This window comes from Burkholderia alba, from assembly GCF_034721475.1.
Classification (GTDB): Bacteria; Pseudomonadota; Gammaproteobacteria; order Burkholderiales; family Burkholderiaceae; genus Burkholderia; species Burkholderia alba.
Genome location: NZ_JAWJWL010000029.1, coordinates 1 through 57,671, shown reverse-complemented (window position 1 = coordinate 57,671; position 57,671 = coordinate 1). Strand labels below are relative to the sequence as shown.

47 protein-coding genes and 2 pseudogenes (1 of these 49 running past the window's edge) are annotated in these 57,671 nt (G+C 67.2%); 21 read left to right on the top strand and 28 right to left on the bottom strand.

The features are described 5' to 3' along the window. From RZR99_RS26795 to RZR99_RS26755, 9 genes are all read right to left on the bottom strand, one after another. On the bottom strand, positions 1 to 319 hold the 5' portion of the coding sequence (locus RZR99_RS26795; RefSeq protein ID WP_323122803.1) for an FmdB family zinc ribbon protein. Its footprint begins 35 nt before the window's first position; 319 of the gene's 354 nt are visible here — the first part of the coding sequence; the start codon lies at positions 317 to 319; its stop codon lies beyond the left edge, outside the window. Between the two features lie 83 nt (positions 320 to 402). After that, positions 403 to 1,038: a methyltransferase domain-containing protein gene (locus tag RZR99_RS26790; protein WP_323122802.1), complete on the bottom strand. Its 636-nt coding sequence runs from the start codon at positions 1,036 to 1,038 to the stop codon at positions 403 to 405. Positions 1,039 to 1,103: 65 nt separating this feature from the next. Then, positions 1,104 to 2,681: a ubiquinone biosynthesis regulatory protein kinase UbiB gene (gene ubiB / locus RZR99_RS26785; protein WP_323122801.1), complete on the bottom strand. Its 1,578-nt coding sequence runs from the start codon at positions 2,679 to 2,681 to the stop codon at positions 1,104 to 1,106. A gap of 12 nt (positions 2,682 to 2,693) precedes the next feature. After that, entirely contained in the window at positions 2,694 to 3,338 is a 645-nt protein-coding gene (locus tag RZR99_RS26780) for a ubiquinone biosynthesis accessory factor UbiJ (protein WP_323122800.1), read from the bottom strand. 107 nt (positions 3,339 to 3,445) lie between these two features. Further along, positions 3,446 to 4,462, bottom strand: coding sequence for a Tim44 domain-containing protein (locus RZR99_RS26775; protein WP_323122799.1), 1,017 nt, complete (start codon positions 4,460 to 4,462; stop codon positions 3,446 to 3,448). Positions 4,463 to 4,504: 42 nt separating this feature from the next. Next, the gene (gene ubiE, locus RZR99_RS26770) at positions 4,505 to 5,236 is read right to left on the bottom strand and encodes a bifunctional demethylmenaquinone methyltransferase/2-methoxy-6-polyprenyl-1,4-benzoquinol methylase UbiE (protein ID WP_323122798.1); all 732 of its coding nucleotides are present in this window, start codon (positions 5,234 to 5,236) and stop codon (positions 4,505 to 4,507) included. Positions 5,237 to 5,287: 51 nt separating this feature from the next. Beyond that, entirely contained in the window at positions 5,288 to 5,701 is a 414-nt protein-coding gene (locus tag RZR99_RS26765) for a DUF971 domain-containing protein (protein WP_323122797.1), read from the bottom strand. Positions 5,702 to 5,709: 8 nt separating this feature from the next. Further along, positions 5,710 to 6,141 (bottom strand): HIT family protein, encoded by a 432-nt coding sequence (locus tag RZR99_RS26760; RefSeq protein ID WP_323122796.1) that lies wholly within the window; start codon positions 6,139 to 6,141, stop codon positions 5,710 to 5,712. A 33-nt stretch (positions 6,142 to 6,174) separates the two neighbouring features. Further along, positions 6,175 to 10,194 (bottom strand): DUF3683 domain-containing protein, encoded by a 4,020-nt coding sequence (locus RZR99_RS26755; RefSeq protein ID WP_323122795.1) that lies wholly within the window; start codon positions 10,192 to 10,194, stop codon positions 6,175 to 6,177. A 309-nt stretch (positions 10,195 to 10,503) separates the two neighbouring features. On the opposite strand from RZR99_RS26755, the pseudogene RZR99_RS26750 reads away from it, so the two are divergent. The 3 genes and pseudogenes from RZR99_RS26750 to queF form a co-directional block, all read left to right on the top strand. Further along, positions 10,504 to 11,309, top strand: a pseudogene (locus tag RZR99_RS26750) (pyridoxal-phosphate dependent enzyme); the annotation flags it as partial. A 13-nt stretch (positions 11,310 to 11,322) separates the two neighbouring features. After that, positions 11,323 to 12,417: pseudogene (gene ilvA, locus RZR99_RS26745) on the top strand (threonine ammonia-lyase, biosynthetic); the annotation flags it as partial. Positions 12,418 to 12,432: 15 nt separating this feature from the next. Then, positions 12,433 to 13,257, top strand: coding sequence for an NADPH-dependent 7-cyano-7-deazaguanine reductase QueF (gene queF / locus RZR99_RS26740; protein ID WP_323122794.1), 825 nt, complete (start codon positions 12,433 to 12,435; stop codon positions 13,255 to 13,257). A gap of 41 nt (positions 13,258 to 13,298) precedes the next feature. Here the strand turns inward: queF and RZR99_RS26735 are convergent, their stop codons facing one another. The 4 genes from RZR99_RS26735 to RZR99_RS26720 all read right to left on the bottom strand — a co-directional run bounded on the left by RZR99_RS26735 (position 13,299) and on the right by RZR99_RS26720 (position 17,654). Then, the gene (locus RZR99_RS26735) at positions 13,299 to 14,360 is read right to left on the bottom strand and encodes a saccharopine dehydrogenase family protein (RefSeq protein WP_323122793.1); all 1,062 of its coding nucleotides are present in this window, start codon (positions 14,358 to 14,360) and stop codon (positions 13,299 to 13,301) included. 431 nt (positions 14,361 to 14,791) lie between these two features. Continuing rightward, on the bottom strand, positions 14,792 to 15,181 hold the full coding sequence (locus RZR99_RS26730; protein WP_323122792.1) for a RidA family protein: 390 nt from the start codon (positions 15,179 to 15,181) through the stop codon (positions 14,792 to 14,794). A gap of 99 nt (positions 15,182 to 15,280) precedes the next feature. Next, positions 15,281 to 16,762, bottom strand: coding sequence for an N-acyl-D-amino-acid deacylase family protein (locus RZR99_RS26725; protein WP_323122791.1), 1,482 nt, complete (start codon positions 16,760 to 16,762; stop codon positions 15,281 to 15,283). Position 16,763: 1 nt separating this feature from the next. Then, positions 16,764 to 17,654 carry a MurR/RpiR family transcriptional regulator gene (locus RZR99_RS26720; RefSeq protein WP_323122790.1) on the bottom strand — a complete coding sequence of 297 codons (891 nt, stop codon included), beginning with the start codon at positions 17,652 to 17,654 and terminating at the stop codon, positions 16,764 to 16,766. 119 nt (positions 17,655 to 17,773) lie between these two features. On the opposite strand from RZR99_RS26720, the gene RZR99_RS26715 reads away from it, so the two are divergent. Together RZR99_RS26715 and RZR99_RS26710 are read left to right on the top strand one after the other, a co-directional pair. Continuing rightward, complete coding sequence (locus RZR99_RS26715; protein WP_323122789.1) at positions 17,774 to 19,054, top strand: amino acid deaminase; 1,281 nt, start codon at positions 17,774 to 17,776, stop codon at positions 19,052 to 19,054. 113 nt (positions 19,055 to 19,167) lie between these two features. Further along, positions 19,168 to 19,749, top strand: a complete 582-nt coding sequence (locus tag RZR99_RS26710; RefSeq protein ID WP_323122788.1) for a DJ-1/PfpI family protein — start codon at positions 19,168 to 19,170, stop codon at positions 19,747 to 19,749. An 85-nt stretch (positions 19,750 to 19,834) separates the two neighbouring features. Here RZR99_RS26710 and RZR99_RS26705 read toward each other — a convergent pair whose 3' ends face one another. Together RZR99_RS26705 and RZR99_RS26700 are read right to left on the bottom strand one after the other, a co-directional pair. Then, positions 19,835 to 20,287 carry a MarR family winged helix-turn-helix transcriptional regulator gene (locus tag RZR99_RS26705; RefSeq protein WP_323122787.1) on the bottom strand — a complete coding sequence of 151 codons (453 nt, stop codon included), beginning with the start codon at positions 20,285 to 20,287 and terminating at the stop codon, positions 19,835 to 19,837. A 36-nt stretch (positions 20,288 to 20,323) separates the two neighbouring features. Continuing rightward, positions 20,324 to 21,919, bottom strand: coding sequence for an MFS transporter (locus RZR99_RS26700; protein WP_323122786.1), 1,596 nt, complete (start codon positions 21,917 to 21,919; stop codon positions 20,324 to 20,326). Positions 21,920 to 22,023: 104 nt separating this feature from the next. Here RZR99_RS26700 and RZR99_RS26695 point away from each other — a divergent pair, with 104 nt between their 5' ends. Next, the gene (locus tag RZR99_RS26695) at positions 22,024 to 22,884 is read left to right on the top strand and encodes an EcsC family protein (protein WP_323122785.1); all 861 of its coding nucleotides are present in this window, start codon (positions 22,024 to 22,026) and stop codon (positions 22,882 to 22,884) included. On the opposite strand, the gene RZR99_RS26690 is transcribed toward RZR99_RS26695, so the two are convergent. Both RZR99_RS26690 and RZR99_RS26685 read right to left on the bottom strand, forming a co-directional pair. After that, positions 22,854 to 23,771, bottom strand: coding sequence for an alpha/beta hydrolase (locus RZR99_RS26690; RefSeq protein WP_323122784.1), 918 nt, complete (start codon positions 23,769 to 23,771; stop codon positions 22,854 to 22,856). The genes RZR99_RS26695 and RZR99_RS26690 overlap by 31 nt on opposite strands. Before the next feature lie 92 nt (positions 23,772 to 23,863). Next, positions 23,864 to 24,298: a CHRD domain-containing protein gene (locus tag RZR99_RS26685; protein ID WP_323122783.1), complete on the bottom strand. Its 435-nt coding sequence runs from the start codon at positions 24,296 to 24,298 to the stop codon at positions 23,864 to 23,866. Positions 24,299 to 24,650: 352 nt separating this feature from the next. Here RZR99_RS26685 and RZR99_RS26680 point away from each other — a divergent pair, with 352 nt between their 5' ends. Then, positions 24,651 to 25,712, top strand: coding sequence for a hypothetical protein (locus RZR99_RS26680; protein ID WP_407655505.1), 1,062 nt, complete (start codon positions 24,651 to 24,653; stop codon positions 25,710 to 25,712). Between the two features lie 22 nt (positions 25,713 to 25,734). Here RZR99_RS26680 and RZR99_RS26675 read toward each other — a convergent pair whose 3' ends face one another. From RZR99_RS26675 to RZR99_RS26655, 5 genes are all read right to left on the bottom strand, one after another. Then, positions 25,735 to 26,319 carry a hypothetical protein gene (locus RZR99_RS26675; protein ID WP_323122781.1) on the bottom strand — a complete coding sequence of 195 codons (585 nt, stop codon included), beginning with the start codon at positions 26,317 to 26,319 and terminating at the stop codon, positions 25,735 to 25,737. A 136-nt stretch (positions 26,320 to 26,455) separates the two neighbouring features. Further along, entirely contained in the window at positions 26,456 to 27,622 is a 1,167-nt protein-coding gene (locus tag RZR99_RS26670) for a glycosyltransferase family 4 protein (protein WP_407655504.1), read from the bottom strand. A 426-nt stretch (positions 27,623 to 28,048) separates the two neighbouring features. Next, entirely contained in the window at positions 28,049 to 29,326 is a 1,278-nt protein-coding gene (locus tag RZR99_RS26665; RefSeq protein ID WP_323122779.1) for a polysaccharide biosynthesis/export family protein, read from the bottom strand. Between the two features lie 43 nt (positions 29,327 to 29,369). Continuing rightward, the gene (locus RZR99_RS26660; protein ID WP_323122778.1) at positions 29,370 to 30,752 is read right to left on the bottom strand and encodes an undecaprenyl-phosphate glucose phosphotransferase; all 1,383 of its coding nucleotides are present in this window, start codon (positions 30,750 to 30,752) and stop codon (positions 29,370 to 29,372) included. 20 nt (positions 30,753 to 30,772) lie between these two features. Beyond that, positions 30,773 to 31,585 (bottom strand): Crp/Fnr family transcriptional regulator, encoded by an 813-nt coding sequence (locus RZR99_RS26655; protein ID WP_323122777.1) that lies wholly within the window; start codon positions 31,583 to 31,585, stop codon positions 30,773 to 30,775. 933 nt (positions 31,586 to 32,518) lie between these two features. On the opposite strand from RZR99_RS26655, the gene RZR99_RS26650 reads away from it, so the two are divergent. The 7 genes from RZR99_RS26650 (at position 32,519) to RZR99_RS26620 (ending at position 41,386) form a co-directional block, all read left to right on the top strand. After that, positions 32,519 to 33,307, top strand: coding sequence for a Crp/Fnr family transcriptional regulator (locus RZR99_RS26650; protein WP_323122776.1), 789 nt, complete (start codon positions 32,519 to 32,521; stop codon positions 33,305 to 33,307). Between the two features lie 200 nt (positions 33,308 to 33,507). Beyond that, positions 33,508 to 33,759: an acyl carrier protein gene (locus RZR99_RS26645; RefSeq protein WP_323122775.1), complete on the top strand. Its 252-nt coding sequence runs from the start codon at positions 33,508 to 33,510 to the stop codon at positions 33,757 to 33,759. After that, positions 33,756 to 34,973, top strand: coding sequence for an acyl-CoA dehydrogenase family protein (locus tag RZR99_RS26640; protein WP_323122774.1), 1,218 nt, complete (start codon positions 33,756 to 33,758; stop codon positions 34,971 to 34,973). The genes RZR99_RS26645 and RZR99_RS26640 overlap by 4 nt, the downstream gene beginning before the upstream one ends. Beyond that, positions 34,970 to 35,947, top strand: coding sequence for an amino acid--[acyl-carrier-protein] ligase (locus RZR99_RS26635; protein WP_323122773.1), 978 nt, complete (start codon positions 34,970 to 34,972; stop codon positions 35,945 to 35,947). The genes RZR99_RS26640 and RZR99_RS26635 overlap by 4 nt, the downstream gene beginning before the upstream one ends. Next, a complete protein-coding gene (locus RZR99_RS26630; protein WP_323122772.1) occupies positions 35,944 to 37,032 on the top strand; it encodes a DUF1839 family protein in 1,089 nt (362 codons plus the stop codon). The genes RZR99_RS26635 and RZR99_RS26630 overlap by 4 nt, the downstream gene beginning before the upstream one ends. Continuing rightward, positions 37,029 to 39,548, top strand: coding sequence for a glycoside hydrolase family 2 protein (locus tag RZR99_RS26625; RefSeq protein WP_323122771.1), 2,520 nt, complete (start codon positions 37,029 to 37,031; stop codon positions 39,546 to 39,548). The genes RZR99_RS26630 and RZR99_RS26625 overlap by 4 nt, the downstream gene beginning before the upstream one ends. Next, positions 39,545 to 41,386, top strand: a complete 1,842-nt coding sequence (locus RZR99_RS26620; RefSeq protein ID WP_323122770.1) for an alpha/beta hydrolase — start codon at positions 39,545 to 39,547, stop codon at positions 41,384 to 41,386. Before RZR99_RS26625 ends, RZR99_RS26620 begins: the two co-directional genes overlap by 4 nt. Positions 41,387 to 41,443: 57 nt before the next feature. On the opposite strand, the gene RZR99_RS26615 is transcribed toward RZR99_RS26620, so the two are convergent. The 3 genes from RZR99_RS26615 to RZR99_RS26605 all read right to left on the bottom strand — a co-directional run bounded on the left by RZR99_RS26615 (position 41,444) and on the right by RZR99_RS26605 (position 45,559). Beyond that, the gene (locus RZR99_RS26615; RefSeq protein WP_323122769.1) at positions 41,444 to 42,829 is read right to left on the bottom strand and encodes a sigma-54 dependent transcriptional regulator; all 1,386 of its coding nucleotides are present in this window, start codon (positions 42,827 to 42,829) and stop codon (positions 41,444 to 41,446) included. Between the two features lie 816 nt (positions 42,830 to 43,645). Beyond that, entirely contained in the window at positions 43,646 to 44,311 is a 666-nt protein-coding gene (locus RZR99_RS26610; protein WP_323122768.1) for a phosphatase PAP2 family protein, read from the bottom strand. Positions 44,312 to 44,341: 30 nt separating this feature from the next. Beyond that, entirely contained in the window at positions 44,342 to 45,559 is a 1,218-nt protein-coding gene (locus tag RZR99_RS26605) for a glycosyltransferase family 4 protein (RefSeq protein ID WP_323122767.1), read from the bottom strand. Between the two features lie 320 nt (positions 45,560 to 45,879). Here RZR99_RS26605 and RZR99_RS26600 point away from each other — a divergent pair, with 320 nt between their 5' ends. The 4 genes from RZR99_RS26600 (at position 45,880) to RZR99_RS26585 (ending at position 50,656) form a co-directional block, all read left to right on the top strand. Next, positions 45,880 to 46,473, top strand: coding sequence for a GNAT family N-acetyltransferase (locus tag RZR99_RS26600; protein ID WP_323122766.1), 594 nt, complete (start codon positions 45,880 to 45,882; stop codon positions 46,471 to 46,473). After that, positions 46,470 to 48,119 (top strand): mannose-1-phosphate guanylyltransferase/mannose-6-phosphate isomerase, encoded by a 1,650-nt coding sequence (locus RZR99_RS26595; protein WP_323122765.1) that lies wholly within the window; start codon positions 46,470 to 46,472, stop codon positions 48,117 to 48,119. The genes RZR99_RS26600 and RZR99_RS26595 overlap by 4 nt, the downstream gene beginning before the upstream one ends. Before the next feature lie 4 nt (positions 48,120 to 48,123). Further along, complete coding sequence (locus RZR99_RS26590; protein WP_323122764.1) at positions 48,124 to 49,320, top strand: glycosyltransferase; 1,197 nt, start codon at positions 48,124 to 48,126, stop codon at positions 49,318 to 49,320. 76 nt (positions 49,321 to 49,396) lie between these two features. Continuing rightward, entirely contained in the window at positions 49,397 to 50,656 is a 1,260-nt protein-coding gene (locus RZR99_RS26585; protein WP_323122763.1) for a flippase, read from the top strand. Between the two features lie 85 nt (positions 50,657 to 50,741). On the opposite strand, the gene RZR99_RS26580 is transcribed toward RZR99_RS26585, so the two are convergent. Both RZR99_RS26580 and RZR99_RS26575 read right to left on the bottom strand, forming a co-directional pair. After that, a complete protein-coding gene (locus RZR99_RS26580) occupies positions 50,742 to 53,033 on the bottom strand; it encodes a putative bifunctional diguanylate cyclase/phosphodiesterase (RefSeq protein WP_323122762.1) in 2,292 nt (763 codons plus the stop codon). Positions 53,034 to 53,525: 492 nt separating this feature from the next. Further along, on the bottom strand, positions 53,526 to 54,299 hold the full coding sequence (locus tag RZR99_RS26575; protein ID WP_323122761.1) for a class II aldolase/adducin family protein: 774 nt from the start codon (positions 54,297 to 54,299) through the stop codon (positions 53,526 to 53,528). A 186-nt stretch (positions 54,300 to 54,485) separates the two neighbouring features. Here RZR99_RS26575 and RZR99_RS26570 point away from each other — a divergent pair, with 186 nt between their 5' ends. Then, positions 54,486 to 55,421, top strand: coding sequence for a LysR family transcriptional regulator (locus RZR99_RS26570; protein WP_323122760.1), 936 nt, complete (start codon positions 54,486 to 54,488; stop codon positions 55,419 to 55,421). Between the two features lie 144 nt (positions 55,422 to 55,565). Here RZR99_RS26570 and RZR99_RS26565 read toward each other — a convergent pair whose 3' ends face one another. After that, positions 55,566 to 55,772, bottom strand: coding sequence for a hypothetical protein (locus RZR99_RS26565; protein ID WP_323122759.1), 207 nt, complete (start codon positions 55,770 to 55,772; stop codon positions 55,566 to 55,568). 382 nt (positions 55,773 to 56,154) lie between these two features. On the opposite strand from RZR99_RS26565, the gene RZR99_RS26560 reads away from it, so the two are divergent. Together RZR99_RS26560 and RZR99_RS26555 are read left to right on the top strand one after the other, a co-directional pair. Further along, positions 56,155 to 56,361, top strand: a complete 207-nt coding sequence (locus tag RZR99_RS26560; RefSeq protein ID WP_407655503.1) for a hypothetical protein — start codon at positions 56,155 to 56,157, stop codon at positions 56,359 to 56,361. 365 nt (positions 56,362 to 56,726) lie between these two features. Further along, positions 56,727 to 57,671: glutamine synthetase family protein (locus RZR99_RS26555; RefSeq protein ID WP_323122757.1), on the top strand; the 945-nt coding region annotated here is incomplete at its 3' end.

The following is a 57,671-nucleotide window of genomic DNA, read 5'->3' as shown; positions in this document are numbered from 1 at the left end:
GCGCAGCCGCGGCGGCCGGGCTCGTCGCCGCACTGTCGCCGGCGGAAGCCGCCGGTGCCGCCGTCTCTGCCGGTGCCGAGGCCGGCGCAGCCGGCGCCGCCTCGCTCCCCGAGGCCGTCGAGGACGCCGCCGCCGCGCCGCCCCGGAAATCCGTCACATACCAGCCGGAGCCCTTCAACTGGAACCCGGCGGCCGTGACCTGCTTGCGAAACGCATCCTTCCCGCATTCCGGGCACTGCGACAGCGGCGCGTCGCTCATCTTCTGGAGCACATCCTTCGCGTAACCGCACGCATCGCAACGATAGGCGTAGATCGGCATGATATTTTTTCCCGCGGAAACGATAAACGGCTTGCAAAACCTTGAATTATAGCCGAAAGGCCCGGGATGCCCTCTACCCGGCGCTACGACCTGCGCCAGGTCAGCCAGCGCTCGCGCCCGGCGAACACCGGCAGCGATTCGGCGACCGGTTCGTCCTCGATCAGTTCGAAATACGGCCCGAGCAACGCGTCGAGCGCCGCGCGCCCGATCCCGAATGGCGGCCCTTTCGGCGTCTCGCCGAAGAAAAAGAATCCGGCGAGCAGCGCGCCCTTCGGCAGCAGCGCCGCCATCCGGGTCGCATAATCCGGCCACAAGGTTTTCGGAATCGCGCACAGGAACGCCCGTTCGTAAATCCATTCCGGCACGAACGGCGGCTCGTACGCGAAGAAATCGGCCTGCTCGACGATCGCGGCGTGCTCGCCGAGCTGCTCGCGCGCCGCGCTCACCGCCTGCGCGGAAAAATCGACCGCCCGTACCGGCCAGCCCGCCTGCGCGAGCCACAGCGCCTCGTACGCGCTGCCGCACCCCGGAATCAGCACGCGCCGACGCGCGTGGCGGGACGCGAACGCGACGAACGCGGGCGGCGCGCTCGCCATGTCCCAGGGCGTGACGCCGCGCTCGAATCGCTCGTCCCAGAACGACGCATCGGCCGGATTGCGCGACGCGAAATCCGCGCCGGACAACTCGGCGGCCGGCCGGGATCGGTTCTCTCCGCTCATGGTTCCGCTTGCTCCGTGGTTACGGCGCCGCCGGCGCCGTCGCTTGTCCGCCTGTGTCGCCGCCCTCAAGCGCCGTAGGCCAGCACGATCAACACCCGCGCCAGCACCGCGCCGACGCCCACCGCGAGTCCGAACACCAGCAGCGCCTGCAGCAGCCGGTTGGTACGCTTCTGCTCGCGCAGGATCTGCTTCATCAGTTCGTCGCTCGCCGCGCGCGGCGCGTCGTGACGTTCGGCCAGCACGTGATGGAGCAGGCGCGGCAGCTGAGGCAGCGTCTTGCTCCATTGCGGCGCCTCGACCTTGAAGCGCTCGTACCAGCCGCGCAGGCCGATCTGCTCGGTCATCCAGCGTTCCAGATAGGGTTTCGCCGTCTTCCACAGATCGAGATCGGGGTCGAGCGAGCGGCCCAGCCCCTCGACATTCAGCATGGTCTTCTGCAGCAGCACCAGTTGCGGCTGGATTTCGACGTTGAAGCGACGCGAGGTCGAGAACAGGCGCATCAGCACCTGGCCGAGCGAGATGTCTTTCAGCGCGCGATCGAAATACGGCTCGCAGACCGCGCGAATCGCGCTTTCCAGCTCCTCGACCCGCGTGTCGTGCGGCACCCAGCCGGATTCGAGGTGCAGCGTCGCGACCCGGTGATAGTCGCGCTTGAAGAAGGCGAGAAAGTTCTGGGCGAGATAGTTCTTGTCGAAGTCGGACAGCGCGCCGACGATGCCGAAATCGAGCGCGATATAGCGGCCGAAATGCTTCGGATCGAGGCTCACCTGGATATTGCCCGGGTGCATGTCCGCATGGAAGAACCCGTCGCGGAACACCTGCGTGAAGAAGATCTCCACTCCTTCGCGCGCCAGCTTCGGAATATCGACGCCGGCCGTGCGCAGCGTGTCGATCTGGCTGATCGGCACGCCCGTCATGCGTTCCATCACCAGGACATTCGACGTCGAATAATCCCAGAACATCTCCGGCACGAGCAGCAGGTCGAGCCCGGCGAAGTTGCGGCGCAGTTGGCTGCCGTTCGCCGCCTCGCGCATCAGGTCGAGTTCGTCGTGCAGATACTTGTCGAACTCGGCGACCACCTCGCGCGGCTTCAGCCGCCGGCCGTCCGCCCACAGACGCTCGGCCCAGATCGCGATATCGCGCAGCAGCGCCATGTCGGAATCGATCACCGGCAGCATGTTGGGCCGCAGCACCTTGATCGCAACCGGCCGGCCCGCATGGGCGCCCCGCCTGAATTTCGCGAAATGCACCTGCGCGATCGACGCGCTCGCGACCGGCTCGCGCTCGAATTCGTCGAACAGCTCGTCGACGGGCGCGCCCAGCGACTTCTCGATCAGACCGATCGCCACCGCCGATTCGAACGGCGGCACCTGATCCTGCAGCTTCGCCAGTTCGTTCGCGAAATCGACGGGCAGCAGGTCGCGCCGCGTCGACAGCACCTGGCCGAACTTCACGAAGATCGGACCGAGGCTTTCGAGCGCATGGCGCAACCGCACGGCGGGCGGATCGGAGAAACGCCGGCCGATCGTCGTGATGCGCAGCAGCAGCTTGACGCGACGATCGTCGACCCGGGACAGCATCACCTCATCCAGCCCGAAGCGGATGACGGTGTAGATGATTTTGATGAAACGGAAAATGCGCATGCCGGACAACCCTCACTGCGCACCGCGCGAGCTGCCGCCCGCGCGTGCGCCGATTTTTTGTTCTAGTCGCTCGACGCGCTTTTCGACCCGGGCCAGCGCGTCGCGCGCGCGCGCCAGTTCGGCGTCGAAGTCGGCGAGCGCTGTGCGCCGCACGACCTGCGGGTTTTCGTCGAGCCAATACTCCGCCAGCGAATCGAGCACATTGCGGCCGGCGCGGCGCGCATGCCCGCCCGTCGTGCGGACGAACGACGCGATCCGGTGCGCGGGCGCGTCGCCGATCAAGCGCGCGAGATCCTCTTCCGGCTCCCAGCGCAAATGCTCGGCCAGCTTGGCGATCTGCGTCGCGAATTCGGCGTCGCCCTCGATCTTCACGTGCTTCATCACAGCCGCCTGCCCGCCCTGCATGAACGCGGCCGCCGCGTCCCACGCCGATTGTCCGTCGCCGCCGAGCGCGATCGAGACGTCGAAACGGCGCGCATCGTGTTCTTCGACCGCCGCCAGATAGCCGTCCGGCTGCACGACGAGCAACAGCGTCACGGACGGGACTTCGAGACGGGCGAGCTTGCCCGCATAGGGAATCAGACGGTCGCGCGCCCAGGATTCGCGGGCGAGCAGGTGATTGACGGCAGCGGCAAAAGGCTTGGCGGCAAAAGTCATCGGACGGAAAAAAGAAAAACCCGCGCAGGCAGGACGCCTGCGCGGGTTTCTATTGTAACGTCGGTTCGGTCCAGCCCTCTTTCCGCGTGACACGAAACCGATTTTGGTCAGTGAGCGCTGACTTGCTGGATACCCGCGAGCAGCCAGCCCTGGCTGCCCGACTTCGACAGATTCCAGATTTCCTCGAACGGTTCCGCCGACGCGCCCGCCGCTTCGCGGATCAGGCCGGTGAAGCGCACGCTCGCCAGCGATTCTCCGCCGCGATCCTCCACGCCCAGCAGTTCGGCGTCCAGCTGCACGACGTCCGTCTGGTTCGCGCCGGTACGCGACGCGAGATCGATCTTCACCTCGGCGAACATTTCCGGCGTCGTGAATTCGCGGATGTCGGCCATATTGCCTTCGTCCCAGGCCGCCTGCAGGCGCACGAAGTACACCTTCGCGTTGCGCACGAACGCTTCCGTGTCGAAACCGGCCGGCACGGACGGTGCGACCGCGGCCGCCGTTGCAGCGGCCGCCGCGCCGCCGCCGAATACGCGCTGCGCCTCGCCCGCGTACGAACTGCCCGCGCCCTGGAAGCCCTGATTCTGGCTGAAGCTGCCGGTATCGAGGCCGCCTCGGTTCTGCGCCGGCTGACCGCCCGTCGCATACGCCGGTTCCTGCGTGCGGCGGCGGTTCATGAACTTGCGGATCAGCCAGATGCCGACCATGGCGAGCAACGCAATGATGATGAAGTTCGCCATCATGCCGGCGAACGCTTCGCCCAGGCCGAAGTGCGACAGCAGCGCCGCGATGCCGAGGCCGGCCGCGAGACCGGCGATCGGACCGAGCCAGCGCGAGCGGTTCGGTTGCGCGGCCGCGCCCGGCTGCGCACCGGGTTGCGCGCGCTGCGCCTGCGACGGCGCGGCCTGCTGCATCGGCTGCTGCGCGGGCGGCGTCGCCTGACGCTGCTGCATCGACTGCGACTGGCGGCCGACGCTGCGGCCGCCGCCCATCCGCTTCGCTTCGGCGTCGAGCGAGGCGAGCGTACCGGCCGTGATCAGGCCGACCATCAACAGGGTGCCGATCCGCTTCACCCACGGCCTCGGCTGCTTGCTGCGGTTAGACAATGAACGGGAATCGGACATCTCCATCTCCAGAATGTAAGACAAATGTATGGAAAGAACCCCTTAGTACTTGGTTCCAAGGTGTAAAGCTACCACGCCACCTGACAAATTGTAATATTTGACGGCGTCGAGGCCCGCTTGTTCCATCATCGTCTTCAGCGTGTCCTGGTCCGGGTGCATCCGGATAGATTCAGCAAGATACCGATAACTTTCAGCATCTTTCGCGAACTTGTCGCCAAGCCACGGTAATACTTTGAAAGAATAGAGATCGTAGGCTTTTTTCAGCGGCTCCCAGACTTTCGAGAATTCCAGCACCATCACGCGGCCGCCCGGCTTCGTCACGCGGCGCATCTCGGCCAAAGCGAGATCCTTGTGGGTCATGTTGCGCAGCCCGAACGCCACCGTCACGACGTCGAAGTAGTTGTCCGGAAAGGGAATTTTCTCCGCGTCGCACAGCAGCGACGGCGTCACGACGCCCTTGTCGAGCAGCCGGTCGCGCCCGACCCGCAGCATCGATTCGTTGATGTCGGTGTGCCAGACCTCGCCCGTCGGGCCGGCCGCCTTCGCGAACGAGCGGGTGAGGTCGCCCGTGCCCGCGGCCAGGTCGAGCACCTTGAAGCCGGGCCGCACGTTCGCCTGCGCGATCGTGAACGCCTTCCACGCCCGGTGCATGCCGGCCGACATCAGGTCGTTCATCAGATCGTAGTTGCTCGCGACCGAGTGGAACACGCCCGCCACTTTCTTCGCTTTTTCGGTTTCCTCGACGCTTTCGAAGCCGAAGTGGGTTTTGCTCATCGCGTTGATCCTCTGGAAATGGCAGAACGGCGCCGCAACCGGCGCCGTCGTTCAGTGGCAGTGGCCGTGCGGCGCCTGGGCCGCCGGCATCGGCGCGTCGCGTTCGACGCCCGCCGCCTTCAGTTTGTCGAAATAGTCGCGCCACAGCGCGTCCTGGCGCGTCGCCAGTTCGTACAGCAGGTCCCACGAGTAGATGCCGGTCGAATGACCGTCGGAGAAGGTCGGCTGCAGCGCATAGTGGCCGACGCCCTCCAGCGCGGTGATCGTCACCTCGCGCTTGCCGGTCTGCAACGTTTCCTGGCCCGGCCCGTGGCCGCGCACCTCGGCGGACGGCGAGTACACCCGCATCAGCTCGAACGGAATCCGGTAGCTCTCGCCGTTCGGGTATTGCAATTCAAGCACGCGCGACAGCGCATGCACGACGACGCCGGATGGAATCGGCGTCGTTGAGGTCAAACCGCTCATGACTGCCTCTAATCGGTGAGGTGTTCGATTTCTTCGCGCACCGCGTTGTGCAGCAGCGTCGCCTGCGCGGCGCGCAGCCGCAGCAGCGCGTCGGACACCGAGCGCTGGCGCGGCGCCCAGATGGGCTGCGGAAAGTGCGCGTCGTTCGAGAAGCGCGGAATCACGTGCCAATGGACGTGCGGCACCTGGTTGCCGAGGCTCGCCAGGTTCACCTTGACCGGCTGCATGACCCGCCGCACCGCCCGCTCGACCGCATAGACGACGCGCATCAGGTGCGCGCGCTCGCCGTCGTCCAGATCGGAGAATTCGGCGACGTGCGCATGCCAGATGACCCGGCAAAATCCCGGGTAATCGGTTTCGGACGTCGCAAGGACGACGCGCACCGCGTCGTCCTTCCACAGCAGCTCGCCGCCATCCTCGCGGCAGAATATGCAATCCATCGTCGATTCCTTACTGGTGGAATGTTCGTGACATTACACCAGCACACGCTCGATCCCGCCATTATTCGCGTGCGCGACGTAATCCGCCATCCAGTTTTCGCCCAGCATATTGCGGGCGATCTCGACGACGATGTAGTCCGCCTCCATGTCCGCGTCCTCGTTATAGCGCGACAAACCCTGCAGGCAGGACGGGCAGCTGGTCAGGATCTTCACGTCCGCCGCGGCCGGCGCGGATGCCGGCGCGCCGTCGCCCGACACGACCGGAATGTTGCGCAGCCGCGCCGCGCCCTTGCGGATTTCTTCTTCCTTACGAAAGCGGACCTGGGTGGACACGTCCGGACGCGTGACCGCTAGCGTGCCCGACTCCCCGCAGCAGCGCTCGTTCTTCTCGATCCGGTAGCCGTCCTTCTCGGCGCCCATCAGCTCGTTGACCAGCTTGACCGGGTCCATCGTCTTGATCGGCGTATGGCAGGGGTCGTGGTACATGTAGCGCACCCCCGCCACCCCTTCGAGCTTCATGCCCTTCTCGAGCAGGAATTCGTGGATGTCGATGATCCGGCAGCCCGGGAAGATCTTCTCGAATTCGTAGCCGGCGAGCTGGTCGTAGCAGGTACCGCACGACACCACCACCGTCTTGATGTCGAGATAGTTGAGCGTGTTCGCGACCCGGTGGAACAGTACCCGGTTGTCGGTCACGATCTTCTCGGCCTTGTCGTTCTGCCCCGAGCCGCGCTGCGGATAGCCGCAGCACAGGTAGCCCGGCGGCAGCACCGTCTGCACGCCCGCCTCCCACAGCATTGCCTGCGTCGCCAGGCCCACCTGCGAGAACAGCCGCTCGGAGCCGCAGCCCGGGAAATAGAACACCGCCTCCGAATCGACCGACGTCGTCTTCGGATTGCGGATGATCGGCACGATCTTGTTGTCCTCGATGTCGAGCAGCGCGCGCGCCGTCTTCTTCGGCAGGTTGCCCGGCATCTTCTTGTTCACGAAGTGGATCACCTGCTCGACCGCCGGCCGCTTGCCGGTGGTCGCGGGCGGATGCGCGGTCTGCTTCTTCGCAACCTTCTTCAGCAGATCGTTGGCCAGGCGCTGCACCTTGTAGCCCACGCCCATCATCACGCTGCGCGCGGCGTTGATGGTCCGGGGATTGGTGGCGTTCAGGAAGAACATGCCCGCCGCCTGCCCCGGGTTGAACTTCTTCTTGCCCATCTTGCGCAACAGGTTGCGCATGTTCATCGTCACATCGCCGAAATCGATCTTCACCGGGCACGGCGTCACGCACTTGTGGCACACGGTACAGTGGTCGGCGACGTCGTTGAACTCGTCCCAGTGCTTGATCGACACGCCGCGCCGGGTCTGCTCCTCGTACAGGAACGCCTCGACCAGCAGCGAGGTCGCGAGGATCTTGTTGCGCGGGCTGTACAACAGGTTCGCGCGCGGCACGTGGGTCGCGCACACCGGCTTGCACTTGCCGCAGCGCAGGCAATCCTTCACCGAATCGGCGATCGCGCCGATATCGGACTGCTTCATGATCAGCGACTCGTAGCCCATCAGCCCGAAGCTCGGCGTATACGCGTTGCGCAGGTCCGCGCCTTCGAGCAGCTTGCCCTTGTTGAAGCGGCCATGCGGATCGACCCGCTGCTTGTACGCGCGGAATTCGCCGATCTCGTCGTCGGTCAGGAACTCGAGCTTCGTGATGCCGATTCCGTGCTCGCCGGAAATCACGCCGTCGAGCGAGCGCGCGAGCTTCATGATGCGCGCGACCGCGACATGCGCGTCCTGCAGCATCTCGTAGTTGTCGGAGTTGACGGGCAGGTTGGTATGCACGTTGCCGTCGCCGGCGTGCATGTGCAGCGCGACGAACACGCGGCCGCGCAGCACCTGCTTGTGGATCGCCTGCGCCTCGTCGAGGATCTGCTTGAACGCGCCGCCGTTGAAGATCGCGCGCAGCTCCGCGCGGATCTCCTGCTTCCACGACACGCGCACCGTGCGGTCCTGCGTGATGTGGAACACGGTGGCGTCCGGCTGCGCGTCGACGCGGTCGGCGAACTTCTCCGCCAGCGCCTCGTAGCCGAGCTGCACCAGATAGTGCTGCGCCTCGCGCAGCGACAGGTCGAGCCGGTCGCGCAGGAATTCCCAGCGCGCGCGCACCCGCTTGAGCAGTTCCAGCGCCTGCTGCACGCGATCCTCGAGCAGTTCGGCGCTCGGAATCTCGTTCGCGTCGTCGCTCTTGCCGAGCGGCAGCTTGCCCGTCCGGAAGAACGCTTCCAGCGCGTCGACCAGCTGCAGCTTGTTCTTGATCGACAGTTCGATGTTGATGCGCTCGATGCCGTCCGTGTACTCGCCCATCCGGTTGAGCGGAATCACCACGTCTTCGTTGATCTTGAACGCGTTCGTGTGCTTGGCGATCGCGGCGGTGCGGCTGCGGTCCAGCCAGAAGCGCTTGCGCGCCTCGGCGCTGACCGCGACGAAGCCTTCGCCGCTCTTGCCGTTCGCCATCCGGATCACTTCCGACGTCGCGGCCGCGACCGCATCGGCATCGTCGCCGACGATGTCGCCGATCAGCACCATCTTCGGAAACGCGTTGCGCTTCGATTTGGTCGCATAGCCGACCGCGCGCAGATAGCGCTCGTCGAGGTGCTCGAGACCCGCGAGGATCGCGCCGCCCTGCTTCGACGTCTCGAACAGATAGTCCTTGATCTCGACGATGCTCGGAATCGCCTCGCGCGCCTGCCCGAAGAATTCGAGACAGACCGTGCGGGTATGCGCGGGCATCTTGTGCAGCACCCAGCGCGCGGACGTGATGAGCCCGTCGCAACCTTCCTTCTGCACGCCCGGCAGGCCCGCGAGGAATTTGTCGGTGACGTCCTTGCCGAGCCCTTCCTTGCGGAAGCGGCGGCCCTCGATGTCGAGCGCCTCGGTTCTCAGCAGCTTCTCGCCCGGCGCGTATGCGCCGTCGAACCACTTCAGCTCGAAGCGCGCGACGGCGATGTCGTGGATCTTGCCGAGGTTGTGATCGAGCCGCGTCACCTCCAGCCAGTTGCCGTCCGGATCGACCATCCGCCACCACGCGAGATTGTCGAGCGCCGTGCCCCACAGCACCGCCTTCTTGCCGCCCGCGTTCATCGCGACGTTGCCGCCGATGCAGGACGCGTCGAGCGAGGTCGGGTCGACCGCGAACACATAGCCCGCCGCTTCCGCCGCCTCGGTCACGCGGCGCGTGACGACGCCCGCGCCGGAGAAGATCGTCGGCACCTTGTGCGCGACGCCCGGCAACTCGGTCAGTTCGACCGCGCCCAGCTGCTCGAGCTTTTCGGTGTTGATGACGGCCGAGAACGGCGTGAGCGGCACCGCGCCGCCTGTGTAGCCCGTGCCGCCGCCGCGCGGAATCACCGTCAGGCCCAGCTCGAAACAGGCCTTGATGAGACCCGCGATCTCGGCTTCGGTATCCGGCGTCAGCACGACGAACGGATATTCGACCCGCCAGTCGGTCGCGTCGGTCACATGCGACACGCGCGACAAGCCGTCGAAACGGATGTTGTCCTTCTGCGTGCAGCGGCCGAGCGCCCGGGTCGCGCGGCGGCGCAGGTCGGCCATCTTCTCGAATTCGTGCGCGAATTCGTCCACAGCGCGGTGCGCGGCGACGGCGAGCATCTCGACCCGCGCGGCGCGCTCGCGGCCTGCGTCGTCGCGGTTCGCGGACAGATCGGCGCTGCGGCGCTTCTCGATCTCGGAGAGCCGGTGATTCAGCGCCTCGATCAGCATGGCGCGGCGCTTCGGGTTGTCGAGCAGATCGTCCTGCAGATACGGATTGCGGCGCACCACCCAGATGTCGCCGAGCACTTCGTACAGCATCCGCGCCGAGCGGCCGGTGCGGCGTTCGGCGCGCAATTCGTCGAGCACCGCCCACGCTTCGTCGCCGAGCAGGCGAATCACGATCTCGCGGTCGGAGAACGACGTGTAGTTATACGGAATCTCGCGCAGGCGCGGCGCGGGGTCGGCGGCGACGGTGGCAGCCGCGCCGTGCGGGTCGAAAACTTGTGGTGCGTTCATGTTCGGACGAGTCGGAGAGCCGCCGCACGCCGTTGCAGCGTGGGACCGGCAAGCGCGTGGTGCGCAATCTTGGGGAAATCTTGTGTTACCAGGCGCGCAGCCTTGCATCAGATCCGAGCAGGCACTGAGGTGCCGCTCCGAATCGATGCGCTGCATGGGACCGGATCAAGCACAGAAGTGCTACTCCGGATCGACACCACCTGGCGGCGCTCGGGGCCATCAGCACGATCGCGCGCAACGCGCGTGCCGCTCCGCCGCAGGACATGCTGCGCGCGGCGACGGCTTCAAACTCGCGATCCGAGGCTGCCTTTGCATCTTCCGATCCTTGATTCAAAACAGAATTCTAACCCATGATCGGGCATCACGTGAGCCGCCGGATTGCCCCAAAAACGTGCTCCGGCGGGCCTTTCACCCATCCGGCTCGATCCGGACTGCCCCCGCATTCGCCGTCCGGACGGTCGGTAACCATTCAGTTAAGCCCGAAACGACGGGGGTTGGCGCTATCATTGCCGCTTTCCGTCTTTCCCGTCGGCCCTCGCTCCTTCACGCGCCCCATCATGGCTTCCCACGATTATCTGAAGAAAATCCTGACCGCCCGCGTCTACGACGTCGCGGTCGAGACCGAGCTCGAGCCCGCCCGCAATCTGTCCGCCCGGCTGCGCAACCCTGTCTACCTGAAACGCGAGGACAACCAGCCGGTGTTCTCGTTCAAGCTGCGCGGCGCGTACAACAAGATGGCGCACCTTTCCGCCGACGCGCTCGCGCGCGGCGTGATCACCGCGTCGGCGGGCAACCATGCGCAAGGCGTCGCTTTTTCCGCCGCCCGGCTCGGCGTCAAGGCGGTGATCGTCGTGCCCGTGACCACGCCGCAGGTCAAGGTCGACGCGGTGCGCGCGCACGGCGGCCCGACGGTCGAGGTGATCCAGGCCGGCGAGTCGTACAGCGACGCCTACGCGCATGCGCTGAAGATCCAGCAGGCGCGCGATCTGGCGTTCGTCCATCCGTTCGACGATCCGTACGTGATCGCCGGCCAGGGCACCGTCGCGATGGAAGTGCTGCGCCAGCACCAAGGTCCGATCCACGCGATCTTCGTGCCGATCGGCGGCGGCGGGCTGGCCGCCGGCGTCNCTGGCGTTCGTCCATCCGTTCGACGATCCGTACGTGATCGCCGGCCAGGGCACCGTCGCGATGGAAGTGCTGCGCCAGCACCAAGGTCCGATCCACGCGATCTTCGTGCCGATCGGCGGCGGCGGGCTGGCCGCCGGCGTCGCCGCGTACGTGAAGGCGGTGCGCCCCGAGATCAAGGTAATCGGGGTGCAGACCGAGGATTCGTGCGCGATGGCGCAATCGCTGCGGGCCGGCAAGCGCGTCGAGCTGACCGAGGTCGGCCTGTTCTCGGACGGCACCGCGGTGAAGCTGGTCGGCGAGGAAACCTTCCGATTGTGCGATGCCTATCTTGACGAAGTGGTGACGGTGAACACCGACGCATTGTGCGCGGCGATCAAGGACGTGTTCCAGGACACCCGCAGCGTGCTGGAGCCGGCCGGCTCGCTCGCGGTCGCGGGCGCGAAGCTGTACGCGGAACGCGAGGAGATCGAGGACCGCACGCTGATCGCGATCACGTCCGGCGCGAACATGAACTTCGACCGGATGCGCTTCGTGGCCGAGCGCGCCGAGGTGGGCGAAGCGCGCGAGGCGGTGTTCGCGGTCACGATTCCCGAGGAACGCGGCAGCTTCCGGCGCTTCTGCTCGCTCGTCGGCGAGCGCAACGTGACCGAGTTCAACTACCGGATCGCCGATGCGCGATCGGCGCATATCTTCGTCGGCGTGCAGATCAAGCGGCGCGACGAATCGGCCGCGATCGCGCACAATTTCGACGCGCACGGCTTCAAGACCGTCGATCTGACGGGCGACGAACTGTCGAAGCAGCACATTCGCTACATGGTCGGCGGGCGCTCGCCGCTCGCGCGCGAGGAACGCCTGTTCCGCTTCGAGTTTCCGGAGCGGCCGGGCGCGTTGATGAAGTTCCTGTCGTCGATGGCGCCGGACTGGAACATCAGCTTGTTCCACTACCGCAACCAGGGCGCCGACTATAGCTCGATCCTCGTCGGACTGCAGGTGCCCCAGGCGGATCATGCCGAGTTCGACCGCTTCCTCGCGGCGCTCGGCTACCCGTTCTGGGAAGAAAGCGGCAATCCGGCGTATCGCCTTTTCCTGTCGTAATCCTCATTTCGCACCATGAACCCCGAACACTCCCCACTCGGCAAGGCCACCGTCTATTCGCCCGACTACGATGCTTCGCTGCTGTTTCCGATTCCGCGCGCCGGCTCGCGCGAGCAGATCGGCATCGGCGCGCAGCTACCGTTCTTCGGCACCGATATCTGGAACGCCTACGAGCTGTCGTGGCTCAATGCGCGCGGCAAGCCGCAGGTCGCGGTCGCGACCTTCTTCGTGCCGGCCGAATCGCCGAACATCGTCGAATCGAAATCGTTCAAGCTGTATCTCGGTTCGTTCGCGCAGACCGCGTTCGATTCCGCCGACGCGGTGCGCGACACGCTCAAGCGCGACATCTCGGCAAGCTGCGGCGCGACCGTGTCGGTCCAGCTCGCGACGGCCGCCGCATTCCGCAAGCTGCAGATGGACGAGCTGGACGGGCTCTCGCTCGACCGACTCGACCTGGATACCGACATCTATCATCCGGACCCGTCGCTGCTGTCCGCGTCGCACGACGAAGCGCCGGTCGAGGAAACGCTCGTCTCCGATCTGCTGAAATCGAACTGCCCGGTGACGGGGCAGCCCGACTGGGGCAGCGTGCAGGTTCACTATGTCGGCGCGCCGATCGATCACGCGGGGCTGCTGCGCTACCTGATCTCGTTCCGGAATCACACCGGCTTCCACGAGCAATGCGTGGAGCGGATCTTCGTCGACATCATGCGCGAATGCAAACCGGTGAAGCTCGCGGTGTATGCGCGCTATACGCGGCGCGGCGGGCTCGACATCAACCCGTTCCGCACCAACTACAACCAGCCGATGCCCGATAACGCGCGGACCGCGCGGCAGTAACGGCGCGCGCCCGGGGCCGGCGCGGGCCGGGGCAACCGGCGCTAGCGCACGTCCTCGATGCGCAGCGGCCCCGAGCCCGGCAGCCGCTCGACCAGATCCGCGCCCATCAGCCGCGACGGCGTATAGCCGCCGCCCGGCGGGCGGACATGCAGCAGATGTCCGATCACCGCCAGCGCGCTCGCGACCGTCAGGTCGTACACGTTCGCGACGCCGATCCGCGCGCACTTCGCCTGTCCCGCCGGATTGCGCGCTTCACCCCACACCCAGGTCGGCCGGGCTGCGCGCGCCGCCGCGTCGGGGCCGGTCACGGACCGGTCGACCCACTTCTTCAGCGCGTCGATCACGGCCTGGCGCCGCCACAGCCACATCATCATGTTGCCGGCCTTCGCCGCCGCGATCATCGCGCCCGGCACCGGCAGATAGACTTCAATGTTGGGAATGCCGGTCGAATGGAATGCGGTCGACACGTCGCCCCACGGGATCGTCATCGCGCGCTTTTCGCCGCCGCCGAAATCGATGCGGCGGGTGCGCCATGCCTGCGGCACGCCGACGATCCGGCCTTCGCGGCGCACCTGGCCGCCGAGCCCCAGCCCCTCGACGATGGTCTTCGCGGTACCCGCCGACGGGCCTGAGCGCGAGTCGAAGCCGAGCGCGAGGTGGCTGGCGTCCGGCAGCGCCGCCTTCAGCGCCGCGGCCACGCAATCGGTCGGCACCACGTCGAAGCCGACGCCGGGACACACCACCACCTCCGCAGCCCGCGCGCGGGCGTGCTGCGCGAGCGCGTGCTCCAGCACCGCGATCTCGCCGGTGATATCGAGGTAGTGCGCGCGGGCCGCCAGGCACGCGTCCAGCATCGGCGCGGCGGTGGCCGCGAACGGTCCCGCGCAGTGCATGACCAGTCCGACGCCGTCGAGCGCCGGTCCCGCCGCGTCGAGCCCGAACACCCGCCAACGCAGGTTCAGCTCCACGGCGAGCGGTTCGATCCTGTCCCGAGAGCGCCCGGCGAGAACCGGCCGGAGCCCGCGTTTCACGGCTTCGCGCGCGATTTGCTCCCCGGTATAGCCGTTGGCGCCGTAGATCATCCAGTTCAGCGGTGCGGTCATCGCGGATCTCCTTCCTGCTCGTCATGGTCCGTTGCGGGCAGTGCGCCCGCTTCGCGGCACACTCAGCGTCGCGCCGCGGCAAGCGCTCGCCGCCAAGACAATGACATCGATGAATGTCAACGTCAATTGGGGACCGGATCCTGGATGCCAGGTACCGAATACCGAACGGCGCCGAAGCCCGGAGACTCTTCCGCCGCGACAAGCGAAACGAACACCGCATCCGGGCAGCGGCGGCCATGAAAAACGCCACCGGGCCGATACGGCCGGGTGGCGTGAGAAGGTGAAGCGGACCGCACCGCCGAAGGAAACCCGCCCGGCATCGGTCATCTGCCGCGAAGCGAAACGCGCCCATCGCGAACAAGACGCCTTCCGCCGGACACCGCTCGGCTCGACCCCGCGCGAGGCCGGCGACGAATCCGTCCTGGCGCGCCTTACTTGGCGGGTGCCTTGTACGCAATGCAATCGACCTCGACCTTGCAGTCGATCACCATGCTCGACTGCACGCACGCACGCGCGGGCGGGTGCTCGCCGAAGTACGACAGGAACACCTTGTTGAACGACGCGAAATCGCGCGCGTCGTCGAGCCACACGCCGCAGCGCACGACGTGCTCGAGCCCGTAGCCCGCTTCCTTCAGGATCGCGATCACGTTCTCGATGGTCTGCTTCGACTGCGTGACGATGCCGCCTTCCACAACCTCGCCGTTCACCATCGGCGTCTGCCCGGACACGTAGAGCCAGCCGTCATCCGTCTGCACCGCACGCGCGAACGGCATCACCTGGCCGCCGGTTCCCTTCGCATCGCCCACACCATATCGCTTCATCGTTTCACTCCCTTTCCTCGGTTGCTGGTTCGCGCCGCCCGGATCGGACGGCGCGTCGTCGATCGGCGCCGCCCCCACGGGCGCGGCGCGACAATCCGTTCAGAATGCGTTGTCCGCCGTCGCCGGCACGCGCGCGCCGCGCGCGACGAAATGCCCCGCGCGCTCGCCCGTCGACATGCCCTCGCGATACGACAGCACGCCGTTGACCCAGACGGCGTCGATACCGTGCGCCGGTTGCTGCGGCTGCTCGAAGGTCGCCGCATCGATCACCCGCGCCGGATCGAACAGCACCAGATCCGCGTGATAACCGACGTGCACCTCGCCGCGTTGCGCGAGTCCGAAGCGCCGCGCCGACAGCGACGTCATCTTGCGCACCGCCTCTTCGAGCGGCAGCAGCCGCGTCTCGCGCGCATAGTGGCCGAGCACGCGCGGAAACGCGCCCCACAGCCGCGGATGCGGCAGCGGATCGTTCGGCAGGCCGTCGGAGCCGACCATCGTCGCCGGGTGCGACAGGATCCGCCGCACATCGTCCTCCGACATGTTGTGATACACCGCGCCCGCCGGCTGCAGACGCTTGCCTGCCTCCTGCTCGGTCACGCCCCACTCGAGCGCGATCGCCTTGATCAGCTTGCCCGCCATCTCCGGATGCGGCTCCGACCACGTGATCGTGATGTCGATGTCGCCCGTCACCTGCTTCAGATCGAGCGTCGACGAGCTGCGGCTGTACGGGTAGCAGTCGCAGCCGATCGGCTGGATGCGCCGCGCGCTGTCGAGCGACGCAAGCACTTCCTCGCTGCGTCCCCAGTTCGACGGTCCCGCGCACTTCAGGTGCGAGATCACGACCGGCACGCGCGCATGGCGGCCGACCCGGTACGCTTCGTCCATCGCCTCGAGGATCGCGTCGAACTCGGTGCGCATATGCGTGGTGTACAGCGCGCCGGCCTGCGCGAGCGGCTCGGCGAGCGCCATCACCTCGTCGGTGGGCGCCGCGAACGCGGAGCTGTACGCGAGCCCCGAGCTGAGTCCGAGCGCGCCGAGAGACAGCGCCTCCTCGAGCTGCGCGCGCATCGCCGCGATCTCGCCGGCGCTCGCCGCCCGGTCGAGGCGGTCCATCTGGTTGCTGCGCAGCGCGGTGTGGCCGATCAGCGCCGCGACGTTGACCGCCGGGCGCGCATCGTTGACCGCCTCCACATAGGCGGCGAAGGTCGGGTACAGGAACGCGCCGCGGTCGCCGAGCAGGTTCATCGGATCGGGCGGGTCGCCCCGCAGCGTCACCGGCGACGCGCTGATCCCGCAATTGCCGACGATCACCGTCGTCACGCCCTGCGAGATCTTCGGCAGCATCTGCGGCGCACGGATCACGTGCGTGTCGTCATGCGTGTGCACGTCGATGAAGCCCGGTGCGAGCGCGCGCCCTTCGGCCTCGATCACGTCCTCGGCGAGCCAGTTCGTCAGGTTGCCGATCGCCGCGATCCTGCCGCCGCGAATCGCCACGTCCCGCTCGACGGGCGGCGCGCCGGTGCCGTCGTACAACTGCGCGCCGACGATCAGCGTATCGGCGGCTTCGGGGTGCGAATGCATGTCAGTCTCCTAAGGGGTGGCGGTCGCCGCCGCCGCGATGCACGTCGAGCGAGAGCTTGATCCGGCGCAGCCGTTCGCGACAATCGTCGCCGAGCCGCAGCGCGACTTCCGTGACCAGCACGTCGAGCGCCATCATCATCACGTAGCGGGACGTCGACGGTTTGAAAATGAAATCGGTCTCGAGGGCGACGACCGGAATCAGGTGATCGGCCAGCCGCGCGAGCGGCGACGCGGGCGCGGTGATCGCGACCACCGTCGCGCCGTAGCGCTTCGCGAGACTGCAGCTGTCGAGCAGCTCCGGCACCTCGCCCGTCGCGGACAACGCGACGATCACGCACGATTTCGTCACCGTGCTCGCGACCATCCGCTGCAACAGGCCGTCCTGGTAGCTCGCGATCGGCAGGCCGAAACGCACCAGCCGGAACCGCAGTTCGTCGGCGAGCGCCGTCGAGCCGCCGCCCTGCCCGTAGGCGTAGATCATCTGCGCGGCGACCAGCGCATCGGCGGCCGGACCGAACGCGGTCTGCCGCAGCAGCTGCTGATTGTGCGCGAGCGCGACCTGCACGTCGTCGAAGATCTGCGTGACCGGGGTCGCGTCGAGCCCGGCATCCGCCGCGGGCGTGAGGAAACGCTGCCCGACGGCCGCCGCCTGCGCGAGCCGCAGCTTCAGTTCGCGCACGTCGCGGCAGCCGACCGCCTTCGCGAAACGCGTGACCGTCGCGGCGCTGACATTGGCCTGTCGCGCAAGCGCGCTTATGCTGGCGTGCGCGGCGCGGGTCAGATCGTCGAGGATGAACCCCGCGACCTTGCGCTCGGCGTCGCGCAATTCCGGCGCGCACTCGGCGATCCGGGCGACGATGTCGAAAGCGGGTTGTTCGGCAAACGAATTCATGGGGGAAACCGGCGCGGCGCCAGCTTGTTAATAAATAACATTGCCGCGCCGATGCTACTTTCTGTACTATCGCCAAGTCAACTTCTGTTCGATATATATGCGTGATGGAGCGAGATGAGATGAAAGTTACAAACTATCAAGACGTGGCGATCGACCCGTTCAGCAAAGGCCTCGGCAATGTTCCCAGCTCGAGCGTGCCGCTCGCCGACGCAGGCCGGCTCGAATGGAACCTGCTCGACGAGGACGTCAGCCTGCCCGCCGCCGTCCTGTATGCGGACCGGCTCGAGCACAACCTGAAATGGATGCAGGCTTTCGTGGCCGAATACGGCGTGAAGTTCGCGCCGCACGGCAAGACGACGATGGCGCCGCAGCTGTTCCGCCGCCAGCTCGACACGGGCGCGTGGGGCATCACGCTCGCCACCGCGCACCAGGTGCGCGCCGCGTATCACGGCGGCGTGCGGCGCGTGCTGCTCGCGAACCAGCTGGTCGGCAAGCGCAACATGGCGATCATCGCGGAGCTGCTGACCGATCCCGAATTCGAGTTCTTCTGCCTGGTCGACTCCGTCGACAGCGCGGACCAGCTCGGCGCGTTTTTCGGCGCGGCGAAGAAGCCGCTGAACGTGCTGCTCGAACTGGGCGTGCCGGGCGGCCGCACCGGCGTGCGCGACGACGCGCAGACCGATGCGGTGCTCGCCGCCGTCGAGCGCCATGCGGGCACGCTGCGGCTTGCCGGCATCGAGCTGTATGAAGGCGTGCTGAAGGAGGAGGCCGAAGTGCGCGCGTTCCTGCAGCGCGCGGTCGCGCTCACGCGCCGGCTCGCCGGCGACGGCCGCTTCGCGCGCGCGCCGGCGGTGCTGTCCGGCGCGGGCTCGGCGTGGTACGACGTGGTCGCGGACGAGTTCGCGCAAGCCCAGGCGGAAGGCGTGATCGACGTCGTGCTGCGGCCCGGCTGCTATCTGACGCACGACGTCGGCATCTACAAGCAGGCGCAGACCGATATCTTCGCGCGCAATCCGATCGCGAAGAAGATGGGCGAAGGCCTGGTGCCGGCGCTGCAGCTGTGGGCGTACGTGCAGTCGATTCCGGAGGCGGACCGCGCGATCGTCGCGCTCGGCAAGCGCGACTCGGCGTTCGACGCGGGGCTGCCGCAGCCGGCCCGCCATTTCCGGCCCGGCCGCGACACCGCGCCGCGCGATCTCGGTGCGGACGCGGGTTGGGAAATCACCGGCCTGATGGACCAGCACGCCTACCTGAAGATCCCGGCGGGCGCGGATCTGAAGGTCGGCGACATGATCGCGTTCGACATTTCGCATCCGTGCCTCACGTTCGACAAGTGGCGCCAACTGCTCGTCGTCGATCCGCAGTACCGCGTCACCGAAGTGATCGAAACGTTCTTCTGAGCACCGCTCCGGCGGGCCGCCGCGCGCGGCCCGCCGTGTCGCGCCCGCTACGCGGCGCCGGAGTAAACTGCCCCCTTCGTCGTGTCCCTACCCGCACTCGTCAGGAGAAAGTCATGGCAGCAAAGAGGATCCTGTTTCTCACCGGCGACTTCGCCGAAGACTACGAAACCATGGTGCCGTTCCAGGCGCTGCTGGCGGTGGGCCATCGCGTCGACGCGGTGTGTCCCGGCAAGCGGGCCGGCGACAAGATCAAGACGGCGATCCACGATTTCGAAGGCGACCAGACCTATACCGAGAAGCCCGGCCATCAGTTCACGCTGAACGCCGCGTTCGACGACGCCGACGCGTCGCACTACGATGCGCTTGCGATCGCGGGCGGCCGCGCACCCGAATACCTGCGGCTCGATCCTCAGGTGATCGCGCTGGTGCGCGCATTCGCGGCGGCGAACAAACCGATCGCAGCAATCTGCCACGCGGCGCAGCTGCTCGCGGCGGCCGACGTGATCCGAGGCAAGCGGATCTCCGCGTATCCGGCCTGCGCGCCCGAGGTGCGGCTCGCGGGCGGCGAGTATGCCGACATCCCGGTCGACTCGGCCGTCACCGACGCCCCGTTCGTCACCGCGCCGGCGTGGCCCGCTCATCCCGCCTGGCTGTCCCAGTTCCTCGCGCTGCTGGGCACGCGCATCGAGCTCTGATGCGATCGACGTAAAAAAAGCCGGCGCTGCCGGCTTTTTTGCACCCCCGCCCCCGAACGGCGGGCGGGCGCGGCGATCACCGGGCTCAGGCCGGCGTGCGCGCCGCGGGCTGACCCACCTCCGCGACCCGCGCCTCGAGCAGCGCCAACGCGCCCGACAGCGCATTCAGCGCGTCGTCCGGCAGCGCGGCCATCGTTTCGTGCAGGAACGCGTTGCGGCGCGGCAGGCATTCCTCGAACGCCGCGCGCCCGGTCTCCGTCATCTTCACCGTGGTCACGCGATTGTCGCGCGCGTCCGGTTCGCGCTCGATCCAGCCCAGCGCGTCGAGCATCTTGAGCTGACGGGTCAGCGCGCCCGGATCGATCCGCATGAATTCGACGAGGCGCTTTTGCGACGACACCCCGTCGTGGTTGTACAGCGCAAGCATGATGCGCCAGCGCGGCAGCGGCTGCCCGACGTGCGCCTCGAACGCCGACATGAAGGCGCGATAGGTTCGCCCGAACTGCTGCAAGATCGCGACCCGGTCCTGTTCTTCCATGCGCTGACTTCGTTTCCGTTGAAAATTCGTTGGGGATCAATCGACCGTCACGGCCGGCTCGATGGCGCGCCGCAGTTTGATGGGCGGCACTCGGCGGCTCTGCCACACCGCGAACAGCGCGACCACCGCGCCGACCGCGATGCCGACATGGATCGCGCTCACCAGCGCCTCGCGCGCCGCCTCGAGCAACAGCGCGCCATTATGCCCTGCCCGGGTCAGCTCGCCGATCAGGCTCGCCTGCGCGGTGCGATCGATCAGAATCTGCGGATCGGCGAGGCGCGCGAGCCAGCGCGACGCGTGATCGGCGCCGAGCGCGTCGCGCACGCCGCTCGAATACATCTGGTTGATCAGCGTGCCCGTCAGCGCGGTGCCGAGCATCCCGCCCACCATCCGCAGCGACTGCAGCAGCGCGGTCGCGATGCCGAGATGCTGGCGGCCCGCCGTCTGCTGCGCGAATACGGTGAGGTTCGGCAGCACGAAGCCGAGCCCCACGCCCGCCGCGACCATCAGGCTCATCAGCAGCCAGGTGGGCGTCACGTGGGTCGACACGACGATCCCGATGCAGGCGAGCGCGAACAGCACGAAACCGATGTACAGCATCGCGTTCGGATGGCGGATGCGGGTCACGATGCGTCCGTTCATGATGCTGCCGATCGTGATGAACACGACGAGCGGCGTGATCACCAGACCCGCGTCCTTCGGCGACATCCCGAACCCGCCCTGGAACAGCAGCGGCGCGTAGAACAGCAGCGAGAACATCGCGAAGCCGCCGAGGATCGCGAGGATGAACAGCGCGGACAGCGCGCGGTTGCGGAACATGTCGAACGGCAGGATCGGCTGCGCGCAGCGCTTTTCCCACCACCACAGCGCGGCGCCGCTCGCGAGCGCGACGACCAGCAGCAGCGACGGCCAGCTGCCGATGCCGTATTTCGGCAGCCATTCGACGAACAGCTGCAGCGCGCCGAGCGTCGCCGCGATCAGCAGCGCGCCCGGCCAGTCGAGCCGCATCTTGCCTTCGTGCTCGACATGGCGCAGGTGCGGCAGATAGCGATAGACGAACACCAGCGACAGCAGCCCGACCGGCAGATTCACGTAGAACACCGAGCGCCAGCCGTAGTACTGGGTCAGGATCCCGCCGAGCGACGGCCCGACCGCGTTCGCGACGCCGAACGCCGAGCTCATCAGCACCTGCCAGCGCAGCCGGATCACCGAATCCGGGAACAGGTCGGGAATGCACGCGAACGCGGTACCGACCAGCATCCCGCCGCCGATCCCCTGCAGGCCGCGCGCGAGCACGAGAAACAGCATGTCGTTCGCCATCCCGCACAGCACCGACGCCCCGGTGAACACGACGATCGACGCGATCACGAACGGCTTGCGCCCGTAGTAGTCGCCGAGCCGCCCGAAGATCGGCACGGTGATCACCGATGTCAGCAAATAGGAGGTCGCGACCCACGCATACAGCTCGAACCCCTTGAGTTCCGCGACGATGGTCGGCAGCGCGGTGCCGACCACGGTCTGGTCGAGGGCGACAAGCATCGTCACGAATGAAATGCCGAGCATCGCGAGCAGCGACTCCCGGAACGGCAAAACTTGCCCGCTCGAATGGTGGGCAGCGGTATGGACAGCCATTTTTTGTTGATGCAACTTTTGACAAGTCAACGAATCGAAAATGTTATCACGTGTGGGGTAATCTAGCTGGCGGCCATCGCGGCCCCGAGCCTTGAAGGAGTGGTATGGAACCAATTTCAGCCGCAGGCGGATCGGCGTTGTCGGCCGGCGATCTGGACACGTTGCGCCGCGCGAAGCTGGCGCTCGAGAGCCCGTCGCTGACGATCAAGCTGACGAGCGTGGTGGGCGCGCCGATCGAGAAGATGATCGCCAAGCTGCCCGGCTTCGCGACCGACAAGATCAACGACGCGACCCAGCTCGCGCTGCGCAAGTGCCTGCACATCGCGCTGCGCACGCTCGGCAAGGCAGGCGGCGTCGCCAGCGCGGGCGAGACGCCCGACAAGCCCAGCAACCTGCTGCACAAGCTCGCGGTCGCCACCACCGGCGCGGCGGGCGGCGCGTTCGGGCTGTTCGCGCTGCCGGTCGAGCTACCCGTCACGACCACGCTGATGTTCCGTTCGATCTGCGACATCGCGCGCAGCGAGGGCGAGGATCTGTCGTCCGTCGAGGCGCAGTTGCAATGCCTGGCGGTGCTCGGGATGGGCAACGGGTTCAAGCAGGCGGGCAGCGACGACCAGGACGCCGATTTCGGCTACTTCGTTTTGCGCAGCGCGCTCGCGCAGGCGGTCTCGAAAGCGTCGTCCGAAATCGCGGCGAAGGGCTTCGCGACGCACGGGTCGGCCGCGCTGTTCAAGCTGCTGCAATCGGTGGCCGCGCGCTTTTCGGTGCAGGTCACCGAACAGATCGCCGCGAAATCGATTCCCGCGATCGGCGCGGTACTGGGCGCGACCGTCAACACGCTGTTCATCGATCATTTCCAGCAGGCCGCGCACGGCCACTTCGCGGTGCGCCGGCTCGAACGCAAGTACGGCACGGCCGCCGTCGAGGCGGCCTATCAGGCGATCGACGCCTCGGCCGTGCGCTGAGTCGCCCGTTCGAGCGCGACGCCGCGCAGGAACGCCGCCGCGCGATCGAGCGCCTGCCCCGCTTCCGGCAGAAACGGCACGCCGATCTGCCAGACGTGCGGCAGATCCGGCCAGATCTCCATCTCCACCTTGACTCCCGCCGCGCGCGCCTTGGCGGCGACGCGCCGCGCGTCGTCGAGCAGCACCTCGGTGCTGCCCGCCTGAATGAAGAGCGGCGGCAGTCCCGTGAAATCCGCGTAGAGCGGCGACGCGTGCGGGTGCGTGCCCGGCGTGTCGCCCAGGTACAGCCGCGCGGCGCGGCCGAGCGCCGCGCCGGCGAACATCGGATCGAGGCCGTCGTTGCTGCGCAGGGTCTCGCCCGTCGCCGCGAGATCGGTCCACGGCGAGAACAGGATCGCGCCTGCCGGCAGCGGCTCGCCGCGATCGCGCAGCGCGACGAGCGTCGCGAGCGCGAGCCCCCCGCCCGCCGAATCTCCGCCGAACACGATCGATTCGGGCGGCGTGCCCTGCGCCAGCACCGCGCGGTACGCGGCCAGCGCGTCGTCGAGCGCGGCCGGAAAGCGGTGTTCGGGGGCGAGCCGGTAATCGAGCGAGAACGACCGGACGCCGGCCCGCTTCGTCAACGCGAACACCAGCGGACGATGCGTGACGGGCGAGCAGAAGTAATAGCCGCCGCCGTGGAAATACAGCAGCAGCCGCTTCGATGCCCCGTCGGTACGCTCGAGCCATTCGCCGCGCAGCCGCCAGCCGAGCGGCGCGCGGCGCGGCATCCGCATGCGCCGCGCAACCAGCTTGCGGGCGTGTGCCGGATCGATGACGGGCTTGAGGGTTTCGGGACGGAACTGCCGGCGCAACAGCCAGCAGGCGAGCTTGCTTTGCCAACTCATCGGACGCACTCGTTGTCGGAAATCGGGAGACGGGCCGCGGACACCCGGTCGGCCCGCCGGCGACGACCCGCGCCGCCGCGAGCCCGGCCGCTTCAACTCGCGGGCAGCACCTGACCGCGAATCTCGCCCATCGGATGCGCACCGGTGTGCACGTTGAAATACCATTTGCCCGCCATCAGGTCGGTGACCTGTTCGTCGGTGAGCTGCTTCGCCCCGGTGATCGGACTCGCGAGCGCGTCCTTCGGGATCGGCACCTGCACGGCGGCGTTCTGTCCGACCGGCGCCGGACCGTGGAAATGCGCGGCGGTGGCGGGGCCCGTCAGGCCCTGATACGCGATTCGCCATTGCAGCGTATGCGTCGCGGTATCGAACGTCGCGTCGAGCGCACCCGAGCCCTTGCTCGTGGTCGGCGGCACCTCGCTCGACGGCTGCAGGCTGGCAACCAGCTTCACCGTTTCGGCCTGGACGCCGCCCGCGACGAGCACGCCGGCCAGCAAGCCGATTTGGAACATGCGAAGCGAAAGCATCGAATCCTCTCCCCGTCATGACGACCGGCCCGACGATACGGCGGACTGCCGAACCGGCCGATCCAGAGCCGTCATGGTAGTCGATCGCGCCGGCCGGCGCAGATCGGCCGACGGACCGGACGCCCGCATCGGAGACGATCGCGAAACGCCGGTCGCCGCCGGACACGGATCCGCAAGAATCGGCCGCATCCGTATCGCACGGTACCCCACGATTACCGCTGCTTTCACCGGAAGGATCGGCACGTCCCGACGCGGCTTCCCGAGCGCGTTTTTTACGCGTATTACGCCGGTAGGCGACGGTAAGAAAACTCGACAAAACGGCGCTCGACACCCCGCTTCGGCCTGCGCCAGAATCGCTTCACCTTGCTCGCATCCATGGATCGACATCGTGACAGCCCACCGCTCAACAACGAGAAACAATCGGCGCCGCTGCTTCTCAGGATCACGCTGGCTATGGAGCGCGTTCGGCGTCGCGGCTTTGTATGCCGCACCGGCGGCCGCGCAGGAGTTCGCGCTGTTCGGCGGCTTGCTGAGGGGCAACGACGGCCACAGCTATGCGTGGGCGTTCGATTACCAGGAAGGGCTCGGCAAGTACGCCGCCGTCGGCTTCACCTGGTACAACGAGGGGCATATTCCCGACCATCATCGCGACGGCCAGGCCGTGCAGTTCTGGGGGCGCCTGCCGCTCGCGAACCGCCGCTTCGTGCTGTCGGCGGGCGTCGGCCCCTATCGCTACTTCGACACGATTCCCGCCGCCGAGGGGCGCGGCTATTCCGATTCGCACGGCTGGGGGGTCCTGATGAGCGTGCGCGCCGCGTACTACACCTCGCATCGCTGGATCGCGCAGCTGCAGTTGAACCGCGCGCAGATCTTCGGCGGGCCGAGCACCATGTCGGCAATGTTCGGCGTCGGCTACCAGCTCGACGCGCCGGATACGCCCGGGCCGCGCGACTATGCCGCCGGCCGCGCCGACCGCGTCACCCACAACGAAATCACCGCGATGCTCGGCGAAACGATCCTTAACAGCGAGAAGTCGCCGAGCGCGCTCGGCGGCAGTCTCGAGTACCGGCGCGGTATCGCGCAGTACGTCGACTGGACCGCGACCTACCTGTACGAAGGCTCGAAGAAATCGATCCGGCGCAACGGCCTCGCGTCGCAGCTGTGGCTCACGCGCGCGTTCCTCGACGACCGGGTCACGCTCGGTGTCGGCGCGGGCGCGTACCTCACGATCGACCAGCGCAACATCCGCGACAAACCGGGGCCGGGAGACGGCCGCCTGGCCGGCCTGATCTCGATCTCCGCGAGCTACCGGATCAGCCGCCGCTGGACCACCCGGCTCACGTGGAACCGCGTGGTCACGCATTACAACCAGGATACCGACGTGATCCAGGCCGGCATCGGCTACCGGTTCTGAGCGCGGCGCGCCATGCTCGCCGTCAGTGCAGGCCGAGACGGTCGAAGAAGCCGGCGTAGAACGCGGGATCGGTGACGGTGGTCGTGGTCGAATCGCCGTTGGTGTTCCATTGCGTGACCGTGAAGCGCGCCCACACCGACACGCCGCCGCCCGCCAACGGCCGCATCAGCAACAGCGCGTGCGCGCTTTCATGATCGGTCCGCGCGGACAGCGGCACGCCCTTCGCCTTGAAGATCGCGCGGATCGCTTCGTGGGCTCGGTCGCCGACCACCCGGTTGCGCTCGCCCTCGACGAGCGAGCCGCCCGCATCCACCGTGACCGGTTCGAACTCCAGCGCACGCAGCGCGACCTCGCCGGCCGCCGCCGCGGCAGCAGGCGTGCTCGACGCGAACGTGCGCTGCTGGACGCGCACGAGCGACGCCCGTTCGGCGTTCGTGAGATCGATCGTGGTCTGTTTGGAACTCAGGCGCAGCAGATGGCTCGGGCCGGCGTCGCCCGTGACGCGCGCCTGCGGATCGGGCGCCTTGCAGGCCGCGACGCCCATCGCCATCGCGGCGCACAGCAGATATCGGCCGCGGCGGGTTGGCAAGACAAATGAAAGCGACATGACGGGTCGGGACATATCGAGATAAGGAGCCCGCATCATGCCACTCTTTTCGCCGCCATTGCAGCAGCGCGAAGCGCGTCACGCAGCCGTCACGCGGCGTTGCCGATCCGGCCCGGAAACGCGGCGCGGCCCCGCTTCAATCGAGCGCGCGCAGCACGCCGATCAGCTGTTTCGCGGCGCGATCCCAGCGGAACTGCCCCGCATGCGCGCGCCCCTCGTCGCGCAGGCGCTGCCGCAACCCGGCGTCGCCCATCAGCTGGGCGATCCTCGCGGCGATATCGGCCGAATCGCGCGCGTCGCAGTACAGCGCGGCGTCGCCGCACGCCTCGGGCAGCGACGCCTCGCGCGACGCGATCACCGGGCAACCGCACGACATCGCCTCGAGCGGCGGCAGCCCGAAGCCTTCGTACAGCGACGGAAACACGAAGCAGCCGGCATTCTCGTACAGCGCTTTCAGCTCGCCGTCGCTCACGTAGCCCGCCCACGTGACGTTGTTCGCCTGAACGCCGTCCGCCAGCGTCGAGGTTCCGAAGATCTTCACGTTCGAGCCGCCGGCGATCACGAACTTCAAATCGCTGTGGGTGCGTTCGAGCTGCGCGATCGCTTCGAGGATCCGCGCGAGGTTCTTGCCGGGCGCGAGCGAGCCGACCACCAGCACGAACCGGTCGTAGGCGAGGCCGAGACGCGCGAGCACGGTGTCGTCGGCGTCGATCCGCTCGAAATGATCGACGCCGGAAATGATCGTCGACACGTCGGTGGGCGCGACGCCCAGCCGCGCGACGATCCGCTCCTTCGAGAACTTCGAGACGGTCAGGATGTGCCGCACGTTGTGCTTGAGCAGCATGAACGCGAAGCGATACCAGATCCGGAACGCCAACGAATAGCCTTCCGGAAAATCGAATACCGCGACATCGTGGATCATCAGCACCTGGTTGCGCTTGAACAGCGGCCCGATGTTGCACAGGCTCACGAGCGTCTGGCCGCGCGTGGCGAACGGCAGCGCGAGCTGCTCCCACAGCGCGCCGCGAAAGCGCGGCACGACGCGGCGCGCCAGCGTGGGCGGCAACGCCGCATCGCTGTAGTCGCGCGGCACCACCAGCGTCGGATTGTGCGCGCTCGCGGGCAGCAGACGGGCCAGCGCGGCGGTGAACTCGTGCGCGACCCGCTGCACGCCGGTCAGGCGCTGCGACGCGAACTTGCCGTTGATCGCGATCGGCGCCGGCAACACGGCGCGCGCGGCGGCGCGTTCGTCCGCCGCGCCATACGGCAGTTCCGCGGCATGGGTGCCGGCCGCGGCCTGAATGGGCGCGGCGGCGGCGAACTCGCCGCGATCGTGCGGCTCGCGCCCCGAGGGCGTTCGGACAGGCGTGGATAGAGGCGTCATAACTGCGGCGAAAGCGCCGTGGAGAATCCGGTGAAGACCGCGCCGCGCGCACGTTGCGCGGACAGGATCCAGGCGCTTCAGTGTCGCCATTCGCGACCGCCCGGTCTGTGCGCTTGCCCGCATAACCGGCACGGACGCGCACGGCGATCCGCGGCGCCGCCCGGCATGCGCGGCGCGACGGCTCCGCCTTCGCTTGAATCGGCGGATTCCCGCGCGCCGCCGACGTGCGGCATCGCATCGCGACGCGCACGGTCAAGCGGCGGGCGCGCCGTCGCACGACACGCGCGCTCGCCTTCACGCACGGCCCGCACGCGCTCGCGCGGGCCCGACATCGCGTGCCGCCGCTCAGCGGTTACGCGCGACCGACCAGATCAGGTAGAACGATTCGGCCGACGGCAGGATCTGCGCGAGCAGACGGTTGAAGCGCGCGGCGGGTGCCGTGCCGACATACACGACGTCGAGCGGTTTCATGTCGAACTCGGTCGCGAGCATCAGTGCGTCGACCTGCGTCATGTCGAGCCGGAACACTTCCGGCTTGTTGTTGGCCGGCGCGTAATTCACCTTCTTGATGCCTTCCTGCAGCCCGTGCTGCACGCCCGCCTGCTGCGCGAGCGGCGGATCGGGGTGGCGGATCACGATCACCTGGCGCGGATTCGCGCCGTTCGGATCGATGCTGCCCGCCGTGGTCAGCGCATCGGCGAGCGACAGCTGGCCCTGGTTCATGTAGACCGTTTGCGGCTTCGGCACCTCGCCCATCACGAACACGCGGTTCTGCGTGTGATCCGGCACGTGCACGATGTCGCCCGTGCGCAGCACGATGTTCTGCTGCAGATCGCCGCGGTTCAGGATGCGATTCACGTCGATCGTCACCACCTGTCCGCCGCGCGACACCAGCACGCGCTGCAGGTCGGCGTCGGGATTGCCGCCGCCGGCGCGATTGATCGCGTCGACCACGTGCATCGGGGACCCCGTCAGCGACAGCTGGCCGGGGTTCTTCACGTCGCCCGTCACCTGCACGCGCTGGCTGCGGTACTGCATCACCCGCACGTCGATCTGCGGATCCCGAAGCCGCCCTTTCAGGCGGCCGGTGAGCAGCGCGGAAATCTGCACCGGGCTCAGGCCTTCGACGCGCACGCGGCCGAGCGTGGGAAAGAAGATCGTGCCGTCGGCGGCGACCCGCTGGCCCTGCGCATCCAGCTCGCCCTGGCCGTTGGTGCCGAACGCGCTGGTCTGCTGCTGCAGCACGCCGCCCAGGCTGCCGGTGCCTTGCAGCGTGCTCGCGTCGCCGATCGGCGACGTATCGACGCTGCCGCCCCGGGTCAGTTCGGGATGGCCCCAGACGGTGATGCCGAGCACGTCGTCGGCGCCCACGCGATAGTCGCTGAAGCCGGCGGGCAGGCTCGGCTGGATGCCGGCTTCGCGCGCGCGCGCATCGGCCTCGTCGGATTGCTTCAGCGTATAGACGAGCTGCGGGGTGATCAGCTTGACGTCGTACACCGTCGAATCCGTCGGCGTACTGAGGTTGTCGTTCATACGGCTCGAATCGAGCGCCGGCCCCGGGGCCAGCGCGCAGCCCGACAAGATGGCCGCGAGCGCGGCCATCGAGGCGAGAGACTTCAACATCGTGTTTCTCCTTGTGGCGGATGCCGCGTCGATGCGCGGCACCTCAGAATGCGTTGCGGCCGACGAATCCCCTGACCAGGGTGATCAGGATGATCTTGATGTCGAACCAGAACGTCCAGTTCTCCATGTAGAACAGATCGAACTTGACGCGCGCGGCCATCTTCTCGACCTTGCGGGTCTCGCCGCGATAGCCGTTGATCTGCGCCCAGCCGGTGATCCCGGGGCGCACGCGGTAGCGGTACATGTAGCCGTCGATCAGCTCCTTGTAGAGATCGTCGTGCTCGATCGCGTGCGGACGCGGGCCCACCACCGACATCTGGCCGAACAGCACGTTGAAGAACTGCGGCAGTTCGTCGAGCGACGTGCGCCGCAGGAATGCGCCGACCCGGGTGATCCGCGAGTCGTTGCGCGACGCCTGGCGCACGACGCCGTCATGCTTGGCATGCACCCGCATCGTGCGGAACTTCAGAATGTCGAACTCCTGCCCGTCGACGCCCTTGCGCCGCTGCCGGAACAGCACCGGGCCGGGCGACGACAGCTTCACCGCGACCGCGAGCCCGCCGAGCACCGGCAGCAGCGGGATCAGCACGGCCAGCGCGAACAGCCGGTCGAACACGAACTTCGGCCACAGCTGCGGCACCGACAGCGGACTGGTCGCCAGGTTGATCGCGGGCATGCCCAGCACCTGGGTCACCGAACGGTTGAAGAACGTGATGCTGCGCACGTCGGGCAGGAAGCGCAGATTGACGAAGTCGTGACGAAACTCCCGCACGATCCGCTGGATCCGACGCTCGTGCGACAGCGGCAGCGCCAGCCAGATCTCGTCGATCGAACCGGCGCGCACGCGCCGCTTCAGTTCGCGGAAATCGGTCAACACCGGCACGCCGCTGACGAACGGTTGCGCGCCCGCGAGCCCGACGGCGTCGTCGAACACGCACACCGGCTCGAAGCTGTCCTGCAGCGTCGTCTGCATCTGCTCCAGCACCGCGCGGCCGTAGGCCTTCGAGCCGACGATCGCGACCCGGCGGCGATGTCCGCCGGCGCGTCGCACGCCATTCCAGACGCCGTGGATCGACGCCTTGCCGAGCAGCAGGATCACGCCCGACATCAGCACCGTCCGCCCGAGCCACAGCAGCGACACGTCGGTGCCGCGATGCAGCAGCATCGTGCCCGCCGCGGCCAACGCCGCGACGGCGAGCCACGCGAGCAGAACCCGCGCGAGCGTCGGGTAGGACATCTGCTCGCGCGACCGGTCGTACACGCCGAGCGCCGGAAAGACGAGCAGCGTCAACACGCACAGCAACGCGACGAACGCGCGCTGCGCATCGGACAGGTCGAGCGACCCGCCGTCATACAGCACCTGGGCCAACAACGCACCCGCCGCCACCAGCGCGAGATCCGCCAGCCTTGCCAACATTCCCGCCATGTCCGCTTCTCCGCTGAGGCTCACGCGGCCGAGCGCGCGATGTCGCGATAGCCGCCGACCCGCAGCGGACGTCCCTCGGGATGCAGCGCCGGCACGCCGAGCGGCACGTCCGGTTCCTGCTGTGCTTGTACGATCAGCCGGCTGAACTCGCCGCGAATCAGTCGATAGCATTCGCACGCGTGCCGTTCGAGGCCGACGCGGTCGAGCACGGTGATGTGTCCTCGGCGCTGCCGGATCAGGCCGGCTTCCTGCAGCTTGCCCGCCGCTTCCGTCACGCCCTCGCGGCGCACCCCGAGCATGTTGGCGATGGTCTGCTGCGTGACCGCCAGCTCGTCGCCTTCGATCCGGTCGTGCGCCAGCAGCAGCCAGCGGCACAGCTGCTCGCCGACGGAATGGTGGCGATTGCACAGCGCGCTGCGGGCGATCTGCGTCATTGCCGCCTGCCAATAGCGCAGCATCAGCTCATAGGTGTCCAGCGAGCGGTCGAATTCCTGGCGGAACACGTGGGTCGGAATCCGGTACGCGAATCCGCCGCTGCGCACTTCGACGCGACTCGACATCGCGCCCGAGCCCGCCAGCGTCGCGACGCCGACCGCTCCCTCGTTGCCGATCGCGGCCACTTCGACCATCGCGCCGTCTTCCATCAGATACAGCACCGACATCATCGCGGTGGTCGGGAAATACAGATGGCGCATCGGCTCGTCCGCGCCGTAGAGCAACTGCGCACTCTTGATCTTCACCAGCTCGAGATGCGGCTCGAGGGCGCGCAAGCTGTCCTCGGTGAGCGAGCCGAGCAGGGCGTTGGTGTGGAAACCATCTCTTTGATGCAGCATGTTCGTGTCCCGGTTTGTCTGCGCCGCTCGGTATGCGGCGCGGGTATCCGCTTTCGCAAGACACGGTCACGGCATGAATCTCTCATTACCTCTGGGTCGTGTCGGCGGCCTGCTGGTCGTCCTCAATGCACGTTGCCGTGCCGCCCTCTAAAAGGGGCGCCGGAACCCTAAAGCGATTTACGTGCCAATTGCTTCTTTTCCTTAATATATAAAGGCACAGATTCGAATTAACACTGCCCGCACATTTTAATTTGTTCAAAAGCGTCGCATTCGCGAACACTTTCCCGCGTCACGATCCACATTCGATGTTGCACCGAACAATGAAACACCTTGCGCGTCGGCGCCGGCGCGAGCCCGCCCGCTCCTTTACACACAATGGTTTGCATCGTTTCGGACCCATCCTAGGGTGAATACGGATATTTCAGAAATGAAAGACTCGGTTACACCGTAATATGTGTAAAACTGTCTCATAGTTGAGCCAAACGACCTTTCCCACATTGTGTGACCCAGACCGCACATCCAACACAAGCCACTGATTTATAAGCAAAATTTATAGAATATAGAAATTTATCAAACAATGTTTAATCTACCTGTAAAAACTGCCATAGGTTCTTTCCGGACAGGCAAAAAATACCTACTGGTCTCCAACAGGTTCTATTGAAAAAAAGAAGAATTAACAATTTCATCGATCCCCCGATTACCCTGCTTGCAAAGCCAATTACGTCAACGAAAATCAAAAATCGTCAAAGTTTGTGAAATCGCGCATTATATGCAAACCTCAAAAAAACAACGCGTGATAATCTAAATTCGCTATTCAACAGTCAAATCGAATTAACAAATCAAAAGACCGGCTGCTATCGCGGCCGATTCGATTTCATGGGCGGCATCTGCCCACGCCATCGTTCCGGGCGACCGTCCGGATAAGGAAGCCACGTGACACATCGCGAATTCAAAGAGCCGGCCGCCAGGCCGGGCGGCGGCATGATCGAACTGCCGCACCGCAGCGACGCGAACCGGTTCCTCGGTGCGCTGGGCACGGTCGAACGCGCCGCCCTCGCGGGGCATCTGCAGCTCGTTCATGTGAAGTCGGGCCAGGTGCTGTGCGAGCCCGGCGCGGCGCTCGACTATGTGTACCTGCCCGTGACGACCGTGATCTCGATCCAGTACGCGTCGTCCGACGGCATGACGCTCGAGGTCGCCGAGATCGGCAGCGAAGGGCTTGTCAGCCAGCAGCTGATCGGCAGCAACGGCGCGATGCCGTGCCGGGTCCTCACTTGCCGCGACGGCTTCTCGTACCGCTTGAGCGAACGGATGTTCTCCAGCGTGCTGCGCGAATCGGCCGAGATGCGCCGCCTGGTGTTCCTGTGCATCCAGCTGCTGATGGTGCAGGTCACGCAGATCTCGTTCTGCAGCCGCCATCACGTACTCAAGAATCAGCTGTGCCGATGGTTCATGCTTGCGTACGACCGTTCGCGCAGCGTGGAGATCCAGGTGACCCACAACATGCTCGCGCAGATGCTCGGCGTGCGCCGCGAGACCGTGACCGACGCCGCCGGCGACATCCAGAAAGCCGGCCTGATCCGCCAGTACCGCAGCTCGATCATCCTGGCCGACCTGCCCGGACTCGATGCGCAGGCGTGCGGCTGCCACACCATCATCCGCGACGAGATGAACAAGATTCTTTCAGGCAATGTCGGCGTGCTCGCCGAGTTGCGGAGCTGATTCGTCGCGCAACACGCTTCGGTCATTATTTCCGGTTTTACGGGTCCCAAGCCCGCATCGCGCACTTTCGTGTAACTGTCTGTAAGGTGACGAACAGAAGCGGCGCGGGCCCGATGGTCTACTAGCTGTCACACACCGGATGGGCATGCACTCGGGTCTTGCCCATCGGTCGGGGACCATCATCCATGCCGGAGCGCCAGGTGAAAGACGAACTGAGAACAATCATCAAGGGTGTCGCACATCTAGAAGTGCCGATCGACACCGTCGCCGACGGCGACGACCTCTACGAAGCGGGCTTGTCGTCGCTGAACACGATCCAGCTGCTGCTCGCGATCGAGAACCACTTCAACCTCGAAATTCCCGACGAGCTGCTGAGCCGTCAGCTGTTTCAAAGCATCGATTCCCTTGCCGGAGCCGTCACGCAACTGCAGCGTGCCGCGCACTCGGCATGAAGCGTTTCGATGCCGAGACCGGCGGCGAATTCGCGGCGGGAGATGGCGGTGCCGACGAGCATCTGCTCGATGATGCGGCACGCCTCGTCGCGAAGGTCGCCGCGCAATTCGCCGACGACGTCGATCGTTCCGCCCGCTTTCCGACCGAAGCCGTCGACACGATGCGCGAGCATCTGCTGCTCGGCGCGATGGTGCCGAAAGATCTGGGCGGGCGCGGCGCATCGCTCGCCGCCGTCGCCTCCGCATGCAGGATCATCGGCCACGCATGCTCGTCGGCCGCGATGATCTATGCGATGCACCAGATCCAGGTGGCCTGCGTCGTCGAACACGCGTTGTCGGACGGCTGGCATCGCTTGTTTCTCAAGCAGCTGACGCAGCGCGAATGGCTGCTGGCGTCGGCGACTTCCGAGGAGGAGGTCGGCGGCAACCTGCGCAACAGCCGTTGCGCCATCGAGGCGCAGCAGGGTGCGTTCACGCTGCAGAAACTCGCGCCGACCATTTCGTACGGCGCGCACGCCGACGCGATTCTCGCCACCGCGCGGCGCGATGCCGCCGCGCCGCCGGCCGAGCAGGTGATCGTCACGCTGCTGAAGGAAGACATCACGCTCACGCGCCGCAGCGGCTGGGATACGTTCGGCATGCGCGGCACCTGCAGCGAAGGCTTCGCGCTCGACGCGCGCGGCCAGCTCGGCCAGCTGTTCCCCGTGCCGTTCGCCGCAGTCGCCGAGCAGACGATGGTGCCGACCTCGCACATCCTGTGGGCGGCGGTGTGGACCGGCATCGCCGAGGACGCCTTCCGCCGCGCGCATCAGTTCTTCCGCGCCCAGACGCAGAAGGCGGGCAGCGCGCTGCCGCCGTCCGCGCGCCGCATCGCCGACGCGCTCGCGCTGCTGCAGGCCATGGAGGCGCGTATCGACGGCGCGCTGCGTCTGCACGCGAACTGCACGTCGCGCACCTGGTCGGCTTCGATGGCGCACGCGGCCGAGCTCAACACGCTCAAGACCTATGTGTCCGCCACCGCGCTCGAGGTCGTGTCGCACGCGATGATGATCTGCGGGATGGCGTCCTACAAGAACGGCACGCCGTATACGCTCGGCCGGCATCTGCGCGACCTGCATTCCGCGCCGCTGATGATCAGCAACGACCGCATCGAAGCCAACACGGCCAACCTTTTGCTCGCGTTGCGCCCGGCATCGCTGGAGAGAGATTCGTGAACGACATGACCATCCAATCCCCGTCGGCGCAAACCGCGGCGGCCGATGCACCGATCGACCGCGCGGGCGTCAATGCGCTGCGCGACGAACTCGTCGCCGCCGGTCTGCTGATTCCGACCGGCGTGCAGGGTCTGTTCGGCCGCAGCGAACGCTTCGAGCGCATCGTGGAGGCGCTGGACGCCTACATCACGCGTATCGGCGCGGACCAGCAGGCGGAAGTGATGCGCTTTCCGCCGGCGATGAGCCGGCCCGAATTCGAACGCAGCGAGTACCTGAAGAGCTTCCCGCAGCTCGCCGGCACCGTGCACAGCTTCTGCGGCAGCGAGCACGATCAGCAGCGCGTGCTGCAATGCCTCGATCGCGGCGAGGACTGGACCGGCTATCAGAAGCCGACCTACGTCGTGATGACGCCGGCCGCATGCTATCCGGTGTACCCGGTGATCGCGCAACGCGGCGCGCTGCCCGAGGACGGCCGCATCGTCGACGTCTTCTCGTATTGCTTCCGCCACGAGCCGTCGCTCGATCCGACCCGGATGCAACTGTTCCGGATGCGCGAATACATCCGCATCGGCACGCCCGAGCAGATCCTCGCGTTCCGTCAGAACTGGATCGAGCGCGGTACCCGGATGATCGAGTCGCTGCAGTTGCCGAACAGCATCGATCTCGCCAACGATCCGTTCTTCGGGCGCGGCGGCAAGATCGTCGCGAACAGCCAGCGCGAACAGAATCTCAAGTTCGAACTGTTGATCCCGATCGAGCACGACGGCCGGCTGACCGCCTGCCTGAGCTTCAACTACCACATGGATCACTTCGGTCTGCTGTGGGGCATCAAGACGGCCGCCGCCGACGTCGCGCACACGGGCTGCGTCGGCTTCGGCCTCGAGCGCCTGACGCTCGGCCTGCTCCGTCACCACGGCTTCGATCTCGACCAGTGGCCTCAGGCGGTGCGCGACGTGCTGTGGGGGCGGCAATGAACGCCTGCGCGCTCGCAGCGCCCGCGGGCGCCTCGCTGGACGACCTGTTCGTCGATATCCGGCATCGTGCGAAGCACTATCGCCCGCACCCGCTGCACGGGCCGCAGATGGTCTGGAAGCAGACCAACTGCTACGTCGATCTGTGGATCGAGGTGCTCGGCTGGTGGGGGCTCAACCCGTATCCGGCGTTGCCGTTCGCGGTCACGCTCGATTTCGAGGGCGACCAGTTCTCGTTCTTCAAGTTTCCGCTCGAGGATCTGGAAGCGCTGTACGGCGTCGTCGTGCAGGAGCACGCGATCTTCGAACCGGTCGACATCCACGTCGAACAGCAGGTCGCGCGCGGCAACCTGATGCTCGTCGAGGTCGACGCGTGGTATCTGCCGGATACGCGCGGCGCCAGCTACCGGATGGAGCATACGAAGACGACCATCGGCATCGACGCGATCGACCGCGAACAGCGCCGGGTCGGCTATTTCCACAACAGCGGCTACTACCTCGCCGAAGGCGACGACTACGACGGCCTGTTCGGCGCCTCCGCTGTGCCCGGACGGCTCGCGCCGTACGTCGAACGCGCGACGCGCCGCTTCGCGCCGCTCGAGGAGCGGGCGCTGTGCGACGCGTCGCTCGGCTTGCTCCGCCGCCACCTGAAACGGCTTCCGGCGCGCAACCCGATCGCGGCGTTCCGCAGCCGTCTCGCCATCGACGCACAGGCCATCGCGTCGCGGCCGATCGGATTCTTCCACGCCTACTCGTTCAACACGGTGCGACAGCTCGGCGCGAATTTCGAGCTGTTCGGCCGCTATCTGCGCTGGCTCGAAGCAAGCGGCTGCAGCGGTCCGTTCGATTCGCTGACCGCCGCGTGCGACACGATCGCGTCGGAATCGATGGTGCTCGAATTCCGGCTCGCGCGCGCCTGCGCGCGCGGCAAGGAAGAGCGCGGCGACAGCAGCCTCGACATCCTCGAGCGCGCCTACACGTCGCTGATCGACGGCGTCGCCGCGATCTCGCCTCCCGCCAGGATTGAACCGGAGACGCCGTTCGGCAGGTCGTCGGCGCCGCCCAGGACTGCTTCGCCCGTTCGATGAGCTCCGCGCCGGACAGCCTGGCGCGACTCGGCGCCGGGTGGACCCTCTGCGCGAGTGCCGCGGGCGCCGTCGCCCGGCCCTCGGCACTCGCAAGCACCGGCTGGTGCGACGCACCGGTGCCCGGAACGGTCGCGCAAGCGCTCGCCGCCGCGCAGCGCTTCGATCCCGCCGCGCCCTATCCGCTCGGCGACAGCGATTACTGGTATCGCACGGCACTGCGCGGCGCCGGCCCGCGCCTGCTGCGGCTGCAGGGTCTCGCGACGATTGCCGAGGTGTGGCTCGACGACATGCTCGTGCTGCGCTCGGACAGCATGTTCGTCGCGCACGAAATCGACGTGACGCTGACGGGAACCAGCGTGCTGTACCTGTGCTTCCGTTCGCTGAACCGGCACCTCAAGGAGGCGCCGCCGTCCGGCCGCGCCCGCTGGCGCACCCGCCTCATCGATTCGCCGGGGCTGCGCGCAGTCCGCACCACGCTACTGGGCCACATGCCCGGCTGGTTTCCGTCGATCGAACCGATCGGCCCGTGGCGCGCGGTCGAACTGATCGACCCGGCCGCCAGCCCCGCCGTCCTGCGCCACGCGCTGCGCGCCCGTGTCGACGGCCGCGACGGCGTGCTCGACGCGACCGTCGAATTCACCGCCCCGCTCACCGCCTTGCACGATGCCCGCCTCGTCTGCGGCGGCCACTCGGTTCCGCTCGCGCGGACCGGCCCCCGCACCGGCCACGCCGAACTGACGATCAGGGACGTCGCGCGATGGTGGCCGCATACCCACGGCGAGCCCGCGCTGTACGACGTCGCGCTCGAACTGAACGGCGTGCGAACGCCGCTCCGCAAGACCGGTTTTCGCGAGATCGCCGTCGAGCGAGGCGACGACGGCCGGGGCTTCGCGCTGTCGGTGAACGGCATCCCGGTGTTCGCGCGCGGCGCGTGCTGGACGAGCGCCGATCCGGTGCGCCTCCACGCGGAGCCGGCCGCCTACCGGCACGCACTCGAACTCGCGCGCGACGCGGGCTTCAACATGATCCGGCTCGGCGGGACGATGACCTACGAGGCCGACGCGTTCTATGCGTTGTGCGACGAACTGGGCCTGCTGGTCTGGCAGGATTTCATGTTCGCGAACTTCGATTATCCCTCGGCCGACGCGCGCTTCATCGACGCCGTCGGACAGGAGGCGCGGCAGTTCCTCGCACGCCACGCGCAAAGCCCGTGCATCGCCGTGCTCTGCGGCGGCAGCGAGATCGCGCAGCAGGCCGCGATGGTCGGCCTGAGCGCCGCGCAGCGGCAAGTCCCCCTCACCGCGCATCTGCTCGCCGAGCTGGCCGCCGCGTACCGCCCCGACGCGATCTACGTGAGCGACTCGCCGCACGGCGGCGTGCTGCCGTTCAGCCCGCGCGACGGCGTATCGCATTACTACGGCGTGGGCGCCTATCTTCGGCCGCCGGAAGACGCCCGCCGCGCCGACGTGCGCTTCGCGAGCGAATGCCTGGCGTTCGCCAACGTGCCGTGCGACGCGACCCTCGCCGCGATCGGCTCCCCCGCCCCGCACGAACCCGCATGGAAACGCGCCGTGCCGCGCGATCGCGGCGCACCGTGGGATTTCGACGACGTCCGCGATCATTACCTGCAGACGCTCTACGGCATCGCGGCCGCGCCGCTGCGCAGCCGCGACCCGGCCCGCTACCTCGCGCTGTCGCGCGCCGTGGTCGCCGATCTCGTCGGCGAGACGCTGTCCGAATGGCGGCGCGCCGGCTCGCGCTGCGCGGGCGCGCTCGTCTGGCAGTACCAGGACGTGATGCCCGGCGCGGGCTGGGGGCTCGTCGACGCGCACGGTCTGCCGAAATCCGCGTGGCATGCGTTCAGGCGCGTATCGCAGCCCCGGCAGATCCTGCTGACCGACGAAGGGCTGAACGGCGTCGACGTCCATGTGCTGAACGACACGCCCGCGCCGCTCGACGCGCGCGTCGAACTGGTCGCGCTGCGCGACGGCCGCACGCCGGTCGCCCGCGCCGAACGCATGCTGCGGGTGGCACCGCACGCGAGCCATTGCCTGTCGTCGGCCGACCTGCTCGAACGCTTCTTCGATTTCACCTATGCGTACCGGTTCGGACCGCGCGAGCACGACAGCGTCGTCGCCTCGCTGTATGCAACCGACGGCACGCTGCTGTCGCAGGCGTTCCATTTTCCGGAGCGCACCGCCGCCGGCGTGTTCGAACCGCGCGATCTCGGCCTCGAGGCCCGCACCGTGTGCCGCGACGGCCGATGGTGGGTCGAGCTGGAGACGCGCCACCTCGCCCGCTACGTCCATCTCTGCGCGCCGGGCTGGTTCGCGCGGGACGACTGGTTCCATCTCGCGCCGGGTGCCGCCGCGCGGATCGAACTGATCGCGGCGCCCCCCTCTTGCCTATTTCCAGACGCGGTCACCGCGCAATCCAATCGGCCGTCCGATCCGCTACCGATCGAAGTCCGTGCCATCAATTCGAACAAGACCATTCGCCCGAGGACAGAAAATTGAGACCAATCCAATTCAACGATTGCCTGGGATGGCTGCACGAGGGACGCACGGCGCACGGCGTCGTACTGTGCGAACCGCTGGGGCATGAAGCGCTGTGGACCCACAAGCTGATCCGCGCCATCGCGGAGCGCCTGGCGGACCGCGGCCTCTGGGTATTGCGCTTCCACTATCCGTCGAGCGGGGATTCGGCGGGCGACGATCTGGCGCCGGACCGCTTCCGCAGCAGCCTCGCGAGCATTCGCGGCGCGATCCGCACGCTGCGCGCGAGCGCCCGGCTCGAGCACCTGACGCTGGTCGGCATTCGCACGGGCGCGGCCTTCGCGCTGCTCGCGACGGCGGGTGCCGACGAGGAGACGGACGAACCGGGCCAGGCCGCGCCGGACGTCGATGCGCTCGTCGCGCTCGCGCCGGTGGTGCGCGGGCGCGCGTATCTGCGCGAGCTGTCGCTGGTCCAGCAGCGCTGGCTCGACACCGCGCCGCCCGCCGTGCGGACCGGGCATCACGACGAACCGTGGCTCAACATTCTCGGGCACCGCTATCCCGCCGATCTCGTCGACGCGCTGAGAACGGTCAATCTGTGCGACGCGGTCGCCGCCGCGCGGAACCTGCCCCGCACGGCCTTGCTCGCCGACACCGAGTACGGCGCCGGCCCCGCGCTGCGCGGCGCGCTGCAAGCGCGCGGCGTGGCGGTCGACAGCGAGATCTTCGACGAATGGTCGACGACGCTGCAGGAAGGCGCCCGCTCGCGTCTGCCGCTGCGCATGCTCGACACGCTCACGCGCTGGATCGCGGGCGACGCGCCCGCCGCTGCGCCCCTGCACGCCGCGGCCCCGGAGCCGCCCATCGCATTCGCATCGAACGGCCGGGTCGAACGGCTCGTGCGGATCGGCCCGGACCGGCTGGTCGGCATGCTGTGCGAACCCGACGAGCACGCGCCGGCCCGCACCGACGTACCGCTGCTCCTGATCGCCAACACCGCCGCGAATCCGCGCAGCGCGGACGGCCGGATCGCGGTCCGGCTCGCGCGCACGCTTGCGCGGCACGGCATCTCGTCGCTGCGGATCGACGTCAACGGCATCGGCGACAGCGGCCCGCATGCGCCGGACGACCAGTCGGTCGCGCTGTACGCCGAACGGACCATCGCCGACGTCGCGATCGCCGCCGACTGGCTCGCGGCGCATGGCCATCGCCCGGTCGTCGCGTTCGGCGTATGCAGCGGCGCCTACTCGTCGCTGCACGCGGCCGCGCGCTCGCCGTCGCTGGCGGGCGTGATCGCGGTCAACCTGCCGCGCTTCATCTGGCCCCTCGGCATGACGCTGGATGACGCGCTCCGACAGCAGACCAATTCGGCGCGCGGCTATCTCGCGTCGCTGCGCGACCGGCGCAAATGGCGACGGCTGCTGCGCGAGCGGCGCGATCTGCGGCCGGTCTTCGGTGCGCTGCAGCGGCTCGTCGTCGCACGCCTGCGCGTGCCGGCGGCGCGCATCGCGGAGCGGGTCGGCGTCTCGCCGAAGCCCGGCACGCCGCGCGGCCTGATGCGCGAGCTCGAGCATCGCGGCGTGCGCACCGCGTTCGTCTACGGCGAGTACGATCCGGGCGTCGACGAGCTGAGCCGTCATTTCGGCTCGTCGAGCCGCGCGTTCAAGGAATACCGGCAAGCCAGCGTCACGAAGATCCGCGATCTCGACCATTCGGTCTACGGGTCGGCCGCGGCCGAGACGGTGATCGCGCTGTGCGTGGAAACGCTGACGAGTTGGCCGGGAAAAGTCGCCGGGGCGCTGTCGCCCCTTCAGGCGGCCGATAAGAAACGCCGCGCGTCGCGCACGGCGTCGGCCTGATCGCCGGGTCGGGACGCGCGGCCGCCGGGCCGTGACGGTCCCGGCGCCGCGTCGGCGTCAGGTGGACGAAGCGGTGTTGCGCGGGCGCTCGATGCCGTACGCCTCCATCCAGCGGTATAGCGTCGCGCGCGAGATACCGAGTTCGCGTGCGGTGCCCGCCAGGCGGCCGCGATTGCGCAGCAGCGCCAGTTCGATCACTTCGCGCTCGATCGATTTCCTGATGGCCGCCACCGACAGCGGTGCGGCCTCGATGCAATGCTCGAGTTCGAGATCGTGCGCGGTGATGAGCCGCCCCTCGGCCATGACGAGCGCGCGGCGCACGCGGTTGATCAACTCGCGTACGTTGCCCGGCCAGTCGTGCTTGTACAGCACCGAGATCGCATCGGTCGAGAAACCCCGCACGCGGTGCCGCGCATCCGCCTTGAAGCGTTCGAGCATGTGACGCGCGAGCAACTCGATATCCTTGCCGCGCGCGCGCAACGGCGGCTGATCGATGCGTAGCACGCACAGCCGGTGAAACAGGTCGGCACGGAAGCGGCCTTCGTTCATCGCGCCGCGCAAGTCGACGTGCGTCGCCGACACGATGCGCACGTCGACCGGCACGGGGTCGCTACCGCCCAAACGGTGAATCGTCCGCTCCTGCAGAAATCGCAGCAGGCTCGCCTGGCTTTCGAGCGGCAGGTCGCCGATCTCGTCGAGCAACAGCGTGCCGCCGTTGGCGGATTCGACATGCCCGATCTTGCGCATGCTCGCCCCGGTGAACGCGCCGCGTTCGTAGCCGAACAATTCCGATTGCAGCAGATGCGGCGGAATCGCGCCGCAGTTGACGGCGACGAACGGCCCCGCGCGCCGCGCGGAATTCTGGTGGATGGCCGCGGCGGTCAGTTCCTTGCCGGTCCCGGTTTCGCCGGAGACCAGCACCGGCGCGTCGGTGCGCGCGATGCGCCGCACCGTCTCGAACAGCTGCAGCATCGCATCGCAGGTGCCGATCATGCCTTGCTCGGCCGTTGCGAGGGGCACCGCGCTCGGCGCGAACAGACACTCCATTCCGTACGCATGGCCGACCGCGTCCGCGATCCGCTGGGGCGACGCGGGCAACGTGATGTAGTCGAAACAGTAGTCGCGCAGCAGCGCCCGCACTTCCGGCACGGTTGCCTGATGCGATTCGATGAGCGCCACCCACGCGACATTGCGCAGCGCGGCGCACACGGCCGCGACGCCGCCCAGCTCGCCGCTCGGCACGGCGCTCAGATCGAGAATCCCGCCCGTGACTTCCCCGGCCGGTTGCCGAACCTGATTCGCGCCCGAGACAACGGACACCTTCCAGTCGCGCCGTGCGAGCTCCTTGCGCAGCAGCATCGACGCTGCATGCGTCCAGTAAATCAGCGGGCGCTGTTGGGAAGATCTCCGAGTGAGACCCCCGATGATCGCGCTCGTCGTCATTGGTGCCTCCATAATGAACTGACCCTGTCTACTCCACGACTCTAACCTTTGAGAGCACCGAGCGAGTCAGCGCGGGCACGCACGCGCGCCTTCGCGTTGAACGGCTGAAGAGGGACTGGCGGCCCGACCGGGCACGGCCAATTAACGCCGGCGACGCGCGGCGGTCAGACTCCGCCGTGCACGCGCAGCGCATCGCGCAATGACCGGCTGTCCGTCCCCGTCTGTATGCGAAGCCAGGACATAATCCGGGCTGCGCCCGTCCGAATCGTTCGGGAGCGCACATCAGATGCCTCGTTGGTCTGTCTATGAATTATTTGATTTCGCAAAGAACGCGGCGGCGGCGTTTAACGGCCGGGCCTCTTCATCTGCGGTACGTCACAGGAATTGCAGTCAGCCATGCAGGAAATCCAGGACAACACCAAGCCAACATGCACGAAGATCGAAACATGTGCTGAACGCCCTGGTCAGGCTGGGTGCGCCTGCTTCGATCGGACGATTGTGCGAACCGCCACACAATCCATATTCACTACGCCTTCGGGGTGACCTTATTGCGGCATGCTTATGAAATTGACTGTGGAAGTTACTCTACCATTCACTCTCTTTAGCGATTCAATTCACAACGCTGATTTGACGATCGTTGACCATTGCATAATCGATTGCGATGAATACCGACAGCCAATCCCTTTGGCGCCCGCCGATTGTGTAACGTGCTCCCCGTAATAACTGTGAACGAGTGAAACAGCCCGTTCTCCGCTATTTATCGTAGGAAACGGCTCGCGCCCGTCCGCGATGCCCGCGCACCCGGTTCATGCGGATTCAACGAATATCGTCGAACCAGACCCGGCTCCATTCCGCCATTTTCGGCGCATTAACCGAGATCCACGCGCTGACCGGCGCAGTGCGGCCATAACTCAGCACGACGATCGCGAAAGCCGCGGCGGCGAAACAGACCGTCGCGCGCGCATGCGCGGAACGGGCCGCCGCACGCGGCACCGCCGCCGTGCGATCACCGGCCGGCCCGGCCGCGTCGCGAAGCACACCGCGCGCAACCCGCATCCGCCGCAGCGTCATGGCCGCCACGCCGGCGCCGAGCACGCCGCCCGACACGATTTCCGACCACGAATGGAAGCCGAGCAGCACTCTCGACAAGCCAATCGCCAGCGCGAACGACAAGCCGCCCCAAGCTGCGGCCCGCACCCGTTCGTCGCGCGCGCAGATCGCCGCGACGAGCGGATAGACCGCCGCGCTCAACATCGTGTGGCCGCTCACGCCGGTGAACTGCAGCGCATCGATGCCGATCCCCCATCCCGCATAAACGAACTTGCTCAGCGCGACCAGGCCGACGGCGCACGCCATCCCCGCGCCCCATTCGATCGCGGCGCGGCGGCGGCCGGTCGCCGCCAGCCAGCCCAGCACCGCGGCGGCAAGCGGCGCCGTCATGTACGGATCGCCGAAATGGGTCAGAAATAGCAGTAATGACATGGCGGGTCGTCAATGGGCAGCCGCGCGCGCTCAGGCGCGCGCGAGCTTCCCGTCGTGAGGATCGACGGGCAGCGATGCGGCGGCGTCCGCGCCGGCCTCGCGCTCCGATGCGCCCGTCTGCGCGTCGAGTTCGGCGCGCAGGCGCGCATAGCCGTCCATCACGAGTCGCGAGAACGCCGAGCGAAACCCCGCGGCGCTGAAGCGCTCCGCATTCGCGCGGCACGCGCGCGGATCGAAGGCGCCCGGCGGCATCGCCTCGAAGCGCGTCAGCGCATCGAGCAGCGAATCGGCCGTCTGCTCCGGATAGAACAATCCGGTCGGCGCGGCGCCCGTCGCGCGCACCGATTCGCATACGCCGCCCTTGCCGTAGGCGATCACCGGCGTGCCGCACGCCTGTGCCTCGACCGGCGAGATGCCGAAGTCCTCTTCCGCCGCGAACACGAATGCCTTCGCGCGCTGCAAATGGTCGTGCAGCACATCGAACGGCTGATAGCCGAGCAGCGTGACGTTCGGCCCCGCGAGCGCGCGGATCTTCGCCATCTCCGGCCCGTCGCCGATCACGACCAGCCGGCGCTCGGGCGTCCGCGAGAACGCCGCGACGATCAGGTCGATCCGCTTGTAAGGCACGAGGCGCGATGCCGTCAGATAGAAATCGTCCTTGTCGGCGCGCAGCGCCAGATGCTCGACGTCGACGGGCGGGTAGATCACCGTCGCGTCGCGCCGGTAGGTCTTGCGGATACGCCGTGCGACGAAGCGCGAATTCGCGGCGAGCACGTCGACGCCGTTGGCCGAGCGCGCGTCCCAGTTGCGGATGTAATGCAGCAGCGTGCGCGCCAGCACCGACTTGGCGCCGCGCGCGAGCCCCGCCTCGTTCAGATACTGGTGCTGCAGATCCCACGCATACCTCACCGGGGAGTGCACATAGCTCACGTGCAGCTGATCTGGCCCGTTCAACACGCCCTTCGCGACCGCATACGAACTGGAGAGAATCAGGTCATAGCCGGACAGGTCGAACTGCTCGATCGCGAGCGGGAACAGCGGCAGATAGCTGCGGTACTTCGCCTTGGCGAACGGCAGCTTCTGAATGAACGAGGTACGCACCGGCCGGCCGCGCAGGCACGAACGGTCGTCCAGAAAATCGACAAGGCTGAAGATGTCGGCCTGCGGAAAGCAATCGATCATCTGAGCGAGCACGCGCTCGGCGCCGCCGTGTACCACCAGCCAGTCGTGAACGATTGCTACCTTCAAATACGGCATCCTTGTTTTCGCTTCTGTTCTGAATCGAATACAGCCTGTTTCGCGCCCGACGGCACTCTCGGGCCGTCATTCGCCTTTCCGTCATTATCCGAACAAGCCCCCTTCTTCTATGTGCGGAACCGCACAGTATTCCCGCATTGCTCACCGATCCCTGCCGAAACGGCGCGAATCACTAAACAGTACGCTTTCGAACAGAAAAACAGAGGGTCCGTCCGTATCGTGGACGGATAGGATGAGGCTGCGTATCCCTCCTGCAGCACCTGCACATCCGGCAGATGCGGACCGCGGCCGGAAGACGAGGAATTGCCATCATGGACTGGACATGCTGCGAATTCAGACACCTGAGTTCGACCGAGCTTTACATGATCCTGCGCGCGCGCAACGCCGTTCTGGTTGTCGAGGACGCGCATACCTATCTGGATATCGACGGCAAGGATGAAGGCGCCGTTCACGTATTCGCGCTGGACAAGCGCACCGACAAACCCGCAGTCGCCGCTTACGCGCGACTGCTGGCCGGCGACGACATCGATCCGGAAACCACGATCGACCGTTGGCTGACGAGCGCCGCGCATCGCGACGACGGCACGATCGACACACTCGTCGACCACGTGCTCGCCGCGGCGCACGCCCGCTGGCCGGACGCACCGGTGCGTACCCACGCGCCGGCCCATCACGAAGCGTTCTACAACCGTTTCGGCTTTCGCAAGGTCGACGGCCCGTTCCTCGAACACGGCGCGCCGTACATCGGCATGGTCCGCCCGGTCGGCGGCACGTCGAAAGCGGTACGAACCCTGATCAAGCGCGCGAGCAGCGCGGCGCAGGCCGCCGGCATCGAATCGCGCACCGACAGCGAACGCTTTGTGTTCACCAACCGACTACCCGCCGATTCCGGGGCGAACCGATGACCGATTTCCCGAGCAAGACCACTGAACCGACCTCGTCCGACACGCCGCCGCGCATCCTCCCCGTCATTCTCGCGGGCGGTTCCGGCACCCGGCTCTGGCCGCTGTCGCGCGAGCATCACCCGAAGCAGCTGATCGACCTGATCTCCGACGAATCGCCGCTGTCCGCGACCGCGCGCCGCCTGACCGGCATCACGAACGCGGATCTCGCCGACACGCTGTTGCTCGTCTGCGGCGAACAGCACCGCTTCACCAGCGCCGCGCAGGTGAACGCGCGCGGCCTGCAGCCGCGCATCCTGCTCGAGCCGGCCGCCCGCAACACCGCGCCGGCGCTGACGCTCGCCGCGTTCGAGGCGCGCGAGCGCCACGGCGATCCGGTGCTGGTGGTGATGCCGGCCGATCATGCGGTCGCGGACACCGGCGCCTTCCAGGAATCGGTCGCTCTGGCGGCGCGCTACGCGCAGGACAACGCCATCGTCACGCTCGGCGTGCTGCCGCGGCGCGCGGAAACCGGCTACGGCTATATCAAGATCGGCGAGTCGGTGCCGGGCAGTCATGGCGCGACGGGCGGCCATGCGATCGAAAGCTTCGTCGAAAAGCCGCATCAGGAACTGGCGCAGCAATACCTGCAATCGGGCGACTACTGGTGGAACAGCGGCATCTTCGTGGTGCGCGCGTCGACCTGGCTCAACGCGATCCGGGCGCTGCAGCCGCAGATCCACGCCGCCTGCGAGTCGGCGTGGCGCAACGGCGCCCAGGAAGGTCCGTTCTTCAAGGCGGACGCCGTATCGTTCGCCGAATGTCCGTCCGACTCGATCGACTACGCCGTGATGGAACGCCTCGCCGACGCGCGCGAGCTGGGCATTCGCGGCGTGATCGTGCCGCTGACGGCGGGCTGGTCCGACGTCGGTTCGTGGGACGCGATCTGGGAAATCATGCCGAAGGACGACGCGGGCAACGTATCGCGCGGGAACGTCGTCTTCGAGGGTACCGAGGACAGCTTCGTGCGCTCCGAGGGCCGCCTGATCGCCTGCGTCGGGCTGAAGGACGTGGTGGTCGTCGAAACCGCCGACGCGGTGCTCGTCGCCGACAAGCATCGCGTCCAGGACGTCAAGCACGTCGTCACGCGGCTGAAGTCGGAGCGCCATCACGAGGTACGCGATCACCGCAAGGTACAGCGGCCGTGGGGCTACTACGATTCGATCGATCTCGGCGAGCGCTTCCAGGTGAAGCGGATCGTCGTCGAACCGGGCAAGCAGCTGTCGCTGCAGATGCACTACCATCGCGCGGAGCACTGGATCGTCGTGCGCGGCACCGCGCGCGTGACCTGCGGCGAACGGACCTTCCTGCTGAGCGAAAACGAATCCACGTACATCGCGGTCGGCACCGTGCACCGGCTGGAGAACCCGGGCAGGATTCCGCTCGAGATCATCGAGGTGCAGTCGGGCAACTATCTGGGCGAGGACGACATCGTGCGCTTCGACGACCAGTACGGCCGCGCGGGCCCGAAGCCCGCCGACGAGCCCGCGCAATTGACGGCCGCCGGCTCGCCCGCCGCCGTCGAGGCCGACGGCGGCGAACCGGTCAAGCGCGCCCGCGCGCGGACCGGCCGCTCGACACGGGCCGCGACGGCGCGGCGCAGCGGCTGAGCGCATGAAGGTCCTCGTCATCAACGACTACGCCCGCAAGGGCGGCGCCGAAGAGGTCTACCACGCCTCGGTCGACGTGCTCCGCGCGCAGCCGGGCATCGAAGTCCTGCAGTTCGACGAAACCACGCCCGGCGTGACCGCGAGCGGCGCGGCGCGCGCCTGGAACACGGGCGCCGCCCGCGCGCTCGCCGACATTCTCGAACGCGAGCGGCCGGAACGGGTGCTGGTGCACAACTATCACAACCTGCTGTCGCCCTCGATCCTGCCGGTGCTCGCGCGCTATCGGCGCCGCTCCGGCTGCCGCACGCTGCTCACCTGCCACGACTACCACCTGGTGTATTACAACCCGAGCCTGCTGACCTATCCCGACGGCCGGCCGACGCCGCTGCCGCTCGACGCGATCGCGCGCGGCTCGCTGCTCCTCAGGCGTTCGAGCCCGCGCGGCGCGCTGCACGACGTCATGAAGAAACTGCACTGGCACGCGGTCCAGACGTTCGTCCACCCCGCCCGCGCGTTCGATCTGCTGCTTTGCCCGAGCCCGTACATGCGCGAAGCGCTGGCGCGGCGCGGACTGACTCACACGGTCCTGCTGCACAATCCGGTCAGCACGTCGCTCACGCCGGGCGCACCGGTCTGCAAAGCCCGCGAGCGCTTCGATCTGGCGTTCGTCGGACGCATCGACCACGAGAAAGGGCTCGGCGAATTCCTGGCGCTCGCGGACGCAACGCGCTTCGAGAAGATCGCGTCCGTCACGGTGTACGGCGACGGAGGCGAGCGCGCCGCGCTCGAACGACGGCATGCGGACCTGATCGCGGCCGGGCGGTTGCGGTTCGCGGGCCGGCTCGATCAGGCGTCGCTGTTCGCCGCATTGCGTCACCACGACGCGCTCGTCCTGCCGTCGGTCTGGGCCGAGAACGCGCCGCTCGTGATCGTCGAGGCGGCGATGCTCGGCCTGCCGGTACTGGTTCACGACATCGGCAGCCTCTCCAGCTTCGGCGACGAAATCGGCAACAAGATCCGCTACACGCAAACCGCCGACAGTCTCGGCCGCGCGCTCGACACGCTGGGCGCCCACCTGCGCGACCCGAACCGGCGCTACGACTGGTCGCTGTACACTCGACGGCATTACGCGGCCTCCCTGAGCGCGGCCCTGGAATTGAACACCGCCGACGTAGACGAGCTCACCCCCCAATGCATCTGACCGTTTCACCCCGGCTCGCCGCGCACGCAGCACGCATCCGCCGCCCGCTGCCGCCCGCGCGGCGCGGAGGTATCGCGTGACGACCGTCCGCAAGAACTTTCTGCTGCTGATGACGCTGCAGATCTCGACCTATATCGTGCCGCTCGTCACGCTGCCGCTGCTGACGCGCGTGCTCGGCCCGGAAGGTTACGGGCAGCTGTCGTTCGTGCTCGCCGTCGTCACCTACTTCATCAACTTCACGAATTACAGCTTCGACCTCACCGCGACGCCCCGCATCACGCTCGCCCGCGACAACCGCACCGAACGGTCGCGGATCTTCTGGGCAACCTTCCTCGCGCAGCTCGCGATCACGGTGATCGGCTTCGCGGTCCTGCTCGGGCTGACCTTCGCGATCCCGCGCTTCGCGTTCGAACGCACCTTGCTGATGATCGGCTTCGGCATGACGGTGGGCGCGGCACTGACGCCGGGCTGGTACTTCCAGGGCATCCAGAAGCTGCGCATCTACAGCATGACGCTGTTCGCGTGCCGCCTGCTGAGCGTCCCCGCGATGTTCCTGTTCGTGCACTCGCCCGCGGACCTGATCGCGGCCGTCACGATCAACGCCGCGGTGCCGCTCGTGTGCGGCGTGCTCGTGTTCGGCTACCTGGTCGCGCACCGCGAGATCGAATTCGTGCGGGTCGGCACGGCCGACATCGCCGCATCGCTCAAGGGCGGCTGGCAGGTGTTCCTCGCGTCGACGTCGATCGCGTTCTACGCGTCGACCAACACGGTGCTGCTCGGCTTCGTATCGGGCAACGTCGCGGCCGGCTACTTCGCGGCGGGCGACAAGCTGATCCGCGCGGCGATCAGCCTGCTCCAGCCGCTGAAGGCCGCCGCCTATCCGCACGTCAGCTACCTGATGCACCACGCGCGCGAGGACGCAATGGCGTTCCTGCGCAAGCTGCTCGTCGTTCAAGGGGCCATGGTGCTCGCGATCTCGCTGGCGATCTTCTTCTTCGCGCCGCTGGCGGTGAAGATCCTCTACGGCCCGAGCTATGCGCCGACGGTCGGCGTGCTGCGCTGCATGGCGTTCATCCCGTTCATGGCCGGCATGACCGACCTGTTCGGGGTTCAGACCATGCTGCCGCTCGGCATGAAAACCGCGTTCAGCCGAATTCTGATCTCGTCCGGCATCCTGAATGTCGCGCTGCTGCCGCTGCTCGCGAAGTTCTTCGCCGAGCAAGGCGCGGCGGCGGCCGTGCTGATCGCCGAGACATCGGTGGCGGCGGCGCTCGCTTACGTCCTGTACCGGCAGCGCGTCGAGCTGTTCGGGCGGCCGGCGCCGCGTCAGCGCTAGACGGCGTCGCCCGGGGCGTCCCGGCGCCGGGGCGCCCCGCCCCATCCTTGCTTCGTTCCCCTTCCCGCTCCCGGACGACCCGCTGTCAGACGCCCCATGCCTCGTTCCACGGCATCGGCCGGCCGATGTAGTAGCCCTGCGCGTAGTCGACGCCGAGCGCGCTGAGCTTCTGCAGCGTGGCGGCACTGTCGACGTACTCCGCGACGGTCTTGCAGTTCATCGCATGCCCGATGTCGTTGATCGACGCGATGATGCCGAGGTTCGCCGGGTTGCTCGCCAGATCGGTCACGAAGCTGCCGTCGATCTTCAGGTACTCGACCGGCAGCTGCTTCAGATAGCCGAACGATGACATGCCCGCGCCGAAATCGTCGAGCGCGAACCGGCAGCCGAGGGCCTTCAGCTCGCGGATGAAGCGGGAAGCGCCGTCGAGGTTCACGATCGCGGCGGTCTCGGTGATCTCGAAGCAGACCAGTTGCGCGGGCACGCCGGTACGCTCGAACTGCTCCCGGACGAAGGCCAGGAAGCGCTCGTCGCCGACCGACGCGCCGGACAGGTTGATCGCGTATTCGGAGAACCGCCGCCGAGGGATCCTGGCCAGCGATTCGAGCACGGTGCGGACCACCCAGCGGTCGATCTCGGTCATCAGCCCATATCGTTCGGCGGCCGGAATGAACAGCCCCGGCGGGGCAATCTCGCCGCCGTGCGTGCCGCCCAGCGAGCCCATGCGCAGCAGCAGTTCGCCTCGGCAGCCGGGCTGCGCGCCGCCGCCGGAATGCGCGCGGGTATCGACGATCGGCTGCACGTACAGACAGAAGTCGCCGAATTTGAGCGCCTGCCTGACCCGGCTGCTCCACGACACGTCGCTGATGTGGTGCGCGAGCGTGCGGTCGAGCGGGTCCGCCAGCTGTACGCGATTGCGGCCGCGTTCTTTCGCGACGCCGCATGCCAGATCGGCGAGCCGTACCGCGTCCTCGATCCGCCAGTCGTGCTCGCCGGCGCGCAGGATCGTGACGCCGATGCTCACGGTGACCGGGAACGGCTGACCGTCCCACACGAACACGAAGCCGTCGAGCGTGGCGCGCAGGCGCTCCGCGCTGCGCTCGATCTCCGCGTCGCTCGCGCCGTGCAACAGAATGCAGAATTCGTCGCCGCCGAACCGGGCGATCACGTCGTCCGGCCCGAGGCACGCGGTGAAGCGGCCCGCGATTTCGCGCAGCATCGCGTCGCCCGCCGCGTACCCGCACGTGTCGTTGACCAGCCTGAAACGGTCGAGATCGAGAAACAGCAGCGCACCGGCGTGTCCGTTGCCGCGCGCGCAGGCGCTCGCGAAATGCCGCTCGAATTCCGCGCGGTTGACGAGCCCCGTCAGCGTGTCGTGCGCGGCCTGCCACGCCAGCTGGCGCACGAACTCGCGTTCGCGCACGAGACTTTGCAGCACCAGTACCTGCCCGCCGCGCGGCGTGGCGCCGGAACGTGTCGCCGCGCTGTCGATCGACGCGGCGGTTGCGCGCACCGCAAGCTCGTCGCCGTCGACGCGGTGCAGCAGCACTTCGAGCGAATGGCCGCCCGGCGGTTCGTCCGGCGCAGGGTCGCCGGGCGGCCCGGTCCGCGCGCCACCGTCGTCGCGCGGCAGTTGCAGCGTGGTGATCAGCGGACGGTCCCGGCAATCGCCGGCGCACGGCGCGATCAGCGGCTCCGCGTTCGGGCTCGCGCCCGCCACGCGTCCGGGGCCCTCCTCCACGGTGACGCCGCCGGCCATCGTCACGCGCGCTGCCCGCGCGCGCGCTTCGCTCAGCGCCAGCGCGGCTTCCATCTCGCCGATCCACGCGAGCAGCCGGCGCAGCTGCAGCCAAGGCAGCAGCACCAACGTGCCCAACGCGGCCAGGCTGATCATCAGGATCAGGATCGACGTATCGCGCAACGTGTCGCGGCGCCAATCGGTGCCAGGCGGCACGAGCGCGTCCGCGTCGGCGGGCGATCCGTTCCAGCGCCTGTCGTGCCGCCACGCAAGCGTCAGCGGCTCGGCGCAGGCGACCGGGTCCGATCCCGTCCACCGCGACCGGCGCACCCCGTCCGCGTGCGGGTCCGCCGCCCCGAGCGTCGCATCCATCGCGCGCGGAACGGCCGGCGCGCCGTCGAAACCGTAGCGGGCGCCACCCGGACGCCAGGGTCCGATCGCCGTGCCCGGATACCGGAAGCAGACGATCGGGCCGGCCATCCGCGCGGGTTCGCTCGACACCTCGCGCACGGCGATGGGCAGCGCGACACCGAGCACCAGCACGCCGAACAGAACGAACGCGGCGGCGGCGACGGGCCAGATCAGGCGAAGGAGCCGGGTATTCGGAGTGCCGGACGGTTGGGACAGGACGCTATCCATCGACGCATACCCGGAAGTCGAAGGCCGCTACGCGTTCATGGAAGCGGCGGGACCATGGAGAAGTGACGCATTCAAACTGCAAACGAAGTCCGTTTCATTGACATTCAATGTCAATGCATCATCCGTCACCTGTAAATCAGAGTATGTTGTCTGGATAACCCAACTTAATATAAATGAATTAACTATCCGGCATACTGCCCGAATCCGCCCGCCACGTGGGGATTTCGGCCGCTAAACAACCGTTCTCCGCAACGAAAATACGGTCCGCGGCGGCGCCCTTCCCACCGGGCTGTTCTCAATAAATCCCGCCCGCACGAGAATCCTTAATTACTTCGACACATGTGGGTATATCAAAAATTAATAATCCAAACTAAAGTGCCCGCGTCTCGCGAAGTTTCGATGCCGGAGCCACACCCCGGGGAAATAAAAAGCGACGATCGTCCTTATTGAACACCGCGACACGCACCAGCAGGAAACAATGCCCCGGCGGCGTCAGCGTCGGTAGCCCGGATCGATCCCGTCGACGATGCGCTGCAGCGCATCGAATGCATCCTGCCCCGCGCCGTACTTCGGATCGAAGTTGAGCGAATCGCGTACGCATCCTTCGAGCACCGGCGCGTCGATATCGAGCGCGTCGCCGATCGCGTGAGTCGCGACCTGCACTTCGCATGCGCGATTGAGCAGCCACATCATCGAGAAGGTTTGCGCCAGGCCGCGGCCGATCGTCACCGGTCCGTGATTGCGGAGCAGCAGCACCGGCTTGCCGCCCGCGCTCGCGACGATGCGCCGCCCCTCGTCGAGCCGCACGGTGACGCCCTCGAAATCGTGATACGCGATCTTGCCGTAGAGCTGCGCCGCGTAGAAATTCGAGAACGCCAGCCCGCCGCGCGACGAGCAGACCGCCATGGTCGGCGTCGTGTGCACGTGCATCACGCAATGCGCGTCGGGCAGCGTTTCGTGGATCGCCGCGTGAAACGTGAAGCCCGCCGGGTTGATCGGCCAGTCCGCATGGCCGATCACGTTGCCGTCGATATCGATCTTGACGAGATTCGACGCGCAGACCTCGCGATAGTGCAGCCCGAACGGATTGATGAGGAAATGGCCCGGCTCGTCCGGCACCCGCAGCGAGATGTGGTTGTAGATCAGTTCGGTCCAGCCGAGATGATCGAAGATACGGTAGGCGGCGGCCAGCTGGACGCGGGCCTGCCATTCCGCATCGCCGAAGCGCTGCGGGCGGACGAAGGGCAGATTCGGGGGGTGGTTCATGTCGGGCGTCCTGATCGGTCGGGCGGCCGCGCGGCGTGCGCACTGCCCCGTTGTCGGTCGAACCTGCCGCCGGCTATGCTGCGCTGTCCCGGGGACGGACGCGCCGGTTCGGCAACCTGTTCACGATACGCGCAAGCGCGTGCGCGGACCAACGAGCTTTTCTTATGGACCTTTGCGAAGACCACTATGAATATCAGCCTGAGACAGCTGCGCGCCTTCGTCGCCGTCGCGCGCCACGGCGGCTTCACCGAAGCGTCGCGCGAAGTGCATCTGACGCAGTCCGCCCTGAGTCTGCTCGTCAAGGAGCTCGAGGCGGACCTCGGCTTCCGCCTGTTCGACCGGACCACGCGCAAGGTAAGCCTGTCGCAGCCCGGCGCGGAATTCTTCCCGCTCGCCGAGCGGATTCTCGACGATCTGCGCATCGCGGTCCGGAACGCGTCAGGCGTCGCGATGCTCAAGCGCGGGATCGTGCGCGTCTGCGCGCCGCAGATCGTCGCCTGCACGCTGTTGCCGCAGGCGATCGCCGCGTACCGCGAACGTTTTCCCGACATCTCGATCCGGCTCATCGACACGCTGCTCGACACCATGCTGAACCCGGTGATCAGCGGCGAGGCCGACTTCGCGATCGGCCCGGATCTCGGCGCCGACGATTACCTCGCGAAGCGGCCGCTGTTCAAGAGCGCGCACGTCGTCTGGTGTCCGCCCGATCATCCGCTCGCGGCGAGACGCGCAGTCGGATGGGAAGCGCTGGCCGACTACCCGCTGGTGGCGACGGGCAGCGATTTCGCGACCCGCGTGCTGCCGCTGCTGCGGGACCGGCGGCCGCACCTCGCGCTGACGATCGCGCACGACGCGGCGTTCGTCACGACAGGCTTCGGCCTCGTAGCCGCCGGGCTCGGCATCAATGTCGGCCCCGACTACATCGGGCCGCTCGCGCGCAGCTTCCGGCTGACGCAGGTCGGATTGCGCGCGCCCGTCATCGCGAGCACCGTGTCCGCGTTTCATCGCCGCGACCGGGCGCTGTCGCCCGCCGCCGCGAGCTTCCAGGATTTCGTCGCGGCATATCTCATCGAACAGCGCGGCGGCCGAGCGAAACGCTCCGCGCGCGGGCGCGCGTCGTAACGCATCGGCATGCGCCGGACCGGCCGTTTAAAGTTTTTATCCGGCGAATCATTCCAATTATCATAAGAAATCGCCGAATCAATTTCATTACTTCACAGCGACGATGCGATTCGACCGGATGAATACCCCGATATGCGCCGGCCGCTATTCGCACACCGGTTTATCCGCGTCGATCGGCAATGCGCCATTCATCGAGCGAAGCCGGGCCGCCGCGCGCCGCGGCCCGATGCATTCATCGACCGCGGCGCGCCGCCGCATCGCGGCAAGCGCTCGCCAATCGCGCTGCAGCGCCGCATCGCGATGCACACATGCACTTCGTCCGTGCACGTTCACGCAGGCATGCACCGCCATCCGACCAAATGGCTCCATTTAAACGAAACGTATCGCCGGGCCATTATCATGAATTTGTAATTCACCACGAAAGACATTGAAAGAAATCACATATTTCTACTGCGACGCAATGCGGCCTTCATCACATTTCGTTCGTTGTGCTTGAATAAATATCGCGGCTTTTTTCAGAAATCAATTGACGGTGTTTTTGGCTTGTATAAGCTGGGTCACAGGTTAACGTCTTGTTTACGCGGCGAGCCCAGCCGGATCCGCATCGCCAGGCCCGTTGCAGCATGACGCCCGACCCGCGCGCCGCGTGCCGCTCGAAGCCTCATGCATGCCCGCAACGCGCCTGGTACTCCAACATCACATATCGAGTGCAATCGTGAGAGTCCGTGGCCCTCTGGTTAGGTGGGATCGCAATCAGCCGGTGAAGCCTTGCCGTGCCGATGGCGCCATCGCCGGCGGCAGTAGCGGCAGGTTTGCGTCTCGCCGGTTTCTGTCCGTCTTCACGATCCTGTCCCGTCGCTCCGTGCGGCGTCACAACGCCGTCTCCGCGCGTGCGTGCATCGCCGTCCACATCGACGAAGTCGCCTCGCTACTGCCGTAGCGCCTCTCTCGCCTTTCGCTCGCTTCGCTCCCGCTTCCCGCGCCGGCCGCACCGCGTCCGCGGCGAGGGATCCGCACGCGCCGTCTCCGTCCTCGCATCGACGTCGCGCCCGAGCTGAACCGAACGATCTTCATGCTTTCGAGACATAGCGCCATCCCGCGGTTCCGACCGGATTCAGCGCGCCGTCCAGCGGCCCCGCACGCGATGCGGGGCCGCCGGGTCGAGTCGCGTCCGCGGATTGGCATCGTTCTCCAACGAATCCATCGAGTGATCCGTTCCGCCATGAAACGACAAACGCCTGCCTTCATCGCCCATTCCTCGCGACGCGCCGCCATGCGCGCCGCGCGCGCCGCCGGGAGTCCGACATGAACGCCGCGACCGACATCGACGATTTTCTGCGCCAGTACCGCATCACCGAAATCGAAGCGATCATCCCCGACATGGCGGGCATCGCCCGCGGCAAGATCATCCCCCGCAACAAATTCCAGTCCGGCGAGTCGATGCGGCTGCCGCAGGCCGTAATGATCCAGACCGTCACCGGCGAGTATCCGGAAGACGGCTCGCTGACGGGCGTGACCGACCCCGACATGGTGTGCGTGCCCGACCCGTCGACGATCCGCCTGATTCCGTGGGCCGTCGATCCCACCGCGCAAGTGATTCATGACAGCGTGCATTTCGACGGCACGCCGGTCGAGATCTCGCCGCGCTACGTGCTGCGCCGCGTACTCGACCTCTACAAGGCGAAGGGCTGGACGCCCGTGGTCGCGCCGGAGCTGGAGTTCTACCTCGTCGACATGAACAAGGATCCCGATCTGCCGCTGCGGCCGCCGGTCGGCCGCACCGGGCGCGCGGAAACCGGCCGCCAGTCGTATTCGATCGAGGCGGTGAACGAATTCGATCCGCTGTTCGAGGACATCTACGAGTACTGCGAAATGCAGGGCCTCGACATCGACACGCTGATCCACGAAGTGGGCGCCGCGCAGATGGAGATCAACTTCCAGCACGGCGACGCGCTAGGCCTCGCCGACCAGGTGTTCCTCTTCAAGCGCACGGTGCGCGAGGCGGCGCTGCGGCACAACATGTACGCGACCTTCATGTCGAAGCCGATGGAGGACGAGCCGGGTTCGGCGATGCACATCCACCAGAGCATCATCGACGATGCGACCGGCACCAACCTCTTCACCGGCGCGGACGACCAGCCCACCCCTATGTTCTACGGGTTTCTCGCCGGATTGCAGAAGTACACGCCGGCGCTGATGCCGATCTTCGCGCCGTACATCAATTCGTATCGCCGGCTGTCGCGCTTCATG

What these genes read in the sequence shown, in the direction of transcription:
- RZR99_RS26655 (WP_323122777.1), bottom strand. Translation starts at nt 31,585, where the DNA reads ATGCTGCATCAAAGAGATGGTTTCCACACCAACGCCCTGCTCGGCTCG.
- ubiE (WP_323122798.1), bottom strand. Translation starts at nt 5,236, where the DNA reads ATGAGCAAAACCCACTTCGGCTTCGAAAGCGTCGAGGAAACCGAAAAA.
- RZR99_RS26755 (WP_323122795.1), bottom strand. Translation starts at nt 10,194, where the DNA reads ATGAACGCACCACAAGTTTTCGACCCGCACGGCGCGGCTGCCACCGTC.
- RZR99_RS26760 (WP_323122796.1), bottom strand. Translation starts at nt 6,141, where the DNA reads ATGGATTGCATATTCTGCCGCGAGGATGGCGGCGAGCTGCTGTGGAAG.
- ubiB (WP_323122801.1), bottom strand. Translation starts at nt 2,681, where the DNA reads ATGCGCATTTTCCGTTTCATCAAAATCATCTACACCGTCATCCGCTTC.
- RZR99_RS26675 (WP_323122781.1), bottom strand. Translation starts at nt 26,319, where the DNA reads ATGTCGCTTTCATTTGTCTTGCCAACCCGCCGCGGCCGATATCTGCTG.
- RZR99_RS26685 (WP_323122783.1), bottom strand. Translation starts at nt 24,298, where the DNA reads ATGCTTTCGCTTCGCATGTTCCAAATCGGCTTGCTGGCCGGCGTGCTC.
- RZR99_RS26690 (WP_323122784.1), bottom strand. Translation starts at nt 23,771, where the DNA reads ATGAGTTGGCAAAGCAAGCTCGCCTGCTGGCTGTTGCGCCGGCAGTTC.
- RZR99_RS26660 (WP_323122778.1), bottom strand. Translation starts at nt 30,752, where the DNA reads ATGGCGGGAATGTTGGCAAGGCTGGCGGATCTCGCGCTGGTGGCGGCG.
- RZR99_RS26570 (WP_323122760.1), top strand. Translation starts at nt 54,486, where the DNA reads ATGAATATCAGCCTGAGACAGCTGCGCGCCTTCGTCGCCGTCGCGCGC.
- RZR99_RS26720 (WP_323122790.1), bottom strand. Translation starts at nt 17,654, where the DNA reads ATGAATTCGTTTGCCGAACAACCCGCTTTCGACATCGTCGCCCGGATC.
- RZR99_RS26665 (WP_323122779.1), bottom strand. Translation starts at nt 29,326, where the DNA reads ATGTTGAAGTCTCTCGCCTCGATGGCCGCGCTCGCGGCCATCTTGTCG.
- RZR99_RS26590 (WP_323122764.1), top strand. Translation starts at nt 48,124, where the DNA reads ATGAAGGTCCTCGTCATCAACGACTACGCCCGCAAGGGCGGCGCCGAA.
- RZR99_RS26565 (WP_323122759.1), bottom strand. Translation starts at nt 55,772, where the DNA reads ATGGCGGTGCATGCCTGCGTGAACGTGCACGGACGAAGTGCATGTGTG.
- RZR99_RS26625 (WP_323122771.1), top strand. Translation starts at nt 37,029, where the DNA reads ATGAGCTCCGCGCCGGACAGCCTGGCGCGACTCGGCGCCGGGTGGACC.
- queF (WP_323122794.1), top strand. Translation starts at nt 12,433, where the DNA reads ATGAACCCCGAACACTCCCCACTCGGCAAGGCCACCGTCTATTCGCCC.
- RZR99_RS26695 (WP_323122785.1), top strand. Translation starts at nt 22,024, where the DNA reads ATGGAACCAATTTCAGCCGCAGGCGGATCGGCGTTGTCGGCCGGCGAT.
- RZR99_RS26575 (WP_323122761.1), bottom strand. Translation starts at nt 54,299, where the DNA reads ATGAACCACCCCCCGAATCTGCCCTTCGTCCGCCCGCAGCGCTTCGGC.
- RZR99_RS26710 (WP_323122788.1), top strand. Translation starts at nt 19,168, where the DNA reads ATGGCAGCAAAGAGGATCCTGTTTCTCACCGGCGACTTCGCCGAAGAC.
- RZR99_RS26725 (WP_323122791.1), bottom strand. Translation starts at nt 16,762, where the DNA reads ATGCATTCGCACCCCGAAGCCGCCGATACGCTGATCGTCGGCGCGCAG.
- RZR99_RS26640 (WP_323122774.1), top strand. Translation starts at nt 33,756, where the DNA reads ATGAAGCGTTTCGATGCCGAGACCGGCGGCGAATTCGCGGCGGGAGAT.
- RZR99_RS26630 (WP_323122772.1), top strand. Translation starts at nt 35,944, where the DNA reads ATGAACGCCTGCGCGCTCGCAGCGCCCGCGGGCGCCTCGCTGGACGAC.
- RZR99_RS26735 (WP_323122793.1), bottom strand. Translation starts at nt 14,360, where the DNA reads ATGACCGCACCGCTGAACTGGATGATCTACGGCGCCAACGGCTATACC.
- RZR99_RS26715 (WP_323122789.1), top strand. Translation starts at nt 17,774, where the DNA reads ATGAAAGTTACAAACTATCAAGACGTGGCGATCGACCCGTTCAGCAAA.
- RZR99_RS26730 (WP_323122792.1), bottom strand. Translation starts at nt 15,181, where the DNA reads ATGAAGCGATATGGTGTGGGCGATGCGAAGGGAACCGGCGGCCAGGTG.
- RZR99_RS26765 (WP_323122797.1), bottom strand. Translation starts at nt 5,701, where the DNA reads ATGAGCGGTTTGACCTCAACGACGCCGATTCCATCCGGCGTCGTCGTG.
- RZR99_RS26780 (WP_323122800.1), bottom strand. Translation starts at nt 3,338, where the DNA reads ATGACTTTTGCCGCCAAGCCTTTTGCCGCTGCCGTCAATCACCTGCTC.
- RZR99_RS26610 (WP_323122768.1), bottom strand. Translation starts at nt 44,311, where the DNA reads ATGTCATTACTGCTATTTCTGACCCATTTCGGCGATCCGTACATGACG.
- RZR99_RS26705 (WP_323122787.1), bottom strand. Translation starts at nt 20,287, where the DNA reads ATGGAAGAACAGGACCGGGTCGCGATCTTGCAGCAGTTCGGGCGAACC.
- RZR99_RS26615 (WP_323122769.1), bottom strand. Translation starts at nt 42,829, where the DNA reads ATGACGACGAGCGCGATCATCGGGGGTCTCACTCGGAGATCTTCCCAA.
- RZR99_RS26700 (WP_323122786.1), bottom strand. Translation starts at nt 21,919, where the DNA reads ATGGCTGTCCATACCGCTGCCCACCATTCGAGCGGGCAAGTTTTGCCG.
- RZR99_RS26580 (WP_323122762.1), bottom strand. Translation starts at nt 53,033, where the DNA reads ATGGATAGCGTCCTGTCCCAACCGTCCGGCACTCCGAATACCCGGCTC.
- RZR99_RS26790 (WP_323122802.1), bottom strand. Translation starts at nt 1,038, where the DNA reads ATGAGCGGAGAGAACCGATCCCGGCCGGCCGCCGAGTTGTCCGGCGCG.
- RZR99_RS26595 (WP_323122765.1), top strand. Translation starts at nt 46,470, where the DNA reads ATGACCGATTTCCCGAGCAAGACCACTGAACCGACCTCGTCCGACACG.
- RZR99_RS26600 (WP_323122766.1), top strand. Translation starts at nt 45,880, where the DNA reads ATGGACTGGACATGCTGCGAATTCAGACACCTGAGTTCGACCGAGCTT.
- RZR99_RS26775 (WP_323122799.1), bottom strand. Translation starts at nt 4,462, where the DNA reads ATGTCCGATTCCCGTTCATTGTCTAACCGCAGCAAGCAGCCGAGGCCG.